Source organism: Pelagibacterium nitratireducens (assembly GCF_037044555.1).
In the GTDB taxonomy this organism is placed as follows: domain Bacteria; phylum Pseudomonadota; class Alphaproteobacteria; order Rhizobiales; family Devosiaceae; genus Pelagibacterium; species Pelagibacterium nitratireducens.
Map to the genome: position 1 here is coordinate 559,711 of NZ_CP146275.1, position 54,882 is coordinate 614,592.

Below are 54,882 nucleotides of genomic sequence, written 5' to 3' on the forward strand. Positions count from 1 at the left end.
CGTTCACAACGCCGAGCGTGCCAGCGGAATAATCTCGGCGGGCTTGCCTGCCAGCGCGTCGTCGACTTTTTCGATCAGCTGGGCGAGCGAGAAGGGTTTGCCCAGGACGTCGTAGATCAGGGCGTCCAGGCCATGGGCGCGTTCGCGCTGGTCGGCAAAGCCGGTCATCAAGAGAATGGTCATGGCGGGGTATTGGGCGCCGATGGCCAGCGCCAAGCCGATGCCGTCCATGACGGGCATTTTTATGTCGGAGACCAGAAGGTCGAAATTGCCATTGTGCTCATTGGCGATTTCGAGGGCGAGGCCGCCGTCGGAGGCGTCGATCACCTCGTGGCCGCTCATTTCGAGGGCGCGGGTCACAAAGGCGCGGACATTGTCGTCGTCTTCGGCCACCAGTATGCGTGCCATGGGGCTCTACCCTTATTCTTTAGCGTTCCGCCGCCGCGCCGTTGGCGCCGTCGACAAAGCTCAGTCTTATGTTTGTCACGCCTTGCGGCGGTCCGATCAGTTGCGCGTCGATGGCCAGCGTATCGCCGGGCAGGACGTTGCGGGTGGCCGGGGTCACCGTCCATTCGTAAACAATGGCGCCAGCGCCATCGAGCAGGCTCACCAGCACCGATGGCACGTAAGTTATGCGATTCGTTATGTTGGAAATCTTAGCGTTGACCACAATGGCGGGGTTTCCATTCTGCGTGGTTCGCAAAGTCTTAATTTCGGTAAAATCAAGTCCGATGACATTTGTTCCCAGGCCCACGAGGCGATAGAGCCCGTCAAGCTGGGGAACGGCCGAAACGATTTCGGTGCGCAGGGTGAAAGCGGCGATCAGTGCCGCGACGATGAATACCACAAGCGCGATGCGGAAAAAGCGCCGGAAGCGGGCGATGGGGTGGGCGGCCAGCATGCCGTTGCGGCGGCGGGCCAGAGCTTCGATGCGGGCCCGATTGCCGGCTGTGTCGATGGAGGGAAGCGGGTGGTGGGCAGCTGTTTCCGGCCGGGGTTCGGTGGGTCTTTCATCGTCAGGGGCAGGGGTGCCGGGGGCTGCCTGGGCGCGCAGGAAGGAGGCGTCGAGCAGCTCCTCGTCGGCCGCGGAAAACAACGTGTCGGCATCGGCGCGAAAGATCAGCTCGTCGTCGGAGGGTTCGGGATCGGGGCGCGGGACAGAGGGGTTGGGAAAGCTCGGCGTTGCATACCAGAGTTCGGAACACGCGGCGCACTGGACCTGCCGGCCGGTTGCGCTGAGCGCATCGGAGCCGAGCTTGTAGCGCGTCTGGCAATTGGGGCAGGTGATGATCACGCGCGAGGGACCGAACGGGTTGAGCGAAAAATCTTTGCCCCGACCCTAAGGGCGCCGGGTTAAAACTCTTGAAACGCCGCCATGATGGGGCCATTGGGGGGTGATGGCTGGTAGGATAGTGTCCAGCCAGATGATTCGCGGAGAAAAGCGGTTTGATCGCGTTCGAAAATGTGGGCCTTCGATACGGACACGGGCCGGAAATCCTCAAAGATCTGACCTTTGCGATCTCGCCGGGCTCGTTTCATTTTCTGACCGGGCCGTCGGGATCGGGCAAGACCTCGCTTTTGCGGCTGTTGCTGCTCTCGCTCAAGCCGACGCGGGGGTCGGTTTCGATGTTCGGGGAAGACGTTTCCGCGCTCGACCGCGACAGGCTGTTGCAGATGCGGCGCCATATCGGGATCGTTTTTCAGGAATTTCGGCTGCTCGATCATCTGACGACATTTGAAAATGTCGCCCTGCCGCTGCGCGTGCGCGGGCAGGCGGAAGCGAGCTATCGCGGCAATGTTGAAGAACTGCTCGACTGGGTGGGGCTGGGCGACCGGATGGACGCGCATCCGGCGGTGCTTTCGGGCGGGGAAAAGCAGCGCGCGGCGATTGCCCGGGCGGTGATCGGCAATCCCGACATCCTTTTGGCGGACGAGCCGACGGGCAATGTGGACCCCGAGCTGTCCGAGCGGCTTTTGCATCTGTTCGAACAGCTCAACAGGATGGGCACGACGATAATCCTGGCGACCCATGAGGTGGCGTTGCTGGACAAATTCGACTATCCGCGCATGTTGCTCACCGAGGGGGAGCTGACCATCCATGAGTGAGGGGTTAAGGCTCAATTTTTCCCGTCCCAACCCGATCGTTCCGGCGCAATCGGTGGCGGGTCGCACGCTGATGCTTTTGATCGGCATCATGACGTTTTTGTCCTGCGTAACGTTCGGCGGCGTGCTGCTGGTGCAGAAATCGGCGCTGGGCTGGTCGGCCGAAGTGGGGCGCGAGCTGACCATTCAGGTGCGCCCGCTCGATGGGGAAGTGATCGAGTCCAACCTGCGGCTGGCCGTCTCGCTCTCGGAAGCGGTGCCGGGTGTGGCGAGCGCGCGGGTGGTATCGATCGAGGAAAGCGAAGAGCTGCTGGCGCCCTGGCTGGGCGAAGGGCTGGACCTGTCCGATCTCGCCGTTCCGCGGCTGGTGATCGTGCAATTGGCCGATCCCAATGCGGCCGATATATCGCGGCTTGAAAGCGAGATTGCGGCCATTCCCGGGGCGACACTGGAAACCCATGCCGCCTGGCGGGTGCAGCTCAACACGATGGCCGGAACCATCGTTGTATCCGGGATACTGGTTCTGGCGCTGATCCTTGTGGCAACGGCGCTGGCCATCGTCTTCGCGACGCGGGGCACGATGTCGACCAACCGGGAAATCGTCGACGTGCTCCATTTCATCGGAGCGTCCAACAAGTTCATCGCCGGGGAATTTCAGGGGCGTTTCCTGTTGCTCGGGCTCAAGGGCGGACTGGTCGGCGGGCTGGCGGCGATCGTGTTTTTCATCGTGGCGGGCACGGCGATGAGCACTGTGGTGCCCGAGCAATCGAGCGCGCAGTTGGGCGTTCTGTTCGGGCAGTTCGCGCTGGGGATCAGCGGCATATTGGGGATCATCGGCGTAGTGCTGGTGATTGCCGGGCTGACGGCGATCACCTCGCGCTTGACGGTGCGGCGGTTTCTCTCCCAGATATCTTAGTCTCCAAGGCGGGAAACAGCGCCATGATCGTTCAGGCTATCCGCTCGGCGGTGTTCTATCTGTTCTTTTTCGTTCACACGTTCATCCTGGCGATCATTATCGGGCTGATGGCCAGGCTGACGCCGAACCTGAAATCGACGGGATGGAGCCTGGCGCAATACTGGAACGGGGCGAACCTTTTTTTCCTGCGCTGGCTGGTGGGGATCAGGACCGAGGTGACGGGGATGGACAACATCCCCGAAGGCGGGAGCATCATCGGGGCCAAGCACCAGTCGGACTGGGACATCTTTGCCATGCTGCCTCATGTGGGCCGTCCCGCGTTCATCGCCAAAAGAGAACTGCTCGACATTCCGCTGTTTGGCTGGGCGGCGCGGTGGATGGATACGATCTCGGTGGACCGCAAGCGGGGCAAGGATGCGCTGCCGGCCATGACCCAGGAGGCAAGAGAGGCGCTCGATAAGGGCTGCCGCGTCATCATATTCCCCGAGGGCACGCGAAGGGCGCCGCTCGACACGCCGGCCTATCGCTCGGGGATCGTGCGGATGTATCTGGCGATGGACGTTCCGGTGGTGCCGGTGGCGCTGACCTCGGGGCTCTACTGGGGGCGCAACAGCCTGGTCTTGTGGCCCGGGACGGCGCGGGCGAAATTTCTCGAGCCGATCATGCCGGGGCTGTCCGGCGAACAATTTTTGAAAACCCTGATCGCGCGCATCGAGACCGAGACCAATGCCATGGTGCTCGAAGACGCGCGCAAGGGACTGGCCCGGCCCATTTCCCCGCGGCTTCGCGCTCGGATCAATGAACTCGAAGCGCAATCGGGTACCGCATCCTGACCGAACGCAGTTCCGGGCGATTTTGATCATCGAAATGCGATAGATTGTGTCTCGCCGCAATCGGGACACAATATCTTGACATCGTTTGCAGGCAATGGGACGATTTGGGCGTGCATGGGATTGACGTTTCGTTCAATTTGTTCTAACTTTGTTCTCATTGGATCGGTTGGCCCAAAGGGGCTGGCGATCGCCAGATGAATTTTCCGCCTTTTCGGGCGGGACAGCGCAGGCCGTTTTCGAGGGTGGCCATGATCGGATTGGACAGCATTACCGAAACAGGCGGCGGCGAGGCGGCGAGTGTCCTTTGGACGGGACGGTCGGGCCGGCGCTATCTGATGGAGCGCGAGCGGGAGGCCGGGGTCGCCATGGCGCCGAGCCGGCTCTACGCGCTCGAGAACAATGGGGTGATCGGCTGGGCCGGCACGGCCGAGGACCTGATCGGCGATCACCGGGCGCGCGAGAAGTTTCGTCGGCTGAGCGCGGGCGGAGCGAGCATGCTTTCCCTTGTTGCGCCGCGTGATCCGCTGGCGGTGATGACGCTTGTGTGGGACCTCGAAGGCAGCCGCCGGGCGCTGGGGCGGGCGGCGTAACCTTAGAGTCGTTCAGGATTTGATTGACTCAAATCCTTGGCTCTGAACCTTGTTTTGTCGCGTGTCCGAACCGCAAACCGTTTCTATCCCCGATCGCGTCGAGGACATGCTTTTGCTGGACACGCTCTAGGGTCGGGGCAGCGATTGGCCGGCTTTGATGCCGGTGCGGGGGGCAGGGTAGCGCGTCGTCGGGCCCTACCGAACCAGTTCGTAATCGATAAATCCCTGTTCCGAGGGTTTTGCGGTAGGTGTAAAACCCAGCCGGGCCAGAAAGCGTGTGCTCGACTCATTGCCGTGTTCAACGCCGGCAAAAAAGCGCGAAACTGTCGCAAATCGCGTGAATTCGAGCATGGCCTTCAAGGCCCTTGTCGCAATGCCGCGCTGGCGAAGGCGCGGATCAACCACGATGGCAAAGCTGGCGCTGGAGTCGGCATAGACTTCGACGTCCAGCAGGGCGACAGGATTTCCCTCGATCGAGGCGATCAGCCCGTGCCTGTTGGTGTCGGCTTTTGCCAGCAGCAGGGTGTTCTCGGCCCAGTCGCGGCCACCCAACCATCTCCGGGTCACCGGATCGTCGAACCAAGGCGCGATCTGTGGCAGATGGCCTTGGCACAGGTCTTGGAGATCGTGCATCGGGTTTGCCCAAAGCCTGGTTTTGCCGTCGGATCGAACCAAGGAGGCACAGCCTTTTCCGGCTCCGCTCCAGAGTCAATCTTTCACAGAGCCACTCGTTCTGAAAGACGCCTGGATCAAATCCGGTATTGGCTATCGCGGCCCGATCCAAGTCCTTGTTTGCTCGCGCGTTGCGAACTTCAAGACCGCTTCCACTTTTTGCTGGACGCGCTCCATGGGGCCTGACCCTAAGAAATGACTTTCCTGGCCGTCCTGAGGACGTTGAGAATGGGGCCATAGGCCTGGGCATAGCCGAGATAGCTATAGGGCGGCTGGTAGCGCCAGACGGGATAGACCTGCCCGGCGGCGACTGCGGGCAGGAGAGTCCAGGTTGGGATATGATCGAGCTGAGGGATGCCGCCGCGATCGGCTGTCAGGATTATGTCGGCGGGATAGTCGATAATCTGCTCCCAGCTCAAATCCTGCATTCCGCCATCGACAATTTCGATGCCCAATTGGGAGAGGTAAGCCAGATCGGGGAACTCCGGCCCGCTCGACATCGCGAAAACCGAGGTTTCCCCGGGGGCGGCGACGAGGATTTTCAGATCGGGTTTTTGGGCCGCGGTCTGCCGGAGCGCGGCGACAATCTGTTCGAAATCGGCGCGTCCCACCTCGAGCGCTGTGGAGGCGCCCAGAGCGCGGGCGAGTTCGCGATGACGTTCGATTCCGGCCTCGACGGGAAGATCGCCACGCAGCGCGAGTATTGGAGCGATGCTTTCAAGGCGCTCCTGGTCGGCGGTATCGCCACCGATGCCCCACACCACCCCATCGCCGGTAACATGGGTGAGGATGAGGTCGGGCTCGGCTGCGAGGACGGCCTCGAAATTCCAGCCATCCACAGCGCTTTTCAAGACCTTGACCGCGCTCATGTCCACGCCTGCCTGCTCGAGCCCGGGCAGGGCCGCCGGTTCGCGATGGGCGATCAGGCCGATGGGATGGATGCCGTAGGGCCAAAGGGTGGTGAGAACGGGATAGGATGCGGCGATTCTGACCGGGCGGTGCGGCAGGGAAATTTCGATATCCCGGTCATCGACAAACCGCCATCCATCATTCTGGGCTGTGGCTGGAATCGGGGTGAGCGCGGATGCAAGCAGCAGACCTGTGGAACCGGACAGGAAGGTGCGGCGATCAAACGGTGTCATGGGGCTGCTCCCAGCATTAATCTCATGCCAGTAAAATTATATGATCATTATTGTCAATTATTGTTGCATGTCCCTGTATTGATGGCGGCAGCCGATCGGTCAGCCGGAAAAACCCTTCTATTGTCGGGTTTGCCCGTCCTGGCCAAATTTGCTGCGCTAAACTGGTCGTGATGGATCCGTAATGAAGCGCTAACTTTTGCTGACGTAGGGAGCAGCAATGGAGATAGCGCTCACGGAAAGAACGATGATGTATGTCGATGATATCCTGCTTGTCATCGGGATCGGGCTGCATCTGCTTGCCCTGGGCACGGTGCGGTCGATCACCGGCCTGCTGGGCAAATCGAGCGCATTGCGGCGTCATTGGATGTCGCTTGGTGCGGTCATCACATCCTTTGCCATAGGCTATGTGGCGCTGATCGTTCTGTGGGAAGGGCGGGCGCTGGTCGCCAACGATCTGGTGGCGCTGATGCTGCTGCTGGCCGGTGCCTTCACCATGGCGGTGACGCGATTGTCATTCATCACCACCAGCGATGTCGTGCGGATCGCCAAGCTCGAACGCGACGCCATCGAGGATCCGCTGACCGGCATCTACAATCGGCGCTATCTCGAGAGCAAACTCGAAGAGGAGGTCGGCCGCTCGACACGGCTCAATACACCCCTCTCGGCCATGATGATCGATCTCGACCATTTCAAGCATGTCAACGACACCTATGGCCATGAGGTCGGTGACCAGGTGCTGCGCCATGTCTGTTCGCTGATTGTGTCTTCGGTCCGGCCCGGCGACAGCGTCGTGCGTTATGGCGGCGAAGAGTTTGTCGTTCTGGCGCCCAACTGCCCGGCCGGGGACGCTTTTGTCCTGGGCGAGCGGATGCGCGAAAAGATCGCCGGATCCAGGCTCAGCCTGCCGGGCGGGCAGGATCTGACGGTGACCGCCAGTATCGGGGTGTCCTCGTTGACGACGGACAGTTCAGGGGCGGAAATGCTGCGGGCGGCCGATATGGCGCTCTACAGGGCCAAGCGCGAGGGACGAAACCGGCTCTGCATTGCCCCGGCCGGCAGCCCGGCTCCTGCCTGAACGGTTTTTGCGGCCTGACGGGCGCGCAGCGCGGCTGTCGAACGATGCCGGTTCATGCGGCATTGCTGGATGCTTGCGACCCGTGGGGCGCACATCAGTTGTCGGTTTGAGGCAGCAAATTTTCACGGAGTAATAGTGCCTGGCCGTGGCCGACTAAACAGCGGAGCCTGTGTGGTCGCGATGTCAATACTGTTACGGGTTTGCCAGATACAGTGAAATGCTCTTAAATACAAATATGTGAGGGGCTTTTGGGAGACGGGGCATGTTGCCTGAGGGTGTTCGTGCCGCTTTTGACGGACTTTATGAGGCCGGGTTTGAGCGCGGGCTGTGGCAGGCGGGGCTGGCGCAATTGTGCGATGCGATCGGGGCGGATTCGGCCATCACGGTGCCACGGGTGGCGGCCGAGGACACGATCAACCTGCCGTTTTCGTCCGATCTTGCCGAGTTTGCCGAACGCTTTGTCGTCGATGGATGGCATCTCGATGACTATCGGGCCAAACGCGGCTGGCCGCGGACCGACCGGGGGCAGACCATCGTCCTCGAGCAGGATATCGCGACCGAGGACGTTCACAGCGATAACCCCTACTATCAGGAACTGATGCTGCCTTTCGACAAGAAATGGTGGGGAGGGATCACTTTTAATACGCCCGAGCGTCAGTATGTGCTGTCGGTGTTTCGCGGCGAAAAAGCGGAAATGTTTTCCGAAGAGGACCGTCGGCTTTTCGGGGTCGTTTCAGGTCATCTGGCGCGGGTCGTAACGACGGCCGAGCGTGTGGGCTGGGTGCAGACGACGCTGGGACTGGGCATGCTCGATGCGCTGGACGAGGCCGCGATCCTGCTCGACAGCCAGGGCTTGGTGATCGAAATGACCCGCGGCGCCGAGCGGTTGATGGGGGACAGTCTGACGGTGCTTGGCCGCACGGTGACATCTTACAATCGGGCGGCGGCCCGCTCCGTTTCGGCGGCCATAAAGAAGGTGGTTGCCCAAGGGCCCGACGAATCGGGGCCGCTGCGCATCGAACGGCCCGGTCGGCGTCCATTGCTGCTCGATGTGCTGCCGGTGCCAAACCGGTTTGACGGCGTGTTCTTTTTTGCGCGGTTCATCGTTTTGCTGACCGATCTCGACCGTCAGCCACTGCCCAGTGCCGCGCTGCTCAAAAGGGCGTACGGGCTTACCCCGGCCGAAGCCCGGATTGCGCTTGAACTTACATCCGGTCTGAGCCTGACAGAGGCGGCGGAGAAATGCGGGATGGGCCGGGAAACGGCCAAGACGCATCTCAATTCCATATTTTTCAAGACCGACACCAACCGGCAAAGCGCTCTTGTCGGGCTGGTTCGCTCGATCACGGCCCGGCGGCCCGGCTGATAACTGCGGGCGGGTCCGATTTCGATCGCCGCCGCGTTTGCCTCCCCCGGTTGGGGGATATTGCGACCCTTGAGCGGTTGCTAGCGTCCTTTCCGACAGAAATCCGATCGTGCGGCAGCTTTGGTTGCTGTGCGTTCGGAGGCAGCTTCAGGGGGACCCCATGCGCAGATACGCTCCATTTTTCCTTATCGGCTTTTCGGCAATTCTGTTGGCGGGGTGCTCGTCAACAGGCGGGGGCGGTGCAGGCGGCGGGGGCGGTGGGGGAACGCCCTCGCCGGCACTGTTTGCCGCATCGGCGGGCACGGCGAGCGAGGCGCTGGCGGACGGCGAGACGCTGATGGCGTACAACAGCCTGATGAGCTCTGGCGTCGAACACGACTTCGACGCAGACGAAACGCGGGCGCTCGATGACGCGACGTTCTCGATTGCCGCCAATGCCGAGGGCGGCCTCGATGTAACCATCGACGGCGTTCCCTACAGCTTTACCGCCGCCGACATCAGCGGGGGCGCCCTCGAGTTCGATGGGGGAGCGGGCGGGCCGTACTACCGGCTCGACAGCTGGGACGGGGATGTCGTCGACGTGCTCGATGTGTCCAGCACCGCCCACCATCAGGTGTGGAGCTATTTCTGGGATCCTGCGGGAGAAGCGACCAGCGGGTTTGCGGTCGTGGGCACGGAAGCCATGCCGGACGCTCTGGAGGGCAAGGCCAATGCCACATATTCGGGCTTTGCGGCTGCCGCGCTCACAGACAGCGCGACGTTCAACGACACCACCCGTATCGTGGGCGATTTGACGATGGCGGCGGATTTCAACGCCGGTCAGATATCGGGCCTTGTCGACAATATCGAGGTGCTCGGAGCGGCGGCAGTGAGCGGGACGGTGGCCCTCAACAGCGCGGCAATTTCAGGGACGGGGTTCACCGGGACCATCACCCCCGACAGCGATTTGTTGACGGCGTTCTCGCTCGATAATCTGGGCGGCACCTATAGCGGCAAGTTCTATGGCGCGAACGGGCAGGAAGTCGGCGGCGTCATGGCGATCAGCGGCGACGAGACGGTCGGTACCGGCGCCTTCTCGGGCACCCAGGATTAATTGCGGGCCTCCAACCTGTAACGGGTACGGCATGATCGTGCCGTACCCGTCTGTTTTTGGGATACAGGCGATGCGTATTGCGATCCTTATGGTGGCTCTTGTTCTGGGATTGGCGGGCACGGCGGCCGGTCGCGAACCCGACGGCGCCTTGCTGGCACGCTTTATGGCCTCGGGGGACTATGGTGGGGCCCGCGCCCATCTTGCCGCCACTGTAACCGAGCCGGCGCTGCATGCGCTTCATCGTACCCATCTCGAAGGGCTGATCGCCCGGCAGCAGGGCAGGAACGCTGAGGCCGCCGCGCTGTTTCGCGCCGTGCTGGCCATCGAGCCGGGTTTCGTTGCGGCGCGTGTCGAACTGGCCAGAAGCCTGCTCGCCATGCGCAGTTTCGAGGGCGCACAGCACCATCTGGACATCCTGGCGCTCCACCCCGATGACGAAATCGGTAGCCTTGCGCAGTCGGGCCTCGACCATATCAGGGCCAATCGCGGTTATGGCGCCGAGATGCATTTTTCCATAGCGCCATCGAGCAATCTCAACAGGGGCAGTTCGCACCAGACTTTTGCCGCTGGCGGACTGGCCTTTGCGATCGATCCAGATTCGCGCCGGACGGCTGGGACGGCGATAACGATCGGTGGGAGCGCCTATCACAGCTCCAATCTGCCCAACGGGCAGACCATCGTTGCAAGCGCTGCGGCGGATCTGACCACCGATATCGAGGGAACGCGCGCCGAACAGATATCGCTGAGCACCGGACTGAGTTGGCAGGGCCGTATCGGCAATGGCCGATTTGCGCTCGGCCCGATTGCCGATGCGACCTATCGGGGGCTCGAGCCCCACCTTGTGCGCTATGGGCTGAGCGGGAAACTCGATGTTCTTGCCGGGCCGCAAAACCTTGTGGGGTTAAGCTTTACCGCTTTGGGCCAGGACTACGCCTCGCAGGCCTATCGTGACGGGTTTCGGGTGCTGGCCGGTGCGCAATTGACCCATGCGTTCAGCCCGACGGTGCGGGCAAGTCTTTCAGTGGGCATGGACATCGAACGCACGCAAAGGGCCCATCTCGACCGGGACGGGGTGTCTGGCGAAGTGCGGGTGGCGAGCGATTGGCGGGGCGGATTTTCGACTTCGCTTTTTGCACGCTATGCCAGGGACCAGTATCTGGGGAACTATCCGGGCACCGGCACGCCGCGCCTCGATGATCGGCTGAGCGCGGGGGTTACGGTCTCGAACAGCCGGATCGATCTTGGCGGTTTTACCCCGGCGCTCACCTACAGCTATACGCGGCAGTTTTCCAATGTGAGCTTTTTCGACCATGACAGCCATGATGTCAGCCTGGGGTTGACCAAGGCGTTCTAGGACCGTGATCGCACGGCAATTGCCGGTTCCCATCACCCTCCGATTTTGCTAAGCGCTATGGCCGTGGTCCCGTAGCTCAGCAGGATAGAGCATCAGATTCCTAATCTGAGGGTCACTGGTTCGAATCCAGTCGGGATCACCATTTTCGTGCCGCGCCGTCGAGCGGCTCAACCCAGCAGCACCCAGCGGATGAGAAGGCCAACCACGGTTACCGTGCCCACGCCGGCCGCCCACAATCCGGCAAACCACAAAAGGCGGGTGCCGAGCTGTTGTGCTTTTTTCAATGGTAGCCCTCGTCGGGGTCCACCTTGCCGCGAAACACCCAATAGGCATAGCCGGTATAGGCCAGGATGATGGGCACCAGCACCAGCGCTCCGACAAGCAGGAACAACAGGCTGGAATCGGGGGCGGCGGCCTCTTCAATGGTCAGCGCCGTTGGCACGATATAGGGATAGAAACTGATCCCGAGCCCCGCAAAGCTCACCACGAACAGGCCCAGGGCAGCAAGGAACGGCTGCAGGTGTTTGTCGCGCGTCAGCCCGTGCCAGAGCGCCAGGGCGCAGCCAGCCAGAAGCAGGGGGACGATGTAGGAGAACAGGGACGCAGGGAAGGTGAACCAGCGTTCGAAATAGACAATGGAGATAAACGGGCTCCAGAGCGAGACGATACCGATCAGACCGAGCATGGCAATGCCGGTGATCATGGCGTAGCGCCGGGCGGTGGCCTGCAATTTTCCGCCGGTCTTGAGGTTGAGCCATGTCGCGCCCAACAGCGCATAGCCGATGACCACGGAAAGTCCGGTGACGATCGAGAACGGGGTGAGCCAGTCCCACCAGCCGCCCGCATATTCACGGTCAACGATGTTTATGCCCTGAACCAGAGCGCCGAGCGCGATCCCCTGCATGAACGCCGATACCGTGGATCCGATCCAGAATCCCGTGTCCCAGAAATTGGCCCAGCGGACGGTGCGCCAGCGGAATTCGAAGGCGACGCCGCGAAAGACCAGGCCCAGCAGCATCAGGATTATGGGCATATAGAGCGCCGGCAACACCGTTGCATACACCACCGGGAAGACCGCCATAAGCCCGCCGCCGCCAAGCACCAGCCAGGTCTCGTTGCCGTCCCAGACCGGCGCAATGGAATTGGTCATGATGTTGCGGTCGTGACGGCTGGGGAAGAAAGGGAAAAGGATGCCCACCCCCAGGTCGAACCCGTCGAGAACCACGTAGGCGAGCACGGCAAAGGCAATCAGCCCCGCCCAGACCGTCGGCAGATCAATCGGCACGATCGCCTCCTTCGCGGATGGTATTTTCCTGGGCCGGACCGGGGTTGATGCCGCTGGCGCGGTGCGGGCCGCGTTCGAGTTCGCGATCGTCTTCAAGAACCGGCGTGCGGTGCATCAGGCGCAGCAGGTAAAAGACCCCGGCGCCGAAGACGAAGAAATAGACGATGACGAATGCGGTCAGCGATGCCCCCACGGCCGGAGCGTCGACCGGCGAGAGGCTCTCCGATGTCCGCATCAGGCCATAGACGGTGTAGGGCTGGCGGCCCACCTCGGTGGTGAACCACCCGGCGATGACCGCTACAAACCCCGAGGGACCCATGACCAGCGCGGCCCGGTGCAGCCAGCGCGCCTCGTAGAGCGTCTTGCGATAGCGGGCCCACAGCGACCAAATGCCGATCCCCAGCATCAAAAAGCCAATGCCGACCATGATGCGAAAGGCAAAGAAGGGGATCAGCGCGGGCGGGCGCTCATCCTCGGGAAAGGCTTTCAGACCCTCCACCCGGCCATCGAGATGATGGGTCAGGATCAAAGAGCCGAGATAGGGGATTTCGATGGCGAACCGGGTCTCCTCGGCCTCATCGTCGGGGATGCCGAACAGGATCAGCGGTGCGCCGTCGTGGCTGTCGTAATGGCCTTCCATGGCGGCGATCTTGGCCGGCTGGTGTTCGAGGGTGTTGAGCCCGTGCATGTCGCCGGCGAAAATCTGGATGGGGGTCACGACGGCGGCCATCCACATGGCCATGGAAAACATGATCCGTGCCTGCCGGTTGGTCCGGTCGCGCAGCAGGTGAAACGCCCCGACGGCCCCCACGGCAAAGGCGGTGGTCAGAAACGCGGCCAGAACGGTATGGGTCAGGCGGTAGGGGAAGGAGGGATTGAAGACGATCTCCCACCAGTTTTCCGGCACGAACCGGCCCAGCTCGTCGATGGAATAGCCGGCGGGGGTGTGCATCCAGGAATTGACCGACAAGATCCAGGTGGCCGAAACCAGCGTGCCAAAGGCAACCACGGCGACGGCGAACATATGGAGCCCTTCGCCGACGCGCTTGCGGCCGAACAGCATGATGCCGAGAAACCCCGCCTCAAGGAAAAAGGCTGTGAGCACCTCATAGCCCATCAGCGGCCCGATCACCGCCCCGGCCCGCTCGGAAAACACCGACCAGTTGGTGCCGAACTGGTAGCTCATGACGATGCCCGACACCACGCCCATGCCAAAGGTGATGGCAAAGATCGTCTTCCAGTATTCGAAGAGGTTGAGATAGGCGGGGTCGCGCTTCCAGAGCCAGAGCGCGTTCAAAACCGCAAGGTAGCTCGCCGTGCCGATGGAAAAGGCCGGGAAGATGAAGTGGAAGGAAACCGTGAAAGCGAACTGGATCCGCGCCAGCAGTTCAGCCGTCTGTCCGTAGTCCATGTATCACCTCGTAAGGGCTGACACATCAAACCGATCTTTTGGCTCAATTGCAAATGGCCGATGGCGGTAAGGCGCGCGGCATACTGCCCCAAGAGGTGGCTTGCCGCAGGGGCGGGCCAAACTATATGCACATCCGGGTCGGGGGTATGATAAGCCCGGCCGTACGTGACATTGAACCGGAGCCCCGCCCATGCCGTCCTCAGCGCTTGCAAAGCTTACCCGCGCCATTGAGGAGCTCGAGCGCACCGTGGCGGTCAACCGCTATACCGATGCCGACCGGATGGCCCTCAAATCCGAGCTTGAAACGCGCATCCAGCAAATCGACGAATTGCGCCAGCGGCTATAGCCGTTCGCTCTAGAAGTTATCCTTGGCCTTGCGGATGGCGCCGAAGACCTGCCAGGCGGGGGCGTCTTCGTGGCCCATGGCGTGGGCCATTTCCGGCGTATCGGCGCGCAGGAAGGGGTTGGCGGCAAGATCCTCGCCCAGATTGAAGGGGATGGTGGGCCGACCCGAATCGATCTGATCCTGAGCCTGTTCGGCGCGGGCCTTGAGGGCGGAATTGTCCGGATCGATCGAGAGGGCGAATCTGGCGTTGGCGAGGGTGTATTCGTGGCCGCAATAGACCATGGTTTCGGGCGGCAGGGCCTTGAGCCGTTCAAGGCCGGCCCACATGGACTGGGCATCGCCCTCGAACATGCGGCCCACGCCCATGGAAAACAGGGCGTCGGCGGAAAACAGCGCTTTTTCCTCGGGCGCGAAAAAGGCGATGTGGCCCAGGGTGTGGCCGGGCACGTCGATCACCTCAAAGATCGTTTCGCCCAAACTCACCGTATCGCCGCCGCCCACCAGCGTATCGAGCCCGGCGATCTTGCCCGCTTCGCCCCTGGGGCCGATCACGTTGCAGTCAAATTGCCGCTTGAGGGGCGCGATGGCGTCGGTGTGGTCGGGGTGGTGGTGGGTGATCACGATATCGGTCAGGGTCCAGCCGCGCTTTTCGAGTTCGGCGAGAATCGGGGCCTCTTCGGGGGCGTCGATGGCGGCGACGCGGCCTGACGCTGTATCGCGCACGAGATAGCCGAAATTATCGCTGAGCGCTGGGAAAACGGCGATTTCGAGGGACATGGCAGGCCTCCTGTTTGATTTTGCGGCAAGGGTATGGCGCGGGCCTGTCACATGCAAGGTTTGACGTTGGAGACCAAACCGCCCACATAGGTCAGGTGCGTTTGCATCTGGCGCGAGTGAACAAAAATCCATGACACCTGACGTCGACGGGCTGATCCGCTTTTACAAATCACCCCTGGGCCGGCTGACGCGGCAATCGATCCGCCAGCAGGTGAGCGAGCTGGCCGGGGATGTCACCGGGTTGCGGCTGTTGGGGCTGGGGTTTGCCACGCCCTATCTGCGCGGGGCGCTCAAGGGGGCCGAGCGGGTGCTGGCCTTCATGCCGGCCCGGCAGGGGGCTTCGAGCTGGCCGCGCGAGGGCCCCTCGCACACGGTTTTGTGCGATCCGCTGGAAATGCCGCTGACCGACGCGGCCATGGACATGGTGATCGTCATTCACGGGTTCGAGCATGTCGTGGACCCCGAAGACATGATGCGTGAGTTGTGGCGGATCTGCGCGCCCAACGCGCAGGTGATCATCGTCGTGCCGCGGCGGCGCGGGCTGTGGGCGGGGCTGGACACCAATCCGTTCGGCTATGGCCAGCCCTATTCGCGCGGGCAGATGGACAAGCTATTGCGCGATCACTCCTTTACGCCCCAAGTCTGGCGCGACGGACTGTTTTTTCCCCCCATTCATTCGGGACCGATCCTGCGCTCGGCGCGGATGATCGAGCGCGCATCGAAAATGTTCGGACCGACCTTTGCCGGGGCGATGTGCGTTCGGGCGAAAAAGGAACAGTTTCCCGCCATCGCGCGGCGCAAGCGGGCCGAAAAGGCGCTGGGCGCGCCCGAGCTCAGCCCGCAGACGGCGCGGGAGGGGTTTTAGAGAAGGGGGCGGCGTTCTCGCCGGACCGATGGGGGGTCAGCACGCTTGGCTGGTGCCCAGGGTGGCCTGACAGATTTCGACGCTCTCGGCCTCGTCGGGCGATTGGGCATTGTCCGCGTCGAGCCCGGCGGCTCTCGAGAGCGAGCGCTGGAACCAGGCCGCTTCCTCGGGGTTCAGTCGCGAGAGCACCTGTTTTTCGACCTGTTCAACGGCACGGGTGAATTTGGCGAGGGTCTTTTGCCCTTTTGCCGTGATCTTGATGTGGCGGATGCGGCGGTCCTGCGGATCGGGGGTGCGCTTGACGAGGCCATCCTTTTCCAGCCCGTCGAGAAGATAGGTCAGGATGGTCTTGTCGAGCCCCAGACGCTCGGCGATGGCGGCCTGGCTGTGGCAGGTTTCCTTTTCGACGAGCGCCATCACCAGAAAACCGCGCGCCCCCCCGGGCAGCCCGACAAGGGCTGCCTCGACCCGGGTCTGATAGGTGCGCAGCAGCGTTGCCAGGGCCCAGCCGAGATTGACGGGGAGCGAGGGGGCTGCCGGGGTGTTGTCCGAAGTGTCCATGGCACCATTTTAGCCTCCGGCAGCGCGCAAGTCGAGGATGGTCAGCCCCGCAGGCGTCCGGCCAGACGCCGGCCATTCTCGCCGGCCAGTGCGTGGGCATTTGCAAGATTTTCGGCGGCCATCCCGCGCAACGATTCCATGGCCGGGTTGACATCGGCCAGGGTGAGTTCGCATTCGACGAGTTCGAGATCGAGCATCCAGATGTCGGCGAGGATACGCCGGTACCAGGCGGTGCCGTGATCCCAACCATGGCGCGGGGTGCCCGGGCCATAGCCGCCGCCACGGGCAACAATGAGCTGGGCGGGGCGGCCCTTTATCGGGCTCTCGACACCGGACGCCAGGCGCGGATCGGTGAGCACGATGTCGGCCCAGGTCTTGAAGTGCTGGGAGACGCCGAAATTGTAGAACGGAAGCGCAAAGACATAGGCATCGGCCTTTATGAGTTCATCGGCCAGCTCGGTTGCCAGCTGCAGGGACGAAGTCTGGCTGGCGGTGCGCTGGTCGGGTGCTGTGTGGGGCGCGAACACCGCATCGGCCCAGGCCGTGGAGGGCAGCGGGCTCAGGCCGATTTCGCGGCGGGAAAGGGAGATGTCTGCCCCATCGGAGACAAGCGCGGATTGAAGCGTATCGGCGATGGCGCGGGTGACCGAGCCCTCATTGCGAATGGAGGCGTCGAGGCGAAAGAGCGTGGGCATAAAATTACTTTCAGATGATAGAACTGAAAGATCATCTATTAGAAAGATCATATTTTGTAAATACGGTAATTGGATCTTCGAGCCGGCGGGCGGTTCTGGGTGTCATCATCGAGCGTCATCAAATTGTGACCCGACGGCGTTAGCTCCTGCGCCGTAGTTAAACTTGAGCGCGGCGCCCTGCCATCTCCTTGATGGGAGGAGCGGGCGCGCGCCAATTATCCGGGATCTTTTTTGATGACCAAGCCGTTGCACGCCCTCGCAGTGCTTTTCGCTGCCTCCAGCGCGCTCGTTCCGACAATGGCGCTGGCGCAGTCCTCGGACACCGCCCGCGACACCATTTTCGCGGTTCAGCAGCGTTTCGCGACCGAACTCGACACCGATACGTTCCGCGCGCTTGACGCTGAATCCGCCCTTGCCCTGCTGTCGCCATCCGAGCGCGAGGCCATGGGTCAGCAGTTCGTCCAGTTCGACGTCAACGTCCCGGTTACGGTCTATATCGCACGCGGTGGCGTCGAACCGTTCTGGTTCGAAGATTTTGGCTTCGAGCCGACCGATCTCGAACTCCAGATTCGCCACGAGACCAATTGGAAGGTCTGGAAGGCCGATTTCGCGGCCGGTGCAATCGGGCTTGGTGTCAATGGCCTGACCAGCGCGCAAATCGGCGACAGCGGCGAGCAATATGCCGTGATCGTCGCGCCGCAGAACCCCGAGGATACGCTCGAGATCACCGGACTGGCCGATCATTACGGCGTCGCGACCGCCGAGCTGGACACGCCCGCCTGGAAGGACGAGCCCAGCCGCTATTTCGAGATGCTGCCCGAGGAACTCGAAGGCCTGACGGTCGTCCAGCTTCTGCGCAGCCGTCGCCATGACGGCTTTCTTGTGGAGTTCGCACGATTTACCGACTTCCCCTCAACGCCCGCGCCCGACCAGGTCGTGATCAATCTGGGTGCCGATCCGCGTCGGCAGGTTTCGATCTCCTGGCGCACCGCAGAAGAGATCGGAACTGGCGAAGTGCACATCGCGCCGTCTGAAGCTTTCGATCCCGAAGGCGATTTTGAAACCGTCGAGGCCAACGCCGCTGCTATCGATTCTCCGCGCGACCAGATCATGGGCGACTACACGGCGATCGACGATTTTCCCGGCATGCTCACCGATCTCTGGCCCGAGCCTGCCAATGATCCGACAATCATGCGTCACACCGCGCGCCTGACCGACCTCGAGCCGGGCACACAATACACCTATGTCGTGGGCAGCGACGAAGGCGGCTGGAGCGATCCCTTCACATTCAGCACGGCCCCAGACGAGCCAGAACCGTTCAGCTTCATCTATTGGGGCGACGTACAGCATGGGTTTGAGACCTGGGCGCCACTCGTCGAGATGGCCGCCGAGGCTGCCCCGGACGCCGCCTTCCATCTCATCGCCGGCGACCTGGTGGCGCGCGGACCGGAGCGGGACGACTGGGATGGCTTCTTTGCAGGTGCCGGTAACGCCTTCGCGTCGACGCCCATTGTGCCCCTGCTCGGAAATCATGAGTACAACGGCACCCCAAGCCCCTCGGTCTATCTCGATACCTTCGATCTGCCCGAGAATGGGGCCGAGGGCCTGACCGAGCGCACCTATGCCTTTGGCTATGGCGATGCGCTGTTTGTCGTCCTCGACGCCAACCGCAAGAGCGAAGCCGAACTCGCGGCCCAGACGGCGTGGCTGGAAGATCAGCTCGCCAATTCGGAGGCGAGCTGGAACATCGTCGCTTTCCACCAGCCTGTCTATCCGGGCCGGGGCGGCCAGGACGAGCCCGAGCTTCGCGAAGCCTGGACACCTCTTTTTGACGCGTACAACGTGGACCTGGTCCTCCAGGGGCACCACCACATGTACCAACGAACCCCGGCCGTGCGCGCCGGCGCGCCGGACCCGGAGGGCACGATCTACGTCATCGCCAATGCCGGCAACAAATACTACGAGGCAGATCGCTTCGAGGAACGCTTCGGGTTTTCTCCCCAGGTGCTGGTCGAAGAGATTCAGACCTACCAGCTGGTGACCGTCGGTGACGATGTGCTGAGCTTTAAGGCCGTCGATCTTGCCGGAAATGTCGTCGACAGCTTCGATATCGCTGCCGATTAGCAAACAAGGGGCCCGGTCGCCTTGGCGCCGGGCCCTGACTGGCCGCCAGGCTAGAGCGTGTCCAGCAAAAGTGGAAACGGTTTTGCGGTTCGGACACGCGACAAAACAGGGGTTTGGAGCCAAGGATTTGATTCAATCAAATCCTTGGCTCTAGGGATCGTTTTCCCGGAACCATCCGCCCACGATATCGCGATAGGTGCCCGTCCGGGAGAGGCGCTCGGTGAGGGCGTCGAGTTCGGCTTCGGTCCAGCCGTCGGGATCGGTTATTTCGATCCAGGCCTTGAGATAATGCTGGGGGGCGTAAACGTGGCCGTAACCGACCGGGGAGGTCTGGGCGAGGACCAGATCGAAGGTGACCTGGAGGAAGGTGACGACCGGATACCAGGTGAGGTCAGGGGAAACGTCGGGTGCGCGGCGGCCCTCGAGCCATGCGGGGCGGCGATAGATCGTGCCGGGGTCGAAAAACACAACCGGGTCGGAGCCATATTGCAAATAGAACAGGCGCAGCGGCCCCCAGCGCCCTCCGTCCGATTGCAGGCCCTCGAACTGGTTGGCGTAGCGCACGATGGAGCCGTCGCCCACCTGCGGCAGCCAGGCGGGGCTTAAGGGATTGCGCGCGCCGGTGACGTCGCGCCAGATCTGGCTGGCAAAGGGCGGACCGACCCAAAGCGCGCCCGCTATGGGATTTGAGAGGACATCGAAGAGGTTGATCGATGCCTGGGAGGAGTAGGCGCCAAGGCTCAGGCCATGCAGGTAGAGCTCGGGGCGGGTCTGGGCCGGCAGCGTGTTCCAGTAATCATAGACGATATCGAACAGGGCGCGCGCGGCCTCGACCCCCACATTGGGCTCGGACACCAAAGAGAGCCAGCTGGTGAGATAGGAATATTGCAGGGCGACGCTGGCCACGTCGCCGCCATGGAGGAATTCGAGCGTATCGATGGCGGGGGGCTGCACCCAGCCGGTGCCCACGGGCATGATGAGCACGAGCACCGAGCGCTCGAAGGCACCGACGCGCAACAGTTCGGCAAGCGCGAGGCGGGCGCGCTCCTCGACGGTTTCGGCCGAGCGCAGGCCGACATAGACGCGTAAGGGGTCGATGGCGGGCTTTTGGGTGATCGCCTCGATTTCGGCGGCGGTGGGGCCGGACTGCACATAGACGCGGGCGTCGAGCCCGATGGTCGACCAGCCGATGAGCGAGGCGGCGCTGCCTGAGCGCAGGGGATCGGTGGGTTGCTCCTCATAGGCGCCGGCCAGGGTGTCGAGGTTGGCATAGAAGCGGTCGGCGGCGATAAAGGCCCAGCGCCCCAGCACACCGTTGACGGTGATATTGGTGACGATCATCACCACAATGATGCCGCCCACAAGCGCGACGCGGGGCGGGATGATGAGCCCAAGCCAGCCAGAAACCAGCCGGACCCCCGAAACGATCAATGTGCCGAGCGCGATCAGGATCAGGGCGGGCACGATGGCGATGGCGACGACATAGATGGGCTGGTTGGATTCGACAGAAGCCATGTCCATCACGGCGCGGATCGAATTCTGCCAGCCGGTGGAAAGCCACAGGCACACGAATGCAAAAGCCAATCCGGCGCCGATCATCGTCCATTGGGCGTATCGGATCCAGCGGCGCGATGGCGGCCGCAGCCCCATGAAGTTCCAGAGCCATTCGAGAAAGACGCCGATGCCATAGCCGGCGGCGAACACGCAGCCCGACAATATGCCCTGAATGAGGAAATGGCGGGGGATGAGCGAGGGGGTGAGCGAGAGGGCGAAAAACACAAGCCCCAGGAACACCCCGCCGGCGGGCAGATGCAGGATGAACCGGCGGACCGGCCGTATGGGCCGGAAAACGGGCATCATTGCACGGCCCCGACGGCGGCATTGGCCAGATGCCAGACGCCCCAGATGGCGGCGCCGGCGATGGTGAGCCCGACAAGAGCGAGGACGATCCCGGCAATGATGACCACGGCGTCGCGGTTGATCCAGCCCAGACACAATACGCAGATGCCGGCGTTGGGGATGGCGTTGATGAAGGGAATGGGCAGCATCATGGGCAGGCTGACCGCGATGATGAACAGCGCCAGAACGGGCTGGAAGACGGGGGCGGAGACCAAGAGATAGCGCGGCCGCGAAACCCGGGCCATGGCGGCGGCCATGCGGGCAAAGAGTTTGGTCACGCGCATCAGGGCCTTGGCCGGGAGCTTGCGGCGCCGGATCCAGCCGGGAAGCGTCAGCGGCGCGCCAATCAGCATGGCGATGGAAAAGCCGATGATGGCAAAGGCGATGGTGCCGCCATATCCGGGCGGGCCGGGCACCATGTTGAGGACGGAAAAAACCAGGATCACAACGATATGGGAATGAACGCCGAGCGCGGCGATCAGGCTGGCGACCGTGAACCGCGGATCGGGCTTTTGCTGGGAGGCGTGGAGCGCTTCGAGCAGGCCACCGATCTGAACCTCCACGGGTGTGGGTTCGGCTTCGGTGGATGTCATGGGCTGGCCTTGCGAAACGAAAAAGTGGCAGGTGGGGCGATCATGCCGTCATGGGAGGATGCGATCAACCGGCAAAGGGTGCATTGGCTGTCCCTTGCCGGAGGCGATTGCTTTAAGGTGAGCCATTCACTATGGTCCGCGCGGCCCCGTAACAGGGGGTACGCCCAAGCCAGTCTATGTGAAGCGCCATGAGTGACAGACCCGTTCCGCAACCGGGGATATTGACCATTGCCCCCTATGTGCCGGGCCGCTCGAGCGCGCCGGGCAAAATGGCCGGCGACACGATCAAGCTCTCGGCCAATGAGTCCCCGCTGGGGGCGAGCCCCAAGGCCATCGCGGCGGTGAAGGCGGCGGCCGAAAAACTCGAGATTTACCCCGAGGGATCCTCACGCGAACTCCGCGCCGCGCTGGGGGAAGTGCATGGCCTCGATCCCGAGCGGATCGTGGTGGGCGCGGGATCGGACGAAGTGCTGCACCTGCTGGCCCAGACCTATATCGGGGATGGGGACGAGGCGGTGATGAGCCAATATGGCTTCATGGTCTATCCCATCATCACCCGTGCTGCGGGCGGGACGCCCGTGGTGGCGCCGGAAACCGATTATTGCGCCGATGTGGATGCGATCCTTGCGGCGGTGACGCGTAAGACGAAAATCGTCTTTCTGGCCAATCCCAACAATCCCACGGGCACGTATCTGGATGCCGAAGCTCTCGATCGCCTCCATGCCGGGCTGCCGGCGAACGTCTTGCTGGTGATCGATTCGGCCTATGCCGAATATGTGACAGCCCCCGATTACGGGGTGGGGATTTCGCTGGTCGAGCGCAGCGAGAACGTCGTGATGGTGCGCACCTTTTCCAAGATGGGGCTGGCGGCGGCGCGGGTGGGCTGGCTTTACGGTCCGGCCCATCTTGTCGATGCGGTCAACCGGATCCGCGGTCCGTTCAACGTCTCGGTGCTGGGGCAGGTGGCGGCGGAAGCGGCGACGCGGGACGTGGCGTTCACCAGAGCGCTGCGCGAGCACAATGACAAGTGGCGGGTGTGGCTGAGCGCCGAAATCGGGTCGAACCGGCTGCGGGTTCTGCCCAGCCAGGGCAATTTCATTCTTGTGCTGTTTGACGATGCGGACATGGCCAAGGCGGCCAATGGTGCGCTGCTCGAGCGCGGACTGGTGGTGCGGGAAATGGGCGGGTACGGGATTGCCAACGGTCTGCGCATTTCGATCGGCAGCGAAGGGGCGATGAGAGCGGTGGCTGCTACACTCAAAGACTTCATGGAATCAAAATGATCGAGAAACTCGCCCTTATCGGTATCGGGCTGATCGGGTCGTCGATAGCGCTGGGCGCGCGGCGGGCCGGGCTGGCCAAAACGATTGCCATTTCGACGCGGCGGGCCGAAACGCTCGATGAAGCGCGGGCCCTGGGGCTGGGCGATATCTATACGATCGATGCCGCCGAGGCGGTGAAAGATGCCGACCTTGTGATTCTGTGCTCTCCCGTGGGGAGCTACGAGGCGATTGCTGCCAGAATCGCGCCCCATCTCAAGGCCGGCGCGATCCTGTCCGATGTGGGTTCGGTCAAGGGCCATGTTGTCGATGTCGTGGGGCCGCATGTGCCGGCGGGCGTTCATTTCGTGCCCGGCCATCCCCTGGCGGGGACCGAGCATTCGGGGCCATCGGCGGGGTTTGCCGATCTGTTTGAAAACCGCTGGTGCGTTCTGACCCCGCCCGAGGGGACCGATCCCAAGGCTGTGGAGCTGCTGAAGGCGTTCTGGAAGGGGCTGGGGTCCGATGTCGAGGCGATGAGCCCGGCCCACCACGACATGGTGCTGGCGATCACCAGTCATGTGCCCCATCTGGTGGCCTACAATATCGTGGGGACCGTCGACGATCTCGAACAGGACACCAAATCGGAAGTCATCAAGTTTTCCGCGTCCGGGTTTCGCGATTTTACCCGCATCGCGGCGTCCGATCCGGTGATGTGGCGCGACGTGTTTCTGACCAATCGCGACGCGGTGCTCGAAATGCTGGGGCGGTTTTTAGAAGACCTTTCGGTGCTTCAGCGCGCGGTGCGGGTCGGGGATGGCGAGGCGCTGGAAACGCTCTTTACCCGCACGCGGGCGGTGCGCCGCTCGATCATTGCCGCCGGACAGGAAACCGAAGCGCCCGATTTCGGCCGTCCGCATGGGGACCCGAAGCCTTCCGAGCCGGCTTCAGAATAGCGGCGGCAGGCTGGCGACAGGGATGATGCCGACAACGACGGTGCCGTCATTGATGCGCAGGGTCTGGCGCGAGACGCCGTCTTCGCCCGGGCTGCCGAGAACGATCTGGGCCACGGACGGGTCACCGACAAGAGCGGCGATGCGATCGGCAACGCCCTGGGAGGCGATGTCGAGATTGCCGTTGACCAGCCCGGCATCGGTGAGGTTGGCGGCCCCTTGGGCGATCAGCGAAAGCCCGTCGGCGCTTGCCTCAATGCCGCGCAGGACCAGTTCGCCTCCCAGCGCCTGCCAGAAGCCGAGCACCTGCGGGTCGCCCCAGAGCGCGGGATCGGGCAGGCCGGACAGGCGGGCATCGATGACGAGGCTGCCATTGGCGATATCGTTGTCTTGGCTCGTGACATCCTCGAGCGTGGCGTAGGCGTCGAACACGGTGCCGGTTCCCGGCGGGGCATCGGCGGGCGTGGCGTCGAGCAGGTGGAATTCGCCATGGGTGGCGGTACCGATGATTGTTTCCCCGATCAGCATGTCGGCATAGACCAGATCGTCGGCCAGGGCCGAGAAGCGCTCGATCATGGCGTTATCGAGCCGCAGGCTGGCGTGCATGTTCGACCAGCGCACCTCCTGGGTGGCGCCGGTGAACGCATCGGTGATCTTTGCGGGTCCGGTGGCGAAGAGCTGAATGTGGGTGGGGGTGTAAAACAGCGCCGTGCCGGTGATGGCGGCCAGTTCGATGGTCATATCCCCGGAGATGATCTGCGCATCTGTGCAGCGGGGCGAAAACGAAAAGGGTGCGCCGCCCACATCGAGCCGGTCGCAGACCAGGCGCGGCTGGGTGATGCCATCGGCCTGGGCCAGATACAAAATTTCCCCACGGACCTGCCCGGCGATATAGAACCAGCCACCCATCCACAGAACCGAGACGGCGACGACGGCGACGATCATTATGACAAAGCGCTTCATAGGCGCTTCATATAGGGTTCGCGCGTGGCCGTCATGAGGCAATTGCGCCCTGGCTGCCGATGAGTGGGTCGCGGCCATCTTGCGCGCCGGGAATGCGCGTGCCAAACCTTGACCCATGTCCATGCCTTCTCAACCATCCTCGCACTGGGTCTTCGGTTACGGATCGCTGATCTGGCGGCCCGGTTTCGTGTTCGAGCGCGCCGAGCGGGCACTGTTGCGCGGCGTGCATCGGCGGCTGTGCATCTATTCGCACCTGCATCGGGGGACAGCGGAGCGGCCGGGACTTGTGTTCGGGCTCGAGCGCGGCGGGGCGTGCGTGGGGATGGCGTTCAAGATCGCCGAGAGCGACTGGGACGAGGTGCGCGACTATCTGCGGGCGCGCGAACAGGTGACCATGGTGTATGTGGAAACCCATCGTCCCGCCAAGCTGGCCAATGGCGAGATCGTGGAAACCCTCACTTTCGTTGCCGATCCTCATCATCCCCAATATGCCGGGCGGCTTTCGCTCGAAGAGCAGTTCGCGCTGGTCGATGGCGCGGTGGGGGAGGCTGGATCCAATATCGAGTATGTGATCAACACCGCCCGGCACCTCAAAGAAATGGGGATAGCCGACCGGCAGGTGCAGGCGCTCGCCGCGATGATTGCCAGCAAGCACGCGCCGGCCGAAAACCAGTCGGCGGCCGGGTGAGAGGCGCCCCTTAAAAAGCCCGGGATCGGACAATAATGATGATTTTTGCCGCAATTGCGTGCACAGTGAACCAACAATCGAATCCGAAGCATTGCGGGGGATGCAGCGGTTCAGTCGCAAAATACGGCCGCCCTGGGGCGGCCCGGTTCAGAGGCCGAATTTGCTCAGACGTTTGCTCGTGACGACACTTCTCATGGCCGTGCCGGGCGTTGCGCCTGCCCTTTCCCAAAGCTGCGATGCGCTGGAGGCCGGGCCTTCGGGCCGGGTGGTCTCGATTTCGGACGGCGATACGTTCGATCTCGAGGGCGGGCTGACCGTGCGGCTGGTCGGCATTCAGGCGCCCAAGCTGCCGCTGGGGCGCGAGGGTTTCGAGGCCTGGCCGCTGGGCGATGAAGCCAAAGCGGCGATCGAAGAGTTGGTGATGGGGCAAGAGGTTTCGCTCTATTATGGCGGGGAGAACCGCGACCGGCACGGACGGGCGCTGGCTCATGTGATGGTCGAGCGCGACGGGGAAGTTGTCTGGGTGCAGGCCGAAATGCTGCGCCGGGGCCTGGCGCGGGTCTATTCGTTTCCCGACAACCGCTCGTGCCTGGATGTCCTTTATGCCGCCGAGGCGCAGGGGCGGGCCGACCGGCTGGGCATCTGGCGCGATCCCTATTATGGGGTTCGTAACGGCGCCGATCCGGGGGCGCTGCTCGATCGGGTCGGCGGGTATGAACTTGTGGAAGGTCGGGTGCTCAACGCAGAGCACGTTGGAAACCGGGTCTATCTCAATTTCGGGCGCGTGTGGCGCGAAGATTTTACCGCGGTGATCGAAGAGGCGGGATTGCGGGTTTTCGAGCAAGCGGGTATCGATCCGCTCGGCCTGGACAATAGCGTGATCCGGGTGCGCGGCTGGATCGAGAGCGCTGATGGACCGCGCATCGATGTCACCCACCCCGAACAGATCGAGGTTCTGGCAAGACCATGAACGAGAGGACCTTCACACGTCGCGCCTTTCTGTCGGGCACGGGCCTTGTGCTCGTTTCCGCGGTCGCGGGTTGTTCAGGACTGCTGGGCGGGTCGGATATCGCCACGCGTCAGACTGGCGGTTCGGCGCCGGCAGTGCCGGCCGGAACGGACCCCGAAGATGCGGTGATCGGGCTGCGCGAGCACCCACGCATCATCGCTTCGTATGGCGGGGTTTACGAGCACCGCGCGACCGAGCTGATGCTGGCGCGCATGGTCTCGAAACTTCTGGCGGCAGCGGGCCAGCCGGCAACCCAGTTCACGATCACCATTCTCGATTCCTCGGAAGTGAACGCCTTTGCCTTGCCGGGCGGTTTCATCTATGTGACGCGTGGCATTCTGGCGCTGGCCAACGACATGAGCGAATTGGCGGCGGTGATCGCCCACGAGATCGCCCATGTGACCCTGCGCCATGCGCGGGCCCGCTCGGCGCGGGTGCGCACCACCGAAATCGTCGACCGGGTGATTACCGGGGTTCTGGGCGGGGTGATCGATGCCAATGCGACCGCCGAGCGCTCGGCGCAGAACCTTGCCGCGTTCTCCCAGAACCAGGAACTCGAAGCCGACCGCGAGGGCATCAAGATCGCGGCGCGAGCCGGTTACGATCCCCATGCGGCGGCGCGGTTTCTGACCGCCATGGGACGGTTCGCGCAGTTCGTCAGCGCCGCTAACGGGGGCGAGGACTTCCTGTCCACCCATCCCTCGACGCCAGACCGTATCCAGCGGGCGATCGATGAAGCGCGCAATTACGGCGAACCAGGCGTGGGGATCACCGACCGGCAGGGGTATCTTGCGGCGGTCGACGGGATCACCTTCGGGGATTCGGGCAAGCAGGGAACGATTGTCGGGCAGCGTTATATCTCGCCGCAATACGGGCTGACCTTCACCGTGCCGTCCGACTACGGGTTGCAGATGTCCAACCAGGCCGTTGTCGCCGTCGCGGGTGATGGGGCGGCGCTGCGGTTCGACAGCGCGCAGGTGCCCGCTTCGACATCGCTTGCCGACTATCTGCGCTCGGGGTGGATTGCCGGACTGCAGCCCGAAACGGTGACCACGCGCACCATCAACGGCATCGAGACGGCGACGGGCCGGGCCCAGACCGAGGAATGGTTTTTCGATGTGACGGTGGCGCGGGTCGACGATGGTGTGTTCCGGTTCATCTTTGCCGGACGCGCCGACACGAGCGCGTTCCGCAGGGCGGCGCAGCAGACGGTCGAGAGCCTGCGGCGCACCCAGCAGAGCGACCTCGCGGCAATTCGGACCATCAAGCTGGGGCTGGTGCGGGCGGGCGGCAGCGACAATGCCGACACGCTGGCCCAGCGCATGGGCCAGCTCAATCGCGGGCGCGAGCTTTTTCTGGTGCTCAACAATCTGCTGCCGGGCGATCCGGTGGAGGCGGGGGCGTCCTACAAGGTCGTACGGGTCGATTGAGGCGGGCCGGTCAGCCCCAAGCGCTGGTCCCACCCCGACCGTTTCCCCGGTGAAAAATCCGGTTCCATACCAACCCTGAGGCGTTCGCCTGTATGGGCACACACAAAAAAGGCCGGTCGCTGGGACCGGCCTTTTTGCATTGATTGAGAGTGCGGCTTACGCTGCGGCTTCCTCGGCATCGGCTGCGTCGGACTTGCCCCGACGCGGGCTCTTGGCGAGGTTCTTGGTGATGAGCTTGACCGCTTCGGTCAGCGTGATCTTGTTGACCGAGGCGATTTCGCGGCTCATGCGGTCCATGGCCTGCTCGAAGAGCTGGCGTTCGGAATAGGACTGCTCGGGCTGCTCTTCGGACCGGTAAAGGTCGCGGACCACCTCGGAGATCGCGATGAGATCGCCCGAATTGATCTTGGCCTCGTATTCCTGCGCGCGGCGGCTCCACATGGTGCGCTTGACGCGGGCGCGGCCGGTGACGGTCTCGAGCGCCTTGGTGACTTCTTCGGGTTCGGCCAGCTTGCGCATGCCCACGGAATTGATCTTGGCAACGGGCACGCGGAGCGTCAGCTTGTCCTGTTCGAAACCGATGACGAACAGCTCGAGAGAAAGTCCTGCAACTTCCTGTTCCTCGATGGACTGGATGAGGCCAACACCATGGGCGGGGTAAACGACATACTCGCCGGTCTTGAAGCCCGCACGCTGCGTGGTCTTTTTAGTTGCCATATTGGCTACTCCTGTTGACGCCGTGGCGGACGCGCTCATTGCGGCAGACGCGTCTCGCCTCAATTTCCTGATCCCGGCAGGGACCGTTTTTTCAGTCGCACAACTCTCCCGGCCGGTTCCGCTGTTTTCCGGTCAGTTCGTTTTGGCTTTGTGGCTTGTTTCACAAAAAAGTGCCCTTCGGGGCACAGGTTAGCGTGAGGGCTGATGCAACTGGTTGTGGGAACAATACCACAGTTTGATGACAAAATCAAAAGTTACGAATCAACCGGCGCGCGGGCCTATTGCGATGCCGTGCGGCGCGCAATCGCATATGGTGGGCGCGGGTGTGATTTTCAATACCACTGGCAGTTGACCGCCCCAAACCGGCCACAGCCGATTTGCGCGCACGCCGGTCAGGGCCAGGGGTAGTCGGCCGTTTCGATGCCCAGAGCCTCGAGCAGGGCGACCACTTCGCGGCGGTTTTCGACGACATCGGGGATGGGGATGGCGCGGCGCGCGGTCACTTCGGCTTGTGTGAAGGGCTCGTAGGGCTCGGGCAGGGAATCGCCGGCCCAGGTTTCCATGACATAGTTCATGACCGCGGCGATCTCGGCGTCCGAAAGGCCCGATCCGGCGACGCCGGGGACGTGCATGAGATAGGTGCGGCCCTCGTCGATGCCGGCAAAGGCGCCGACCATGCCGTTGAAATCGAATATTCCCGCGGAAGGCGCCCCCGCGCCGCTCATGCCGTGACAGCCGGCACAGCGCAGCACGTAATTGGTGTGAGGGGTCTTATCCTGGGCAAAACCCGGCGCCGCAAAAAGCAGCGCCGGGAGCAGGGTCAGGGTGGCAATCCTGATCACTCGGCAAGGCCCACGACGACGGCAACGGTGCAGTGATAGCCCTTGGACGCGTTGGCCATGCACCAGTTGATGTCGTTATAGAGCCCCATGCGATAACCGGGGCGCTCGCCTTCCGAGGTAAAGCAGAACGAGCCCGAGCAGGACGCCTTGCCGCAGCAATCATTGTAGGACACGAGGTAGTCGCGGCCATCATTGGGGTTGGCGCAGGTGCCCACCCAGGCGACCGAGGAGGCTTCCGAGCCTGGCGGGCACTGGTCGATGGCGCCGCCGCAATCATTGCACAGATTGCCGTCCAGTGCGCAGTAGCGCCAGTATTCGCAGGCGGTCTGGTCGCCATCGGTGGACGCGCCCTCCTGACCGAAAGCCATGCCGAAATTGCGGTCATAGGGCAGCATGGGCAACATGGTGCCGCCCACGACACCGCCGACAACAGCGGCGCCGGCCCTTGAGAGGAAATTGCGCCGGCCGGTCTGCTGGGCGACCTGGCGGGCGGAGTTTTCGGCCCGTTTGTCCATCCAGGCCAGAAGAGAGTCGATCAAACCATTCATATCTAGTGCTCCCTTAAGCGCGTTCAGTTGGTGGCCGGAATTGGGGCGTCGAGGTAGTTCTGGATCGAGCCGACGCCCATTTCGGAGGCGTTGAACAGGCTCTCGAGCTGCTCGCGATTGTTGATCAGGCCCTTGGCCTTGATGGTGCCGTGCTCATCGAAAAGCACTGCGAAGGGCAGGCGTGAAACGCGGTAGGCAAGGCCGAGCTCGGTGGACACCACATAGGGGAAGTCCGAGAGCCTGGCGGTGTCGATAAAGCGTTTGTGCTTATCCGGTTCGCCATCGCTGGCCAGCACCACATCGAGCCATTTGCCCTCGTCGGATTTGACCGAGCGCAGGATGGGCAGGAGCTTTTTGCAGACCGGGCAGGTGGGCGAGACGAAAAAGACCAGCGTGGAGCGGTTCGGCTTGGGGCCGATTGTGACCGCGCCGCCATTGAGATTGGGCAGGGTATAGACCGGCGTCGTGTCGCCGATCTTGGGGCCTGAATCGTTGACCAGGGCGCCCATGGGCGAAACGCGTTCGAACAGCACCCCGATCTGGCGGGCGAGGGCGAAGATAACGACGATCAGGGCGAGAACGATTACCCAGAGAACGCCAACGGCAAAAATCAATGCATTCATGTCATCCATCCAAAAAATTGGCCGCTCAGCGCTTGAGAGAAAAGCGCGCGGCGTTGGCCAGAAGCTGTTCGACAGCGATAAAGCCCAGCCAGAGCGTGAACCCGGCTCCGATCGCGGCGATGGCGCCTTCGAGATTAAGGGTGATCGGGGCGAACAGCGCGCTGGCCACCAGAGCGGCGATGGCGATGTTGCGCCCGATCAGCGACCAGGACAGCGGTTGGGCTGCCCCGCCGCACCCGCATTCGATGCGGTCCCGCCCCCGACGCAGATTGATCGCCATGCCGCCGGCATAGCCAAGCAGCAGAGCCATGGCGATCAGGGCACCGAACGGCGCCCCGCCGGGGAGGAGGAAGGCGAGCACGACCGCCGTTTCAGCGGCGACGATGACCGCCGAAACGGGCCGCACCATCGGCTCGGGCACCAATTGATAATCAGCGACAAAGCCGGTGAACTCGGTAAAGTCGGCCAGCTTGTGCCATGCGGCGCGGGCAAAGAGCAGCGCGGTAAAGGCGCCCGCCGTGCCCGCGAGCAGGGTCATGAATTCGGCGCCGCTCATGGGGCCACCGAAACCAGGGTTGCCCAGCCGCGCGAGTCGGTGGACGCTTCGTGCTTGAGGACGTATTTGGCCTCGGGGTCGGACGAGAAGATTTCCAGCGTCGCTTCGTGCTCGTTGACGGCATAGAGCGTGGGTGCCTCTTCGTCGGTGGCGGAAAGGGAAATGACGCCTTCGACATGGGTGCGGTAGAGGACGGTATCCTCGGACACGTCGTAGGCCCAGATTTCCTCGGACGCATTCTTGTGGGAACCGTCGTAGGGCTCGGAATGCATGGTCACGAAAAGGATGTCGGCGGTGGGGCTGTAAGCGAACAGGTCGTATCCGCCGGGCGCCCAGGCATCCTCGACATCGTCGGTGATCGAGACGGTGTCGAGCAGGGCGACGCTTTCGCCACTGTCATCGAGCGTGATCAGGTCGCCATTGTAGGTGATGAAGGCCAGGGCCTCTCCGATGCGCTTGCCGGGGATGAAGATGGGGTTTTCATCGGGATCGAAAACGACTTCGGAGACCGAGCGGGTCGCTTCGGTGCCGTCGGCGCCCAGAGCGAAGCTGGCAAAGGTGCCATCGCCGCAGGCCGTGGAAAAGCCATAGCCTTGGAGGGTGGGATAGATGCCGAAACAGCCCGGTGTCGGCACTTCCTGGATCACTTCGCCGGCCTCGACATCGACCACGGTGACCGATGTGGCGGGGGTGGCGTTCTGGACATAAACCAGTTTGCCGTCGGCGCTCATGGCCAGATAGGGCGTGTAGGCGGCGACCATGGCCGCCTTGGCGGGCAGCGCGATTTCCGAGGTGATCGAGAGGGTCGCGACGTCGTAGATTTCGAGCACATGCTCGATATCGCCATGGGTGATGCGGGTCATGTAGGTGGACTGGCCATAGGCCGTTGTTCCATCCGGGGAGATCAGCATCTGGCCCATCAGGCCGGCGGTCATGTTGCCCTTGTAGGTCAAATCCTCGGCCGACCAGACCTGGATCTGGCTGGCACCGTCCCAGGATTGGGCGTTTGAGAAAATATTGGGGCCGGGATCGATCGCTTCCTTGACCGTCAGGGTCTCGGGGGCGATCGGCTCTGGCGCATCGGCGTTTTCCTGCGCGAATGCAGGAAGCGTCAGAGCGGTGCCGAGCGCCAGCGCCAGAAGGTAGGGTTGGCTTACCATGCGGGTCTCCATCGCGTTTGATGGACAAAGCTTAGGCGGGCTTCGAGCGGGCGCGCTATCCAGTTTGACTCCGATTGTTGCGTAAATTTTAGGCATATAAATTCGTTGACCAATTTGAGGGCGGTTGGCTAGCATGGCGCCGGATCAATCTTCTGGTCGCCTCGTATGCTTGCCTTTCATCATGCCGATTATGCCGACGCCTTCGAGCAGGAAACCGGGCTCGTGGGCTGGTCGCAGCACTACGACCAGCTTGGCCGCGGCCGGTATTGGGGCAGCATCGACACGCTGGCGCTGGCGGGCATGACGATCTACCGCGAGCGGATCGGGGTGCCGATTCTTCAGGAATCGGCCGGGCCCAAAGGTCGGGTGCTGTTTGCCATCCCGCTGGGGGCGGATGGGAGCTGGCGGGTGGAGGCCAGTGCGCTGGCCAGCGGCTCGCTGATGATCGCGCCGGGCGGGCAGGAGGTGGTGATCGTGGGGAGCGAGCCGTCCGATCTGTTGATCGTCAGCATCGAAGCCGAATTGCTCCAAGCGCATTTGCCCGAGATGGATTTCTCGACGCCGGCCATGCTCGAGCGATGCGTGCAGGTGCAAGGACTTGCCGGCTGGCTGTTGTCGCTGCTCGATGCGCATGGCAGCGGGTGCGCTCCGTCAGGGCCGCATTATGACCAGGTGCTCAGGGGGCTGCTGCTCGACCGTCTGGTGGGAATGGCCGGTAACGCGAAAGGCGCGGCTCTGTTGTTCCGACCGGCCGTCGCGAGCGATTATCGGCGGGTTCGCGATTATATCGCAGCACAGGCCGGTGAGCCGCTATCGGTTGGCGACATGGCCGAGGCCATCGGGATGGAGCCGGCGCAATTGCGCTTGCTGTTCAGACATGTCACCGGACTGTCGCCAAGCGAATGGATCATGCTGCGGCGCCTCGATGCGGTGCGGCGGGAATTGTCGAATGGCGTGGAGGCAGGACGGACCGTCTCGGACGTGGCGATGAACTGGGGGTTCTGGCATCTGGGCCGGTTTGCCCAGTATTATGCCGCCCAGTTCGGGGAGGCGCCGTCCGAGACGCTGATGCGGAGCCGGGCCGTCTGAGTCTGGATCAGTCGCCTTCGCCGGGTTCTTCGGAGAAGAATTTTTCGAACTTGCCTTCGACGCCGTCCATCTCCTTGGCGTCCGGCAATTCGTCGCGCTTTTCGGTGAGGTTGGGCCAGATAGAGGCGTATTTGGTGTTCACCTCAAGCCATTTTTCCAACCCGGGCTCGGTGTCGGGCTTGATGGCGTCGGCGGGGCATTCGGGCTCGCACACCCCGCAGTCGATGCACTCGTCGGGGTGGATGACCAGCATGTTTTCACCTTCATAAAAGCAATCGACCGGGCAGACTTCCACGCAGTCGGTGTATTTGCACTTGATGCAATTGTCGGTGACGACATAGGTCATGGGGCAATCCTGATAGCTGGCGGTGTGAGGAAATGGCCAAGCGCATGCTTGCTAAACGGTTTTGAGTTGGCTTTCAAGGCGTGCGCTTGCCAAGAAGGCGCGGCAAAAGCGATCAGGATTCCGGTTTTTCCAAGGTCGGCAGATTGTCGTTTCTTTCGAAACGCCGGCCGGCCTCCTTCCCTAGGTTTCGGTCTTCCGAACCGAAAAAGTGGGACCCAGCTTTTCTGGAAGCCCTTGAGGCGAAATATCCTCGTAAAGCGTGGCTGCAACGCTCGCCGAACCGCGCCGGTCTGCAATCGCCGCGATGCGCAGAACCTTCAGACGGGTGTGGATCTGGAGGGTCAATCCGTCTCCCGCACCGACCCTGCGGTCACTGTCGAGAACGCGCTGGCCGTTGACCCGCACGGCGCCGGACTCGATGAGTTTCTGGGCCAGTGTGCGGGTCTTGGTGATGCGGGCATGCCAGAGCCATTTGTCGAGGCGCTGACGATCCTGCCGCTCGGAGGGCATGACCTTATTTGCGGGTCTTGAGCGCGGCGAGCGCTGCAAAGGGCGAATCGGGGTCGATGGGCTTTTCACGCCGTTCGGGACGGGGGCGCTCGTTGGCGCGATTGTCCTGATGTCCGCCCTTGCCGGGCTGGCCCGGTTTTCCGCCCTTGCCCTTGAAGCGCTGCTGGCCCTCGGGGCGCGGGGGGCGATTGCCTTCGCGTTTGTTGCGTTCGGGGCGGGTGCGCTCGGGACGGCGACCGGCCGGGAACCACACTTCGTCGAACTCGGGCTCGGCGGGTACAGCAGCATCGGCTTCGGCTGCCGCAGGGACCGGCTCGGAATCGGCGGTCGCCTCGGGGGCAGGTACGGGCTCGTCAGCGACACCTTCTGCGACGGCCTCGACCGGAGCGCCTTCAAGCGCTGCTTCGGCGACAGCGGTTTGGGCAATCGGTTCGGCGGGCGCCGATTCGGCTTGAGCGGTATCAGCGGCGGGCGTCTCAGCGGTAGCCGGGTCGGCAGCGGGCATTGGTTCAGCCGACGTCGTTTCGGCCGGCACCTTGGGCGTGCGGCGCAGGCGATAGCCCAAAGATTTCAGAATCGAGGCGAAGTCTTCGCCGGCGCAGCCCAAGAGCGAGGTCATCTCGACGGTAACGCGGAAACCATTGGCCTCGGCTGCCCCTTCGGGCGGCGGGGTGTCGACGGGGCGGTTGGCGTCATAGGCGACGAGCGGGCGGATGATGTCGGCCAGGCGCTCGAGGATATCGACGCGCACGATGCGTTCACCGGCGACCTTAAAGCCGGCAACCTCGTAAAGGCGGCGGTCGAAAGTGGGATCGATGGGAAAGGAGGTGCGGCCAGACAAAATGATATGGGGCAATTCGGAAATGCCCGGCTGACGCACGCCGCCATGCTTGAGACCCCACAGGATCAGCGCCAGTTCGCGCGGCGCGGGCTTGAGGGTCAACGGCAGGTAGATGTGGTGGGCACCGAATTTCACGCCGAGCTTGCGCAGCTTGGCGCGGGTGTCCTGATCGAGCGCCTTGACCTCTTCGGCGATTTCGGGCCGGGCGATGATGCCCAGGTTTTCGGCCAGCCGGAAAGCGATGCCGCGGGCGGCGCCTTCGAGTTCGGCCGGCTCGAGCAGGGCGATGACCTGTTCGAGCTGGGTGTTGATATGATGGCGCAGCCAGAGCGAAAGGCGATCATCGACCTTTTCGAGATCGGGGCCTGAAAGGCTCTCGTCGGCCAAAATGATGATGCGGGGGGCAAAAAGGGTGGCGCCTTCGGCCAGTTCAGCCACCACTTCACCACGCCAGCGGATCACGCCGTCGGTGGCGAGGACGAATTCCTCATTGGGCGCGCCGGCCAGACGGTCCGCGCGTTTGGCGATTTCGGGCGCGACAACCGAGGTGGCCGCGGAGCGCAGGTTTTTCGAATCGGCCTCGCCGTCGATGCGCGAGAGCGTGAATCGGAACCCTTCGATCGTGCCGATGATGTGGCCTTCGATCGCGAGTTCGCCGTTTTCGGTGATTTCTGGTGATACCATCTGCTTGTCTCTAAGATGACGCATCAGCACACTGGTCCGCCGGTCGACGAAACGCTGGATCAGCCTTTCGTGCAGGGCGTCGGACAAAGCGTCCTCGATCGCTCGGGTCGTTTTCTGCCAGTGCGTGGGGTCTTCCAGCCAGTTCCTGCGGTTAGAAATGAAAGTCCAGGTCCGAATCTGGCGGATCCGGTTGGACAGCGTATCGATGTCGCCAACCGTATTGTCGCAGAACCGGACCTGCTCGGCAATCCAGTCAGCGTCTATCCTTCCTGCTAATGCAAGGCCGGAAAAGATTCGGGTGACGATTTCGCCATGGGCGGCGGGGGAAATGTCGCGGAAATCGGGGATCTGGCAACAGGCCCAGGCCAATTCGGTGCGTTCGCGGGAATTGGCTAGTTGGCCTTCCTCGCGGCGCAGGAGAAATTCGAGGGCCCGCTGGTCGGTGGCGACGGGCACGCGGGTGAGAGCCGGGTGTTCGGGCGTGACCTCGAGGCTGGCGTGCAGGGCGGTCAGCGAGGAAAAATCAAGGTCGCGGTTGCGCCACTGGAGTTGTTTGACGGGCGCGAAGTCATGGGCTTCGAGGGCGGCAATGGTTTCCTCGTCAAAGGGGTCGGTGCCGCCGGTGACGCCAAAGGTGCCGTCGCGCATATGGCGTCCGGCGCGGCCGGCGATCTGGCCGATTTCGGCGGGCGTCAAAGGGCGGAACTGGCGACCGTCATATTTGGAATCGGAGGCAAAGGCGACGTGGGTGACGTCGAGATTGAGCCCCATGCCGATGGCGTCGGTGGCCACGAGAAATTCCACATCGCCGTTCTGGAACAAATCGACCTGGGCGTTGCGGGTGCGCGGGGAGAGCGAGCCCATGACGACGGCAGCCCCGCCCCGTTCGCGGCGCAGCAATTCGGCAATGGCGTAAACTTCCGAAGCGGAAAAGGCGACGATGGCTGAGCGGCGCGGCAGGCGCGAAATCTTGCGCGACCCGGCCCAGCTCAGCTGGGAAAAGCGGGGGCGGAAGGTGATGTCGGCATGGGGCAAAAGGCGCCGGATGACCGGCTCCATGGTCTGGGCGCCCAACAGCAGGGTTTCGGCGCGGCCGCGGGCGTGCAGCAGGCGGTCGGTAAAGACGTGGCCGCGATCGAAATCGATTGCGGTCTGTATTTCGTCGATGGCGAGGAAATCGGCCATCATGTCGGTGGGCATGGCCTCGACAGTGGCCACCCAGTAGCGGGCGGCCTTTGGCACGATGCGTTCTTCGCCGGTGACCAGGGCCACCGCCGATTCGCCGACCCGTTCGACGACCCGGTTATAGACCTCGCGGGCCAGAAGGCGCAGCGGCAGGCCGATAACGCCCGAGCGATAGGCCAGCATGCGCTCGATGGCATAGTGGGTTTTGCCCGTATTGGTGGGGCCGAGCACGGCCTTTACGGCCTGGGATGGTGTTGTGGTCATCGGCTCTGGGAAAGGGCAAGGGTAAAGGCTTTTGCCCCGCAAGGTGGTGTATCAAAGCGGGAAAGGCAATGGCCGGTGGGCGGGCAAACTTAACAATTTGAACGAAAACGGAACAAACCCGAACCGAATCGGGGAGCGGGTCTGAATCCTGATTTGTTCCCTACAGCATGTGGTGGTGGGGTGGAGCGGTGGGCCACTAAAGCAGCGTCGGGCGCCGTCACGCGGGCGAAAAAGGCAGCAAAACCGTTCATCTTGGTTGCCAACTGGTTAACGGGCGGGAAATCGGGGCAAGTGCTGATGAAGCGTTAAGACGATTTTTTTATCCGCGCGATGCGGATAAAGGGGCGATGGCCCGGTTGCCGGGGTAAAAATTCTTTCATTTTGACGAAAAAGATTTTGACCGTCCCGGAATGGGACGTCGGCGATATTGCGGCGGAGCGGACATGAGCGAGAAATTTGTGGTGATTTCGGGCTGTTCGGGCGGAGGCAAGTCCACGCTGCTGGCCGAACTGGACGCGCGGGGCTTTGCGACCGTCGAGGAACCCGGCCGCCGGATCGTGGCGCAGGAGATGGCCGGGCCGGGGCTGGCGCTGCCGTGGATCGACATGGCGGCGTTTGCGCAGCGGGCCATGGCGCTGGCGCTGGAGGACCGGGTGCGGGCCGGGGATCTTCAGGGCTGGGTGTTTTTCGACAGAGGACTGGTCGATGCGGCCGTGGCGCTCGAATCGGTGGATGGGGGTGAACTGGACCGGAGCGTATTGGAGGCGCAACGCTACAATCGAACGGTGTTTCTGACGCCGCCCTGGCGCGAGATCTATGTGACCGATCCCGAACGGCAGCATGGTTTTGAGGAAGCGGTTGCCGAGTATGACCGGCTGGAGCGGGCGTATCCGGCGCTGGGCTATGAGGTTATCGTACTTCCCAGGATCGGCGTTTCCGAGCGTGTGAACTTTGTGCTGGCGCGGTTGGAAAACCTACCGGGCGCATGATTGCAAATAAATGTTTGCAAAATAATCTTTGCGATTATAGCCTGGTGGCAATTGATGCCATCGAGGTTGTCCAATGCGCGAAATTTCCAGAATCGTACCCGATTCCAGAGCGCTCAAGGCGCTGACCCATCCTGAGCGGCTGAAAATGCTGGGCATATTGCGCATGGAGGGGCCGCAGACGGCCACCACGCTGGCCGAGCGGCTTGGGCTCAATTCGGGGGCAACCAGCTACCACTTGCGCCAATTGGCCGAGCACGGGTTCATCGAGGCCGATGAGGCACGCGGCAACAGGCGCGACCGCTGGTGGAAGGCGCGGCACGAAGCGACCATGATCGAGCCTTCCGAGGCCGAGCCGGGCGAAGCGCTCGATGCCAGCATGGCGATGATGCAATCGGTGGTCAGCCACCATGCAGCGGCAATGCAGCGGGCCCATGAGGGGTTTACCGATCTGCCCCACGACTGGAAGAAGGCACAGACCTTTTCCGATTACACAATTGCCATGTCGCCCGAGGCGGCCAGGGCGCTGATGGATGAGATCCACGCGCTGTTGGCGCGGCACAAGGCCGAGGCACCGGCGCCGGGCGAAGACTTGCCCGAGGGCTGGCGAGCGTTCACCGTGCATCTGCACGGCTTTCCCTATCGCCCTTTCGGCAAGGGAGAGGACAAATGAGCGGGCGTCGCGATTTTTTTGCGCTTGTGGTGGCGCAGACCTTTTCGATTTCGGGCACACGGCTGTCGGTGATCGCCATTCCCTGGCTGGTGCTGACGGTAACGGGCGATCCTTTGCTGACCGGGCTCGTGGTGTTTGCCGAAATGGCGCCCTATGTGCTGGCCAAGGCTCTGGGCGGGCCATTGATCGACAGGGTCGGACCGCGGCGGGTTTCGGTTCTTGGGGATTTTTTCGGGCTGTTTGCCGTCGGCGCGATCCCGCTTCTGGCGGCGCTCGAGCTGCTCAGCGTGCCCTTGCTGTTTCCGCTCGTAGCGCTGGTGGGGCTGTTGCAGGGCCCGGCCGATGCGGCAAAGCATGCGCTGGTGCCGCTCGTGGCACGCCGGGGCAAGTTGCCGCTGGAGCGAGTGACGGGCGTTGTGGGCACCATCGAGCGGCTGGCGTCGACGGTGGGGGCCGGTGCGGCCGGGGCGCTGGTAGCCCTGGTGGGGCCGGCCATGGCGCTCAGTTTCAATGCCGTGACCCTGGGTTTTGCGGCGGCGATCCTGCTGGCCGGGGTGCGGCCGGGGACGCGGGAAAAAGCCGAGGCGGATGCGCCAGAGGCAAAGACCAGCTATGGCAGCGAGCTTAGGGAAGGTTTCGCCTTCTTGCGCGGCGATGCCGTTCTGGTGGGGATCGCTGTGATGGTGGCGGTGACCAATCTGCTCGATCAGGCTTATGCTGCGGTTCTGGTGCCGGTGTGGGCTCAGGAGGGCGGGCGCGGCGCCGAAACGCTGGGGCTGATCTTTGCGGTGATGTCGGGATTTTCGGTGCTGGGGGCCATGGTGGCCACCGCGTTGGGCGAGAAGATGCCGAGGCTGCCGGTTTATGTCGGCGCTTTCATGATCATTTCGCTGCCGCGTTTTGCGGTGTTTGCGTTCGATGCGCCGCTGGCCGGCATTCTTGCAACGCTGGCTGTGGGCGGGTTCGCGTCGGGCTTCTTGAATCCCATCCTTTCGGCGGTGATCCTGGAGCGGATACCGGAAAAGCTGGTGGGGCGTGTCTCATCGCTGGTCACGGCCTCGGCCTGGGCGCTCATGCCGTTCGGGGGGATTTTCGGTGGCGCGCTGATCGCCGGGCTGGGGCTTTCGGCGGCGTTCTTTGTCGCGGGGGTCTTTTATCTGGCAATGACGTTGATGCCGCTGGTGTTCAAGCGGTTTCGGGGGTTTTCCAAGCGGCCGCTGGAGGCGGGCCGAGCGCGCGCAGCTTAGATGCGCGGTGGGCGGTTGCTGGCGGATTGCCTGCTGCGCGTTGTGGCGGTCGGGGCAAAACAGAGCATCGCGATTGTTGCCAGCCACGCTATGCTCAAAGGCGGAAAGAAAAGAGGCATGAATAGCAGGAAAAGTGGTCCGGTGAGCACCAGGATACCCTGCAAGGGCGTATACATGACGAATGGCAACAGCACGGGAAAGAGGCCGATCAGTGGGTGCCAGCCGGCATCCCGTGCGCGGCGGACCGAGATGCCGACAATGGAGAGAACAAAGATTGCCAATGTCGCCAGTGCAGCCAAAATAAAAACTGCCATCCCCGCCCCACATGCTCCCGAGCCTGCCGAGCAATCACCCATCGACAAGGAAAAGAGTGTAAAGGCGGCGGCGAAGACAGCAAGGATCACACCGGCCCTGATCAACAGGGCAGTGGCGTAGGATCGCCCGCTCAGCGGTTTGGTAAACATCCCCATGCCCCCAGGTTCAATTGCGGAGCCATTTGGTGCGGCGAATGGGGGTCAGGCAAGCTCAACCGGTGGGCTTGGTAAACGCGCCCCTTTTAGTTGAGCCCGACCAGAACCATTGAAATGTCGCCAAAGCTCGAGCCCATCAGGACACGGTAGGGGATGAAAAAGCCCGAATCACGCAGGGGCATGTACCAGACCAGCATGCGTTTGGAATCGCGGAGATAGGCGGTGATTTCGGACGTTTCGAAATGGCCCGAGATGGGCACGTAGCGCATGGCGCACAGGACCACAGGTCCCTGGTAGGCGGTGCGGGTCGAGGTGGCGGTGGTGGTTTCGACAAAGTTTAAGGGCATGTCGAAGCGCTCGATGCCGGTATAGATGCGCAGGGTGCGGTTGCACAGCGTCCCGTCGAGGGCTTCGCCGCGCAGGATGAAAGCGGCAAGCGGGTCGTTGACCCCGGAACGGTGAGAGGCGTCGACCGGCACGCGGTCGGGATTGTCGCTGAGGGGCGGGGTGACGTCGCCGACCGAGGCATTGCCGCCAGAATAGGCCGTCTGGAGCGCGAAGCGTTCGTTGGCGGTGCGGGTTTCGAGGAAAAAGCGGTTCGACTGCAGGCCGGTGGCGGTGATTGCGCCGCCCGAATTGACGGCGCCCGAGCCTTGCGCGACGACCTGGGCAAGCCCGGCGACGTCGGCCACGACATCGAGCTGGTAGTCCGAGCCTTCAAGCCCGAGCCTGATGTCGATATTGGAGACGTTGATGCCGCCGATGGACACCACGTAGGAGGCGATGGAGCCCTGCTGCTGCGCGGTGGCAGGCGCTGCAAGGCCGAAAGCAAGGAGGGTGCCGAGGGCGAGAGAAGAAAGGGAAAGGCGTTTCACGCGTGTCTCGTTCATGTTCATGCGGCCACAACTCGGATTCGCGCCCCACGAATCAGATGAGAGGTTACGTTGCCCGTTGGGATTCGGCCTGTCCAGCGTTGCGGCGACATAAAAGCCGGCGCAATGCGCGCTAGCGCTTGACGGATGGGGGGGCTTTCTCTATATCCCCGGCCAAAGTTTCTTCCACTTGGAGCACCGCCAAGAAGGAGCGTTGTGCGCTTTTTCGGCTCGGCGGGGCGAACAGTTAAACAACCAAAACCCAATCGGTTGACCGGGAATTTTCCGGTCCCGATGTGATTGACAGGAAATAAGACAATGGCACGGCGCTGTGAACTCACCGGCAAGGGCGTGTTGACCGGCAACAATGTGAGCCATGCGCTCAACCGGACCCGCCGCCGCTTTCTGCCCAATCTTTGCGATGTGACGCTGATTTCGGAATCGCTTGAGCGTTCGGTCAAGCTGCGCATTTCCGCTTCTGCGCTGCGCACTGTCGAGCACCGCGGCGGTCTCGATGCGTTCCTTATGAAGGCCAAGGACGAAGACCTTTCGGTTCGCGCCTTGGGTATCAAGAAGGAAGTTCGCGCCGCCATCGCCAGCTAAGGCGAAACGACGCGCAAAAGTTTTCGCGCCGCGTGAGGGTGACCTGACGCGGCGTTGTTGTTTTCTATCCGGTCGCGTTCTCGAACCGGAAAAGTGGCCGCCACTTTTGCTGAGAACGCTCCGGGACGCACCGGTCATCTACCGGCCCGCGTCCATTTTCATCGGAGCCACACGGCTTCGTGGCATCAATCCGGCGGTCATCTTGCCGCTCTTGGAAAAAAGGACAACGACGCTATGGGCGTGCGTTTTTTCTGGGCCGTTCTGGCCATGGCGGTGGTGGTTACCGCATCGAACTATCTCGTTCAGTTTCCCGTTGAAGCCTCGCTCGGCGCGATCAATCTCGCCGATATTTTGACCTGGGGCGCGTTCACCTATCCGGTGGCCTTTATGGTCAACGATCTGACCAACCGCCATTTCGGCCCTGCGGCGGCGCGGGTGGTGGTGCTTGTGGGCTTCGCCATTGCGGTCGTCTGGAGCATCTTTCTGGCCTCGCCACGCATTGCGATCGCTTCGGGCTCGGCCTTTCTTATCGCCCAGTTTCTCGACGTTTCGATTTTCGACCGGCTGCGGGCGGGCAAATGGTGGCACGCGCCGCTGATCTCGTCGGTCTTGGGTGCGGTGATCGATACGGTGCTGTTTTTCGGCATCGCCTTTGCGGCGGCGTTTGCGTTTCTCGATACCGGGCTGGGGTTGGACGACGGCTCGCTCCCCTTCGCGACCCCTTTCCTTTCGGTGGGGCCGGACGTGCCGCTCTGGGTGTCGCTGGCGGTGGGCGACTTCCTCGTCAAGATCGCCGTCACGCTGGTGCTGCTGGTGCCTTATAAGGCGCTGCGGCGGGCGATACCCGACCGGGTCGTGTCGGTGGCATAATGGAAAAAGGGCGCCCGATGCGGCGCCCTTTTTTATGGTGATTGCGGCGGGTGCTATTTGCTCTTGAGGTAGGCCACGAGAATATCGAGGGCGGCCTGAAGGTCGGATTTTTCGATCATTTCGGCGACGGTGTGGATGTAGCGGGTGCCCACAACGATGCCGATGGCGCGGGCGCCGGCGGCGGCCTGCTGGGCGGCGGCGGCGTCCTGACCGCCCGAGGCGAGGATGGAGCGCTGGACGGGGATATCCTGTTTTTTGGCCAGCGCCTCGATTTCCTCGACCAGATCGAAATCGGCGATGAACGAGCCGTCCTTGATGGTCAGGCCCACGCCCTTGCCCTGGGCGGTGACCATTTCGTTTTCGGGCACGCCCGGTGTGTCGCAGGCGAGTGTCGTGTCGATGCCCAGTCCGATATCGGGCAAGACGGCAAAGGCGGCGGTGCGGGCGCCGCGCAGGCCCACTTCTTCCTGGGTGGTGAAGGCGACATGAATTTCGCAATCGTGGGCGACCCCGCTCTCGGCCAGGGCGCGGATGGCCTCGATGCCCAGCCAGCAGGCGACGCGGTTGTCGAGGGCCTTGGAGACGATCTTGGCGCCCATTTCGACGAGCGGTTCGTCCATGACGATGAAATCGCCGACCTGGACTTTCTCGCGGGTCTCGGCGCCGAAACCGATATCGACGAAGAACTCCTTGATGGCGGGGATTTTCTTGCGATCTTCGGGCGATGAGATGTGCAGCGGACGCCCGCCGGCGTTCATGACGCCTGGGTAATCGCCATCGGGGGTAACGACTTTGACGCGGCGTGCGAAGAGGGTGCGCGGATCGAAGCCGCCGACATTGTCGATGTGGATCCAGCCTTTTTCAGACACATGGGTGACCAGAAACCCGATCTCGTCCATGTGGCAGAGCAGCATGATCTTGAGGGGATTTTTCACCTTGGTCCGCGAGCGGCGCATGGCGATCAGCGAACCCATGGAATCGGTCCGGACTTCATCGAACAGACCATCGATTTCGGTCTCGATCAGCTTTCGCACGCGGTGTTCGCGGCCGGGAACGCCGGGGGTTTCGCAAAGCGCGCGGAGGAGGTCGATGTTCATGGCGGGGGGCTCCTAGTCGGGAAAGGAAAATTCAAGCAGCAGGGTGCGCTGGAAGGAATTGAAATTGTCGTCGGAGACGATGGTGACGCGGGTTTGACCGTCGGGCAAGCTGCGCACGCCCAGGGCCTCGAAATTGTCGACGGCGCTGCCCGAGCCTGAGAGGATGATTTCGCCATCCAGTGTGGCGTCCGGGCGGACTTCGTTAGCGGGGATCCGCCGGATCTGCATGGAAAAGGCGAGGAACGCCAGCCCGCGTTCGAGAACCAGCAGGTCGCCATTGGGCAGGAAGGCGCAATCGGTGGGATTGAGGCCGGGCGCCATGGCAAGGCCGAGATCGCCGCGGTCGCGATTGCCCAGAAGGGTTGCAGCCCATTGGCCAGCGGTCCGGGCGTGGGCCTCGGCGATGATCAGGGTCGATCTGGCAATCGGGGAAGCGGGCGGGGCGATGCACACCGATTCAATCGATTCATTGGTGCGCAGATCGGTCAGCCATTGGGGGATGGCGATTTCGCGCGCTGCACCAAAGGGGCGACCATCGAGGAGGTCGAATTCGGCGATGCGGGCCAGGTTTTCAAACCCCACCCGCACGGCGTCGGGCCCGCCGTTGCGGACGACCACTTCGATGGCTTCGGAATCGGAGGAAAACTTGTTGGGGAGCGGATTGCCCGATGAATTGCGCACGACATCGATCTCGACCCCGGAGAGGCCGGCGGGAGCGCCATCGGCAAGATCGAGGGACCCGGAGAGGAAACGGCCCTGATCGGTGACCATGACGAAGCGGGCCGCATCGCGGAAGGCGAGACCGGAAATGCCGCCGAAATCGGGGTGGGCGCCGGTCAATTCCAGCCCGCCCGCAAAAATCAGGCTACCGACCTGCTCACCGATCGCGGCGTTGCGGAAGCTTGTGATCGGCCGGGCGGAAACCGCGATCGCCTCGGCGCTCGGGGACTGTGCGGAGGCCGGTTCTACCGCCAGAACGAGCGTTATGGCAACCACGGAGGCGCTGGCAAAACGTCTCAGCGCCGCCTCCGGGCTTCACCGGGCAGTTCTTCATCGAACAGGGCGGCGAGATTGTCGGTCATGGCGCCGGCCAATTCGTCGGCGTCGAGAATGGTGACGGCGCGGCGGTAATAGCGGGTCACGTCATGGCCGATGCCGATGGCGACGAGCTGGACCGGGGAGCGGGTTTCGATCTCCTCGATCACGGCGCGCAGATGGGCTTCGAGGTAATTGCCCGGATTGACGCTTTGCGTGGAATCATCGACCGGCGCGCCATCAGAAATCACCATCAGGATGCGGCGGTTTTCCGGGCGGTTGACGATCCGCTTGTGGGCCCATTGCAGGGCCTCGCCGTCGATGTTTTCTTTCAGCAACCCCTCACGCATCATCAGGCCGAGATTGCGCTTGGCGTGGCGCCAGGGCTCGTCGGCGCCTTTATAGATGATGTGGCGGATGTCGTTGACGCGGCCGGGATTGGGTGGGCGTCCGGCGTCGAGCCAGGCTTCGCGGGACTTGCCGCCCTTCCAGGCGCGGGTGGTAAAGCCGAGGATTTCGACCTTGACGCCGCAGCGCTCGAGGGTGCGCGCGAGAATATCGCCGCAGATCGCCGCGATGGTGATGGGGCGGCCACGCATGGAGCCGGAATTGTCGATCAGGAGCGTCACGCAGGTGTCACGGAATTCGGTGTCGCGTTCGGCCTTGAACGAAAGGGCCTGGAGCGGATCGGTGACGACGCGGGTGAGGCGTGCGGTGTCGAGCACCCCTTCCTCGAGGTCGAAATCCCAGCCGCGGTTCTGCTGGGCCATCAAACGGCGCTGGAGCTTGTTGGCCAGCCGGGCGACGGCGCCGGCCAGATGTTCGAGCTGTCTGTCGAGCAATTGGCGGAGCTGGTCGAGCTCTTCGGGCGGGCACAGATCGGCGGCCGAGATGATCTCGTCGAACTTGTCGGTGAAGATCTTGTAGGTGGGCTGATTGGACAGGCGCTGGTCGCCTTCGCCCTGCGGGGGCGGGGCGGGAGCGTCTTCGCCGGCTTCGGCCTGGGCGTCCTCATCGGTGTCGGCGCTGTCGGCCTCCATGCCTTCGACGTCGCCGGATTCCTCGTGTTCGCCCGGCGCCTCGTCGGTGCCGTCCATGTCCTGGTTGTCGGCGTCGCCGTCCTGCTCTTCCTCCTCGCCGTTCATGGCCTGGTTGTTCTGGGCGTCCTGATCGGAGCCTTCGGAATCGTCGGAATCGAACTGATCGGGGTCGGCTTCGGCCAGAAGGTCGAGGTCGCGCAGGATGGAGCGGGTTTTGCGTGAAAACTCGGCCTGGTTGTCGAGGTGGCTTGCCAGTTCATCAAGCGAAGTGCCAATGCGACCTTCGAGCTTTTCGCGCCAGAGATCGACAATGGGGGTGCCCGAGGGCGGGATGGGGATGCCGGCGACCTTTTCGCGCATCATCAGTCCGAGCGCTTCGGCCAAAGGCGCGTCTTTGAGGTCGGTGACATTGGCGTAATTGGCGCGGAACAGCCGGTCCTCGATCATTTCGGCGATATTGCCGCTCATGCCCGCCATGCGAGAGCAGCCAAGCGATTCCACGCGCGCCTGTTCAAGCGCGTCAAAGGCGGCCTTGGCATCGGGGTCCTTGGGGGCAAGGCGGCGATGGGTGTCTGCGTCGTGGCTGGCCATGCGCATGGCCATGGCATCGCCCTGGCCGCGGGCGATGGCGATATCGCGGGAGGTCGGCAGGCGGGGCAGGGCGGCAAGGCGGGCCTTGTCTGCGGTGAGGATAGGCCGGTCTGCGGTAAAGCTCACCTCGAGATCGTGCTTGCCCGCGACGGTGCGCAAGGCGGCGCCGACCGCTGCCTTGAACGGGCCGGTGGGATCGGGCTTGTTGGCTTTGATGCGCGGGGGCTGGGCCATGTTGCTCTTCGTCTGATGTCACGCCGGGGAGGAAGGCCCCCTCACCCGGCCGTTTGGGCTTACCTTTCCCCTTTTGGGGAAAGGTAAGCCGGGGCCTTTGCGGCTCTACGCCGAGATTGCCAGATTGGCGGCCGATTCAGGCAACTCGACGCCAAACACGCGCTGGTAGAATTCGGCGACCACCGGGCGTTCGAGTTCGTCGCACTTGTTCAAAAAGGTCAGCCGGAAGGCAAAGCCGATGTCGCCGAAGATTTCGGCGTTTTCGGCCCATGTGATGACGGCGCGCGGGCTCATGACGGTCGAAAGATCGCCATTGATGAAGGCCGAGCGGGTCAGATCGGCGACGCGGACCATGTTGGAGACGAGTTTGCGGCCCTCATCGTCTTTGTCGTAGCTCTTGGCCTTGGCCAGAACGATGCCGACTTCCTTTTCATGGGCGAGATAGTTCAGCGTCACCACGATCGACCAGCGGTCCATCTGGCCCTGGTTGATCTGCTGGGTGCCGTGATAGAGGCCCGAGGTGTCGCCAAGCCCGATGGTGTTGGTCGTGGAAAACAGCCGGAAGGCTGGGTGCGGGCGGATGACGCGGTTCTGATCGAGCAGGGTGAGGCGGCCGGCCACTTCGAGCACGCGCTGGATCACGAACATCACGTCGGGACGCCCGGCGTCGTATTCGTCGAACACCAGGGCGATGTTGTTCTGGACGGCCCAGGGCAGGATGCCATCGCGGAATTCGGTGACCTGCTTGCCGTCGCGCAGGACGATGGCGTCCTTGCCGACAAGGTCGATACGGGAGACGTGACTGTCGAGATTGACGCGGACCAGCGGCCAGTTGAGGCGCGCGGCGACCTGTTCGATATGGGTGGATTTGCCCGTGCCGTGATAGCCCTGCACCATGACGCGGCGGTTGAAGGCGAAACCGGCGAGAATGGCAAGGGTGGTGTTGCGATCGAACAGATAGTCCGGATCGATCTCGGGCACGTGGTCGGTGTGTTCTTTATAGCCTTTGACAACCATGTCGCTGTCGATCCCGAACAGATCGCGCACTGAATACTCGGTGTCGGGCAGGTTGGAAAACTCAGTCATAATTTGCCTCGTCTCGGGCGCACCGGAACCATGTTTTTCCGATGCTAAGGCGCGTTCGGTTCGCGTCTTTTAAGGAAAAATTCGGAGCGCTTATAGCAACACAACTGCCATAAACCTAGAGCGCGGGATGCCGCAAGCGTTCCGACCCTGTTTCACTCGGCTTTTCGCATTACAGAAAAGGCAAGTGGGTGGTCAGACAAAGCCGCGCTGCTTGAGATGGTTATAGGCCGAAATGATGTTGCGCAGCCGGTCTTCGGAGCCCTTGTCGCCGCCATTGGCGTCGGGGTGGTGGAGTTTGACCAGGGCCTTGTAGGCCGATTTGATATCGCCCGAGGGCTTGCGCCCCTCAAGGCCGAGCACTTCAAAAGCGGCACGGTCCTGCCCGGTGAGCGTGATGGCGCGCTCTGCGGCCTCACCCTTGGCGCCGGCGTCCTGACGGGCGCGCGAACGCAGGCGGGCGAACACGCCATTGACGTCGCGGAACTGGCTGCCGGTATAGTCGCGCGCCTTATATTTTTTCGGCTGCGGGTCCGATTTGCCGAAGCGGTTGGACCCGTAGGCCCAGGTTTCGCGGCTGCCGGGCGCGTTCATCTTGGTGGCGTGATCGGCGATTTCCTCGTCATCCATGCCGGTGAAATAATTGTAGGCCTTGTTGTAATGGCGCACATGCTCGAGGCAGAAATTGTGGAACTGGCCCTCCGAGCGCGCGCCTTTTGGCGCCTTGTGCATGCCGGGCTTGTCACACCCTTCCCAATCGCACCCCGGATGCGTCGCCACCTGCTCTTCAACCTGGGAGCGGCGCGGCTTGATGCGGACGGAGTCAAAGATGTTGGATTTGGAATTCGACATGAGAGCGGACGGGAACCTTTGTTGCGGGGCCAGCATATTTTTTTCGTGAGATCGAACCGGAAAAGTGTGCAACTTTTCCCGATCTCACTCTAGCGAAACGAAAGCCCATAATCATATACCGTTTGAAACCGGCTGGCCCGGTTCAATTTGTTCTATTTTCCATAACAGGCGTGTTGACACATGAGCGTTCGCGATGAAATCGAAGCCAAACTCACCGAAACCTTCGCGCCGGTGTCGATCGAAGTGATCGACGATTCAGAGCGTCATCATGGTCACGCAGGATGGCGGGAAGGGGGCAATACCCATTTCCGCATCACCATCGCCAGCGAAAAACTCGATGGCCTCAATCGCGTCGACCAGCACCGCGCCATCAACGCGGCGCTTGCCGATCAGTTCGATGCCGGGCTGCACGCGCTGGCCATCAAGGTCATTCCTTCGCGCTGACCGCCGCTTCGACCGGCGATACCCGGAGCTGGGTCACCCTGTTGTGCTGGCGACGCAGGACCTTGAAGCGCAGGTTGTGGAAGGTGAATTGCTGGCCCGGATCGGGGATCAGCTTGGCTTCGTGGATCACAAGACCGGCAACGGTGGTGGCTTCCTCGTCGGGCAGGTTCCAGTCTAGCGCCCGGTTGAGGTCGCGGATCGGCAACTGGCCGTCGATGATATAGGAACCGTCGGCCTGCTTGCGCACGCCATCGATCACCGCGTCGTGCTCGTCGGCGATTTCCCCGACGATTTCCTCGAGGATGTCTTCAAGGGTGATCAGGCCCTGCACCTCGCCATATTCATCGACAACCAGCGCGAAATGGAGCTTGCGCTTCAAGAACGCGTTGAGCTGGGCCTGGGCGGAGGTCGTGTCGGGCACGAACCAGGGTTTGAAGGCGATCCTGGCCGGATTGACCTTTGTGAAATCCCCGTCGGCCTTCTGGATGGCGCGCAGCAGATCCTTGGCGTGGACGATGCCCACGATATTGTCCTGCTTTTCCTTGTAGAGCGGTACGCGGGTAAAGGGGCTGTCGAGGATGGCGCCGATCAATTCGTCGGCGGGCATGTCGGCATCGAGCGCCAGCATGCGGGTCCTGTGCACCATGACGTCGGAGACTTCGAGTTCGCGCAGATCGAGGATGCCGCCCAGCATGTCGCGGTCGCCCTTGACCACTTCGCCCTCGTGGTGAAGGAAATCCACTGTACCGCGCAATTCATCATGGCCCGAGATTTCGCTGGCCTTGTCGGGGTCGAGACCGAACAGGCGCAGGATCAGGTTGACCAGAGACTGCACGGCCAGCGTTACCGGTGAAAACACCAGCACGATGACCCTGATGACCGGGGCGACAACGAGCGCAAAACTGTCGGGCCGGATCAGGGCAAGCGTCTTGGGCAGCACCTCGGAGAACACAACGACCGCCGCCGTCATGGCGAGTGTTGCATAGGCGATGCCGGCCTCGCCGAAAATCTGAATCAGCACCGAGGCGGCAAGGGTCGAGGCCAAAATATTGACGACGTTGTTGCCCAGAAGGATGGCGCCGATCAGGCGCTCCTTTTCCGCCGTCAGCTTTTCGACCAGCGAGGCGCGCGTGTTGCCCGACTTGGCCAATTGGTACATGCGGGCCCGCGATGAGGCGGTCAGCGCGGTTTCCGAGCCGGAAAAGAAAAAGCTCATAGCCAGCAGCGCGATAATGGCGAGCAGGGACAGCCACAACGACATCAGCGAATATCCTCAAGGAATGTTGCGACCGCTTCGGGGTCGATGTTTTTCTCGATGAAGGCCTTGCCGATGCCGCGCGTTAAAATGAACGTCAATTGCCCGCGCGAGACTTTCTTGTCCTGTGCGATGGCGTCCATGAGCATTTGCGTTGGCGGCAGGTCTCCGGAGATATCGGCCAATGTAGTGGGCAGGCCGGCATTTTTCAAATGGGCTTGGACCCGACCGGCATCCTGGGACGGTGCAAGACCCAGTTTGGCCGAAAACCGATATGCCAGCACCATGCCGATGGCGACGCCTTCGCCATGGAGCAGGCGGTCGGAATAGCCGGTGGCTTTTTCGAGCGCGTGGCCGAAGGTGTGGCCGAGATTGAGGAGCGCCCGGTCGCCGGTTTCCTTTTCGTCGGCGGCCACGACGCGGGCCTTGGCGGCGCAGGCCCGCGCGATGGCCTCACCCCGGGCCGGGCCGCCCGCTTCGATGTCGCGATAATTGGCTTCCAGCCAGAAAAACAGTTCCTCGTCGTCGATTAGGCCGTATTTGGCCAGTTCGGCATAGCCGGCGGCGAACTGGCGGGGGGGAAGGGTTTGAAGTGCGCTCAGATCGGCAAGCACCAGGCGGGGCTGATGGAAGGCGCCGACAAGGTTCTTGCCATGGGCTGAATTGATGCCGGTCTTGCCGCCGACCGAGGAATCCACCTGCGCCAGGAGCGAGGTGGGGATCTGGACGAAATCCATGCCGCGCCGGACGATGGAAGCGGCAAAGCCGGCCAGATCGCCGATCACCCCGCCGCCCAGGGCAATGAGGATGTCGGTGCGTTCGAGCCGGGCAGCCATGATGGCTTCGACCACGCTCTGAAGGTTGGTCCATGATTTGGTGGCTTCGCCGGCCGATACGACGATTTCGGTGTGCCCGAGGCCGGCCGCGTCAAGGGACGCGGTGAGGCGAGGGAGCTGGGCCTTTGCCACATTCTCGTCGGTGACGATGCCGTAGCGGGCACCGGGGAACATCGCGGCCAGTCTTGGGCCGGCGCTTTGTATGGCATCGGGGGCGATGACGATGTCATAGGCCCGATCGCCCAGCGGTACATGAACGGTGTGAAGGGGTGTATGCTCGCTCATTGGTCTTTCGGGATGTCGAAATGGCGCGAAATGGCGGAGAGAATATCGTTGACGACCACATCATGGGGCACGTCGCGCGAAGCGACGGTGATGTCGGCCAGCGCATAGACGGGATAGCGGGTGTCGATCAGTCCCTGCAGCGTGCTGCGCGGGTCGGGGGTCTGGAGCAGGGGGCGGCCGGGCCGTTTGGAGACGCGGGCGAACAACAGGTCGAAATCGGCCTTGATCCAGATCGAGACGGCATGGGTCTTTATCGCCTCGCGGGTTTCGGGATTGATGAAGGCACCGCCGCCAGTGGCGATGATGCCCTGATGCTCGCGCAACAGCCGCGCGATGACCCGGGCCTCGCCGGCGCGGAATTCGGGCTCGCCGTGGGCGGCAAAGATGTCGGGGACCGACATGCCGGCGGCGGTTTCGATCTCGGCGTCGGAATCGGTGAAGGGCAGGCCCAGGCGATGGGCCAGGCGACGGCCGACGGTGGTCTTGCCGGCGCCCATCATGCCCACGATCACGATCGGCCGCCCGGCCAGGGCGTCGAGCACCCGGCTTTCGGCCTTCGGCCTGGCAATGCCTGTCGCGTTGTGCCCCATCGTGGTGCCCTTATTGGTTGATGTGGTTCAACCGTGTGGCGGGCGGGCTGTCAAGGCGCTCGCTTGCCCGTCACGCGCAAATCTGGGAAAATCACTATCCGACACCGAGGATGCCATGCCCACATTGTTTCGTTTGCTGGTCGCCATCGCCTTTATCGTGGGGCTTGCCTATGCGGGCATGTTCGCGCTGGCGGTGCTGGTCGAGCCCAATGAGCGCGACGTGACGGTGCGCGTGCCCACGCGCGATCTTCTGGCGGATGCGCCGTGATCAAGGACGGCCATCTGATCGAGGCATTTCTGGAAATGATGAGCGCCGAGCGGGGCGCTGCGGCCAATACGATCGAAGCCTATCGGCGGGACCTTCTCGATTATGCGGGGTTTCTTGCCGGCCCTGGCAAGGCGATTTCCGATGCGGGGCGCGCCGATGTCGCAAATTATCTGGCCCATCTGTCGGCGCAGGGGCTGGCGGCAAGCTCGGCGGCGCGCCGATTGAGCGCGGTGCGTCAATTGCACAGGTTTCTGGTTTCCGAAGGCAGCAAGGGGGACGATCCCACGCGCATCGTTTCGGCGCCCAAGCCGGGGCGGGGCCTGCCCAAGGTGCTCTCGGTCGAGGAGGTCGACAGGCTTTTGAAATGCGCCGAAGACGAAGCGGCGGGGGGAGACGAAAGCGAGGTGCGGCTCTATGTGCTGCTCGAATTGCTCTATGCCACGGGGCTGCGGGTGTCAGAACTGGTGGCGCTCGAGCGCAAGGCGGTGCGGCGCGAGGCCGAACATCTGACCATTGCTGGCAAGGGCGGCAAGGAGCGGCTGGTGCCGCTCAACGACCGGGCCAAGGACGCTTTGGTCGGCTGGCTCGAGGGCACGGACAAGGACAAGTTCGTTTTTCCCGCCAAGGGGGCCGAGGGGCATCTGGCCCGGCAGGTGTTTGCGCGCGATCTCAAAAGGCTGGCCGCTCGGGCGGGCCTGCCGGTTGCCAAGGTTTCACCGCATGTGCTGCGCCATGCCTTTGCATCCCATCTGCTGCAGAACGGGGCGGATCTGCGGGTCGTTCAGATGCTTTTGGGCCATGCGGACATTTCAACGACCCAGATTTATACCCATGTTCTGGACGCTCATTTGCGCAAACTGCTCGAAGATCACCATCCGCTGTCGGGCGATGCTTGACACGGGAGGGTCTAATCGACACTTTCCCGCCACTTTGAAACTCTAGAGCCCGCTCGCCAGCATCTGGTGTTGGCCGCCCAAAAATGAGAAGGTTGCCCGAAACGGGCGGATTTCATGCAGTCATATCTCGATTTCGAAAAACCCGTCGCTGAACTCGAAGGCAAGATTGCCGAGCTCAAGAACCTTGCCCAGACCGATGAAGCGGTCTCGATCGGTGACGAGGTTTCGCGCCTGCAGCAGCGCGCCGAAGATGCGCTGCGCGACGTCTATAAAAAGCTCACCCCCTGGCAGAAGACGCTTGTGGCGCGCCATCCGCAGCGCCCGCACTTTTCCAATTACCTCAAGGCGCTGGTGACCGAATGGACCCCTTTGGCGGGGGACCGCAAATATGCCGAAGATCCTGCCATCCAGGCCGGGTTCGGGCGGATCGATGGAGTGCCGGTGGCCATTTTGGGCCAGGAAAAGGGCAATGACACCGAAAGCCGGCTCAAGCACAATTTCGGCATGGCGCGGCCCGAGGGCTATCGCAAGGCGGTGCGGATCATGGAAATGGCCGACCGGTTCGGCCTGCCTGTGATTTCGTTCGTCGATACGGCGGGCGCCTATCCCGGCATCGGCGCCGAAGAGCGCGGCCAGGCCGAAGCCATTGCGCGATCTACGGAAAAATGCCTCGAAATCGGGGTTCCCAACCTTTCCATCGTGATCGGTGAAGGCGGATCGGGCGGGGCGATCGCCATTGCGGCGACCAACAAGGTGCTCATGCTCGAGCATTCGGTCTATTCGGTGATTTCTCCCGAAGCAGGGGCTTCGATCCTGTTTCGCGATGCGGGCAAGGCCCAGGATATGGCGGCAGCGCAAAAGATCACCGCGCAGGATTTGCTGGCGCTCAAAGTGATCGACGGCATCATCGAGGAGCCCATGGGCGGCGCGCACCGCAACCCTGAAAAGATCTTCGCCGACGTCAAGGCCGAGATCGCCAAGTTCCTCGGCGAGTATGACGACGAGCTCGGCCCGCTCGAAATCCGCGAGCAGCGGCGCGAGAAATTCCTGGCGATCGGGACGGCGCTCACCTGAATTTGACCGCGCCGTCTTGCAATTTGCATAAAATTTAGGTCGATTACCCGACAACCTTACCGAGCGTTAACCCTGTGGTGGCATAGAGGGGGCGGGGGCAAGGCGTACAGGAATTGCAGGGTCAGGGCATAGATGCTCCGTAAATTCGTCCTTTTGGCCATCTCGCTCGTTGTTGCGGGTGTTCTGGCCTCGTGCTCGGCGCTTGAGGGCGACG

The 54,882-nt window shown here is 62.8% G+C and carries 58 protein-coding genes and 1 tRNA gene (1 of these 59 only partly in view); 28 read left to right on the forward strand and 31 right to left on the reverse strand.

Features of this window, described 5'->3' with window-relative positions; translation table 11 throughout:
- Positions 1–3: 3 nt before the first annotated feature.
- Complete coding sequence (locus tag V6617_RS02945; RefSeq protein WP_338608986.1) at positions 4–408, reverse strand: response regulator; 405 nt, start codon at positions 406–408, stop codon at positions 4–6.
- Between the two features lie 19 nt (positions 409–427).
- Positions 428–1,294, reverse strand: coding sequence for a zinc-ribbon domain-containing protein (locus V6617_RS02950; RefSeq protein ID WP_338608988.1), 867 nt, complete (start codon positions 1,292–1,294; stop codon positions 428–430).
- 152 nt (positions 1,295–1,446) lie between these two features.
- On the opposite strand from V6617_RS02950, the gene ftsE reads away from it, so the two are divergent.
- From ftsE to V6617_RS02970, 4 genes are all read left to right on the forward strand, one after another.
- A complete protein-coding gene (gene ftsE, locus V6617_RS02955) occupies positions 1,447–2,106 on the forward strand; it encodes a cell division ATP-binding protein FtsE (protein WP_338608989.1) in 660 nt (219 codons plus the stop codon).
- Complete coding sequence (locus V6617_RS02960; protein WP_338608990.1) at positions 2,099–3,019, forward strand: ABC transporter permease; 921 nt, start codon at positions 2,099–2,101, stop codon at positions 3,017–3,019. The genes ftsE and V6617_RS02960 overlap by 8 nt, the downstream gene beginning before the upstream one ends.
- A gap of 23 nt (positions 3,020–3,042) precedes the next feature.
- Positions 3,043–3,852, forward strand: a complete 810-nt coding sequence (locus V6617_RS02965) for a lysophospholipid acyltransferase family protein (protein ID WP_338608991.1) — start codon at positions 3,043–3,045, stop codon at positions 3,850–3,852.
- A gap of 248 nt (positions 3,853–4,100) precedes the next feature.
- Positions 4,101–4,442: a hypothetical protein gene (locus tag V6617_RS02970; RefSeq protein WP_338608993.1), complete on the forward strand. Its 342-nt coding sequence runs from the start codon at positions 4,101–4,103 to the stop codon at positions 4,440–4,442.
- A 195-nt stretch (positions 4,443–4,637) separates the two neighbouring features.
- Here the strand turns inward: V6617_RS02970 and V6617_RS02975 are convergent, their stop codons facing one another.
- Both V6617_RS02975 and V6617_RS02980 read right to left on the reverse strand, forming a co-directional pair.
- Positions 4,638–5,075, reverse strand: a complete 438-nt coding sequence (locus V6617_RS02975; protein ID WP_338608994.1) for a GNAT family N-acetyltransferase — start codon at positions 5,073–5,075, stop codon at positions 4,638–4,640.
- A gap of 227 nt (positions 5,076–5,302) precedes the next feature.
- Positions 5,303–6,256: an ABC transporter substrate-binding protein gene (locus tag V6617_RS02980; protein ID WP_338608995.1), complete on the reverse strand. Its 954-nt coding sequence runs from the start codon at positions 6,254–6,256 to the stop codon at positions 5,303–5,305.
- Between the two features lie 217 nt (positions 6,257–6,473).
- On the opposite strand from V6617_RS02980, the gene V6617_RS02985 reads away from it, so the two are divergent.
- The 5 genes from V6617_RS02985 to V6617_RS03005 all read left to right on the forward strand — a co-directional run bounded on the left by V6617_RS02985 (position 6,474) and on the right by V6617_RS03005 (position 11,286).
- On the forward strand, positions 6,474–7,331 hold the full coding sequence (locus tag V6617_RS02985; RefSeq protein ID WP_338608996.1) for a GGDEF domain-containing protein: 858 nt from the start codon (positions 6,474–6,476) through the stop codon (positions 7,329–7,331).
- A 262-nt stretch (positions 7,332–7,593) separates the two neighbouring features.
- Entirely contained in the window at positions 7,594–8,697 is a 1,104-nt protein-coding gene (locus V6617_RS02990; RefSeq protein ID WP_338608997.1) for a helix-turn-helix transcriptional regulator, read from the forward strand.
- Between the two features lie 160 nt (positions 8,698–8,857).
- Positions 8,858–9,790: a transferrin-binding protein-like solute binding protein gene (locus tag V6617_RS02995; protein ID WP_338608999.1), complete on the forward strand. Its 933-nt coding sequence runs from the start codon at positions 8,858–8,860 to the stop codon at positions 9,788–9,790.
- A 70-nt stretch (positions 9,791–9,860) separates the two neighbouring features.
- A complete protein-coding gene (locus tag V6617_RS03000) occupies positions 9,861–11,144 on the forward strand; it encodes a porin family protein (protein WP_338609000.1) in 1,284 nt (427 codons plus the stop codon).
- A gap of 65 nt (positions 11,145–11,209) precedes the next feature.
- Positions 11,210–11,286: transfer RNA gene (locus V6617_RS03005), tRNA-Arg, on the forward strand.
- 138 nt (positions 11,287–11,424) lie between these two features.
- On the opposite strand, the gene cydB is transcribed toward V6617_RS03005, so the two are convergent.
- On the reverse strand, positions 11,425–12,429 hold the full coding sequence (gene cydB / locus V6617_RS03010; RefSeq protein WP_338609002.1) for a cytochrome d ubiquinol oxidase subunit II: 1,005 nt from the start codon (positions 12,427–12,429) through the stop codon (positions 11,425–11,427).
- Positions 12,419–13,840, reverse strand: coding sequence for a cytochrome ubiquinol oxidase subunit I (locus tag V6617_RS03015; protein WP_338609004.1), 1,422 nt, complete (start codon positions 13,838–13,840; stop codon positions 12,419–12,421). The genes cydB and V6617_RS03015 overlap by 11 nt, the downstream gene beginning before the upstream one ends.
- Before the next feature lie 190 nt (positions 13,841–14,030).
- Between V6617_RS03015 and V6617_RS03020 the strand changes: the two genes are divergently transcribed.
- On the forward strand, positions 14,031–14,186 hold the full coding sequence (locus V6617_RS03020) for a hypothetical protein (RefSeq protein ID WP_338609005.1): 156 nt from the start codon (positions 14,031–14,033) through the stop codon (positions 14,184–14,186).
- 9 nt (positions 14,187–14,195) lie between these two features.
- Here the strand turns inward: V6617_RS03020 and gloB are convergent, their stop codons facing one another.
- On the reverse strand, positions 14,196–14,963 hold the full coding sequence (gloB, locus tag V6617_RS03025) for a hydroxyacylglutathione hydrolase (RefSeq protein ID WP_338609006.1): 768 nt from the start codon (positions 14,961–14,963) through the stop codon (positions 14,196–14,198).
- 130 nt (positions 14,964–15,093) lie between these two features.
- On the opposite strand from gloB, the gene V6617_RS03030 reads away from it, so the two are divergent.
- A complete protein-coding gene (locus V6617_RS03030; RefSeq protein WP_338609007.1) occupies positions 15,094–15,828 on the forward strand; it encodes a class I SAM-dependent methyltransferase in 735 nt (244 codons plus the stop codon).
- Between the two features lie 36 nt (positions 15,829–15,864).
- Here V6617_RS03030 and V6617_RS03035 read toward each other — a convergent pair whose 3' ends face one another.
- Positions 15,865–16,389 (reverse strand): MarR family transcriptional regulator, encoded by a 525-nt coding sequence (locus V6617_RS03035; RefSeq protein WP_338609008.1) that lies wholly within the window; start codon positions 16,387–16,389, stop codon positions 15,865–15,867.
- Positions 16,390–16,430: 41 nt separating this feature from the next.
- Positions 16,431–17,084 carry an FMN-dependent NADH-azoreductase gene (locus V6617_RS03040; protein ID WP_338609009.1) on the reverse strand — a complete coding sequence of 218 codons (654 nt, stop codon included), beginning with the start codon at positions 17,082–17,084 and terminating at the stop codon, positions 16,431–16,433.
- A 234-nt stretch (positions 17,085–17,318) separates the two neighbouring features.
- Here V6617_RS03040 and V6617_RS03045 point away from each other — a divergent pair, with 234 nt between their 5' ends.
- Entirely contained in the window at positions 17,319–19,208 is a 1,890-nt protein-coding gene (locus V6617_RS03045; RefSeq protein WP_338609010.1) for a metallophosphoesterase family protein, read from the forward strand.
- 150 nt (positions 19,209–19,358) lie between these two features.
- On the opposite strand, the gene V6617_RS03050 is transcribed toward V6617_RS03045, so the two are convergent.
- Together V6617_RS03050 and V6617_RS03055 are read right to left on the reverse strand one after the other, a co-directional pair.
- The gene (locus V6617_RS03050; protein WP_338609011.1) at positions 19,359–21,068 is read right to left on the reverse strand and encodes an alpha/beta hydrolase; all 1,710 of its coding nucleotides are present in this window, start codon (positions 21,066–21,068) and stop codon (positions 19,359–19,361) included.
- Positions 21,065–21,700, reverse strand: a complete 636-nt coding sequence (locus V6617_RS03055) for an exopolysaccharide biosynthesis protein (protein WP_338609013.1) — start codon at positions 21,698–21,700, stop codon at positions 21,065–21,067. Before V6617_RS03055 ends, V6617_RS03050 begins: the two co-directional genes overlap by 4 nt.
- Positions 21,701–21,888: 188 nt before the next feature.
- Here V6617_RS03055 and hisC point away from each other — a divergent pair, with 188 nt between their 5' ends.
- A complete protein-coding gene (gene hisC / locus V6617_RS03060) occupies positions 21,889–22,983 on the forward strand; it encodes a histidinol-phosphate transaminase (RefSeq protein ID WP_338609015.1) in 1,095 nt (364 codons plus the stop codon).
- On the forward strand, positions 22,980–23,915 hold the full coding sequence (locus V6617_RS03065) for a prephenate/arogenate dehydrogenase family protein (protein WP_338609016.1): 936 nt from the start codon (positions 22,980–22,982) through the stop codon (positions 23,913–23,915). Before hisC ends, V6617_RS03065 begins: the two co-directional genes overlap by 4 nt.
- On the opposite strand, the gene V6617_RS03070 is transcribed toward V6617_RS03065, so the two are convergent.
- Positions 23,907–24,875: a DUF2125 domain-containing protein gene (locus V6617_RS03070; RefSeq protein WP_338609017.1), complete on the reverse strand. Its 969-nt coding sequence runs from the start codon at positions 24,873–24,875 to the stop codon at positions 23,907–23,909. The genes V6617_RS03065 and V6617_RS03070 overlap by 9 nt on opposite strands.
- 121 nt (positions 24,876–24,996) lie before the next feature.
- Between V6617_RS03070 and V6617_RS03075 the strand changes: the two genes are divergently transcribed.
- The 3 genes from V6617_RS03075 (at position 24,997) to V6617_RS03085 (ending at position 28,002) form a co-directional block, all read left to right on the forward strand.
- The gene (locus V6617_RS03075) at positions 24,997–25,563 is read left to right on the forward strand and encodes a gamma-glutamylcyclotransferase (RefSeq protein WP_422394797.1); all 567 of its coding nucleotides are present in this window, start codon (positions 24,997–24,999) and stop codon (positions 25,561–25,563) included.
- 178 nt (positions 25,564–25,741) lie between these two features.
- Positions 25,742–26,533, forward strand: coding sequence for a thermonuclease family protein (locus V6617_RS03080; protein WP_338609021.1), 792 nt, complete (start codon positions 25,742–25,744; stop codon positions 26,531–26,533).
- Complete coding sequence (locus tag V6617_RS03085; RefSeq protein ID WP_338609022.1) at positions 26,530–28,002, forward strand: M48 family metalloprotease; 1,473 nt, start codon at positions 26,530–26,532, stop codon at positions 28,000–28,002. The genes V6617_RS03080 and V6617_RS03085 overlap by 4 nt, the downstream gene beginning before the upstream one ends.
- Positions 28,003–28,158: 156 nt before the next feature.
- On the opposite strand, the gene V6617_RS03090 is transcribed toward V6617_RS03085, so the two are convergent.
- The 6 genes from V6617_RS03090 to V6617_RS03115 form a co-directional block, all read right to left on the reverse strand.
- Entirely contained in the window at positions 28,159–28,719 is a 561-nt protein-coding gene (locus V6617_RS03090; RefSeq protein ID WP_338609023.1) for a CarD family transcriptional regulator, read from the reverse strand.
- Between the two features lie 392 nt (positions 28,720–29,111).
- The gene (locus tag V6617_RS03095; RefSeq protein ID WP_338609024.1) at positions 29,112–29,561 is read right to left on the reverse strand and encodes a cytochrome c; all 450 of its coding nucleotides are present in this window, start codon (positions 29,559–29,561) and stop codon (positions 29,112–29,114) included.
- Complete coding sequence (locus V6617_RS03100) at positions 29,558–30,109, reverse strand: methylamine dehydrogenase light chain (protein ID WP_338609025.1); 552 nt, start codon at positions 30,107–30,109, stop codon at positions 29,558–29,560. The genes V6617_RS03095 and V6617_RS03100 overlap by 4 nt, the downstream gene beginning before the upstream one ends.
- A gap of 23 nt (positions 30,110–30,132) precedes the next feature.
- Positions 30,133–30,732, reverse strand: a complete 600-nt coding sequence (gene mauD, locus V6617_RS03105) for a methylamine dehydrogenase accessory protein MauD (protein WP_338609026.1) — start codon at positions 30,730–30,732, stop codon at positions 30,133–30,135.
- A 25-nt stretch (positions 30,733–30,757) separates the two neighbouring features.
- Positions 30,758–31,288 (reverse strand): MauE/DoxX family redox-associated membrane protein, encoded by a 531-nt coding sequence (locus tag V6617_RS03110; RefSeq protein ID WP_338609027.1) that lies wholly within the window; start codon positions 31,286–31,288, stop codon positions 30,758–30,760.
- Complete coding sequence (locus V6617_RS03115) at positions 31,285–32,448, reverse strand: amine dehydrogenase large subunit (protein WP_338609029.1); 1,164 nt, start codon at positions 32,446–32,448, stop codon at positions 31,285–31,287. Before V6617_RS03115 ends, V6617_RS03110 begins: the two co-directional genes overlap by 4 nt.
- 165 nt (positions 32,449–32,613) lie before the next feature.
- Between V6617_RS03115 and V6617_RS03120 the strand changes: the two genes are divergently transcribed.
- A complete protein-coding gene (locus V6617_RS03120; RefSeq protein WP_338609030.1) occupies positions 32,614–33,537 on the forward strand; it encodes a helix-turn-helix domain-containing protein in 924 nt (307 codons plus the stop codon).
- Positions 33,538–33,544: 7 nt separating this feature from the next.
- On the opposite strand, the gene fdxA is transcribed toward V6617_RS03120, so the two are convergent.
- From fdxA to V6617_RS03135, 3 genes are all read right to left on the reverse strand, one after another.
- On the reverse strand, positions 33,545–33,883 hold the full coding sequence (gene fdxA, locus V6617_RS03125) for a ferredoxin FdxA (protein ID WP_338609032.1): 339 nt from the start codon (positions 33,881–33,883) through the stop codon (positions 33,545–33,547).
- A gap of 180 nt (positions 33,884–34,063) precedes the next feature.
- The gene (locus V6617_RS03130) at positions 34,064–34,393 is read right to left on the reverse strand and encodes an RNA-binding S4 domain-containing protein (RefSeq protein ID WP_338609034.1); all 330 of its coding nucleotides are present in this window, start codon (positions 34,391–34,393) and stop codon (positions 34,064–34,066) included.
- A 4-nt stretch (positions 34,394–34,397) separates the two neighbouring features.
- Entirely contained in the window at positions 34,398–37,367 is a 2,970-nt protein-coding gene (locus V6617_RS03135) for a helicase-related protein (protein ID WP_338609036.1), read from the reverse strand.
- A 443-nt stretch (positions 37,368–37,810) separates the two neighbouring features.
- Here V6617_RS03135 and V6617_RS03140 point away from each other — a divergent pair, with 443 nt between their 5' ends.
- The 3 genes from V6617_RS03140 (at position 37,811) to V6617_RS03150 (ending at position 40,273) form a co-directional block, all read left to right on the forward strand.
- Positions 37,811–38,356 carry an AAA family ATPase gene (locus V6617_RS03140; RefSeq protein WP_338609037.1) on the forward strand — a complete coding sequence of 182 codons (546 nt, stop codon included), beginning with the start codon at positions 37,811–37,813 and terminating at the stop codon, positions 38,354–38,356.
- A gap of 73 nt (positions 38,357–38,429) precedes the next feature.
- Positions 38,430–39,026, forward strand: a complete 597-nt coding sequence (locus V6617_RS03145) for a helix-turn-helix domain-containing protein (RefSeq protein WP_338609039.1) — start codon at positions 38,430–38,432, stop codon at positions 39,024–39,026.
- Entirely contained in the window at positions 39,023–40,273 is a 1,251-nt protein-coding gene (locus V6617_RS03150; RefSeq protein ID WP_338609040.1) for an MFS transporter, read from the forward strand. The genes V6617_RS03145 and V6617_RS03150 overlap by 4 nt, the downstream gene beginning before the upstream one ends.
- Here the strand turns inward: V6617_RS03150 and V6617_RS03155 are convergent.
- Positions 40,270–40,737 (reverse strand): hypothetical protein, encoded by a 468-nt coding sequence (locus V6617_RS03155; protein WP_338609042.1) that lies wholly within the window; start codon positions 40,735–40,737, stop codon positions 40,270–40,272. The genes V6617_RS03150 and V6617_RS03155 overlap by 4 nt on opposite strands.
- A gap of 92 nt (positions 40,738–40,829) precedes the next feature.
- Positions 40,830–41,618 (reverse strand): DUF3108 domain-containing protein, encoded by a 789-nt coding sequence (locus tag V6617_RS03160; RefSeq protein WP_338609043.1) that lies wholly within the window; start codon positions 41,616–41,618, stop codon positions 40,830–40,832.
- Between the two features lie 315 nt (positions 41,619–41,933).
- Between V6617_RS03160 and rpmB the strand changes: the two genes are divergently transcribed.
- Entirely contained in the window at positions 41,934–42,218 is a 285-nt protein-coding gene (gene rpmB / locus V6617_RS03165) for a 50S ribosomal protein L28 (RefSeq protein ID WP_338609044.1), read from the forward strand.
- Positions 42,219–42,452: 234 nt separating this feature from the next.
- Positions 42,453–43,088 carry a VUT family protein gene (locus V6617_RS03170; RefSeq protein WP_338609045.1) on the forward strand — a complete coding sequence of 212 codons (636 nt, stop codon included), beginning with the start codon at positions 42,453–42,455 and terminating at the stop codon, positions 43,086–43,088.
- A gap of 53 nt (positions 43,089–43,141) precedes the next feature.
- Here V6617_RS03170 and V6617_RS03175 read toward each other — a convergent pair whose 3' ends face one another.
- The 5 genes from V6617_RS03175 to V6617_RS03195 all read right to left on the reverse strand — a co-directional run bounded on the left by V6617_RS03175 (position 43,142) and on the right by V6617_RS03195 (position 49,020).
- Positions 43,142–44,185 carry a M42 family metallopeptidase gene (locus V6617_RS03175; protein ID WP_338609046.1) on the reverse strand — a complete coding sequence of 348 codons (1,044 nt, stop codon included), beginning with the start codon at positions 44,183–44,185 and terminating at the stop codon, positions 43,142–43,144.
- Between the two features lie 12 nt (positions 44,186–44,197).
- Positions 44,198–45,181, reverse strand: coding sequence for an esterase-like activity of phytase family protein (locus V6617_RS03180; protein WP_338609047.1), 984 nt, complete (start codon positions 45,179–45,181; stop codon positions 44,198–44,200).
- Positions 45,182–45,201: 20 nt separating this feature from the next.
- Positions 45,202–47,085 (reverse strand): cobaltochelatase subunit CobT, encoded by a 1,884-nt coding sequence (gene cobT / locus V6617_RS03185; protein WP_338609048.1) that lies wholly within the window; start codon positions 47,083–47,085, stop codon positions 45,202–45,204.
- Positions 47,086–47,190: 105 nt separating this feature from the next.
- The gene (gene cobS, locus V6617_RS03190; protein WP_338609049.1) at positions 47,191–48,171 is read right to left on the reverse strand and encodes a cobaltochelatase subunit CobS; all 981 of its coding nucleotides are present in this window, start codon (positions 48,169–48,171) and stop codon (positions 47,191–47,193) included.
- A gap of 192 nt (positions 48,172–48,363) precedes the next feature.
- Positions 48,364–49,020, reverse strand: coding sequence for a J domain-containing protein (locus tag V6617_RS03195; RefSeq protein ID WP_338609050.1), 657 nt, complete (start codon positions 49,018–49,020; stop codon positions 48,364–48,366).
- 180 nt (positions 49,021–49,200) lie between these two features.
- Between V6617_RS03195 and V6617_RS03200 the strand changes: the two genes are divergently transcribed.
- Entirely contained in the window at positions 49,201–49,464 is a 264-nt protein-coding gene (locus V6617_RS03200) for a BolA family protein (RefSeq protein ID WP_338609051.1), read from the forward strand.
- Here the strand turns inward: V6617_RS03200 and V6617_RS03205 are convergent.
- The 3 genes from V6617_RS03205 to V6617_RS03215 are packed head-to-tail and all read right to left on the reverse strand — an operon-like array spanning position 49,448 to position 52,430.
- Positions 49,448–50,725 carry an HlyC/CorC family transporter gene (locus V6617_RS03205; RefSeq protein ID WP_338609052.1) on the reverse strand — a complete coding sequence of 426 codons (1,278 nt, stop codon included), beginning with the start codon at positions 50,723–50,725 and terminating at the stop codon, positions 49,448–49,450. The genes V6617_RS03200 and V6617_RS03205 overlap by 17 nt on opposite strands.
- On the reverse strand, positions 50,725–51,840 hold the full coding sequence (aroB, locus tag V6617_RS03210) for a 3-dehydroquinate synthase (protein ID WP_338609054.1): 1,116 nt from the start codon (positions 51,838–51,840) through the stop codon (positions 50,725–50,727). Before aroB ends, V6617_RS03205 begins: the two co-directional genes overlap by 1 nt.
- Complete coding sequence (locus tag V6617_RS03215; RefSeq protein ID WP_338609055.1) at positions 51,837–52,430, reverse strand: shikimate kinase; 594 nt, start codon at positions 52,428–52,430, stop codon at positions 51,837–51,839. The genes aroB and V6617_RS03215 overlap by 4 nt, the downstream gene beginning before the upstream one ends.
- 115 nt (positions 52,431–52,545) lie before the next feature.
- On the opposite strand from V6617_RS03215, the gene V6617_RS03220 reads away from it, so the two are divergent.
- From V6617_RS03220 to V6617_RS03235, 4 genes are all read left to right on the forward strand, one after another.
- Positions 52,546–52,698, forward strand: a complete 153-nt coding sequence (locus tag V6617_RS03220; protein WP_338609057.1) for a histidine kinase — start codon at positions 52,546–52,548, stop codon at positions 52,696–52,698.
- Positions 52,699–52,733: 35 nt separating this feature from the next.
- Positions 52,734–53,594: a site-specific tyrosine recombinase XerD gene (locus tag V6617_RS03225; protein ID WP_338610806.1), complete on the forward strand. Its 861-nt coding sequence runs from the start codon at positions 52,734–52,736 to the stop codon at positions 53,592–53,594.
- A gap of 114 nt (positions 53,595–53,708) precedes the next feature.
- Positions 53,709–54,668, forward strand: coding sequence for an acetyl-CoA carboxylase carboxyltransferase subunit alpha (locus tag V6617_RS03230; RefSeq protein WP_338609059.1), 960 nt, complete (start codon positions 53,709–53,711; stop codon positions 54,666–54,668).
- 132 nt (positions 54,669–54,800) lie between these two features.
- On the forward strand, positions 54,801–54,882 hold the 5' portion of the coding sequence (locus tag V6617_RS03235) for a murein L,D-transpeptidase family protein (protein WP_338609061.1). The gene runs 944 nt beyond the window's last position; only the first 82 of its 1,026 coding nucleotides appear in the window; its start codon is at positions 54,801–54,803; its stop codon lies off the right edge, out of view.

Coding starts and splice junctions, on each gene's coding strand:
- V6617_RS03050 (WP_338609011.1), bottom strand. CDS start 21,068: ATGATGCCCGTTTTCCGGCCCATACGGCCGGTCCGCCGGTTCATCCTG.
- V6617_RS03045 (WP_338609010.1), top strand. CDS start 17,319: ATGACCAAGCCGTTGCACGCCCTCGCAGTGCTTTTCGCTGCCTCCAGC.
- V6617_RS03020 (WP_338609005.1), top strand. CDS start 14,031: ATGCCGTCCTCAGCGCTTGCAAAGCTTACCCGCGCCATTGAGGAGCTC.
- V6617_RS03155 (WP_338609042.1), bottom strand. CDS start 40,737: ATGTTTACCAAACCGCTGAGCGGGCGATCCTACGCCACTGCCCTGTTG.
- V6617_RS03140 (WP_338609037.1), top strand. CDS start 37,811: ATGAGCGAGAAATTTGTGGTGATTTCGGGCTGTTCGGGCGGAGGCAAG.
- V6617_RS03230 (WP_338609059.1), top strand. CDS start 53,709: ATGCAGTCATATCTCGATTTCGAAAAACCCGTCGCTGAACTCGAAGGC.
- V6617_RS03130 (WP_338609034.1), bottom strand. CDS start 34,393: ATGCCCTCCGAGCGGCAGGATCGTCAGCGCCTCGACAAATGGCTCTGG.
- V6617_RS03175 (WP_338609046.1), bottom strand. CDS start 44,185: ATGAACATCGACCTCCTCCGCGCGCTTTGCGAAACCCCCGGCGTTCCC.
- V6617_RS02990 (WP_338608997.1), top strand. CDS start 7,594: ATGTTGCCTGAGGGTGTTCGTGCCGCTTTTGACGGACTTTATGAGGCC.
- mauD (WP_338609026.1), bottom strand. CDS start 30,732: ATGAATGCATTGATTTTTGCCGTTGGCGTTCTCTGGGTAATCGTTCTC.
- V6617_RS03220 (WP_338609057.1), top strand. CDS start 52,546: ATGCCCACATTGTTTCGTTTGCTGGTCGCCATCGCCTTTATCGTGGGG.
- V6617_RS03110 (WP_338609027.1), bottom strand. CDS start 31,288: ATGAGCGGCGCCGAATTCATGACCCTGCTCGCGGGCACGGCGGGCGCC.
- V6617_RS03115 (WP_338609029.1), bottom strand. CDS start 32,448: ATGGTAAGCCAACCCTACCTTCTGGCGCTGGCGCTCGGCACCGCTCTG.
- fdxA (WP_338609032.1), bottom strand. CDS start 33,883: ATGACCTATGTCGTCACCGACAATTGCATCAAGTGCAAATACACCGAC.
- V6617_RS03065 (WP_338609016.1), top strand. CDS start 22,980: ATGATCGAGAAACTCGCCCTTATCGGTATCGGGCTGATCGGGTCGTCG.
- V6617_RS02985 (WP_338608996.1), top strand. CDS start 6,474: ATGGAGATAGCGCTCACGGAAAGAACGATGATGTATGTCGATGATATC.
- V6617_RS03145 (WP_338609039.1), top strand. CDS start 38,430: ATGCGCGAAATTTCCAGAATCGTACCCGATTCCAGAGCGCTCAAGGCG.
- V6617_RS03090 (WP_338609023.1), bottom strand. CDS start 28,719: ATGGCAACTAAAAAGACCACGCAGCGTGCGGGCTTCAAGACCGGCGAG.
- V6617_RS02970 (WP_338608993.1), top strand. CDS start 4,101: ATGATCGGATTGGACAGCATTACCGAAACAGGCGGCGGCGAGGCGGCG.
- V6617_RS03170 (WP_338609045.1), top strand. CDS start 42,453: ATGGGCGTGCGTTTTTTCTGGGCCGTTCTGGCCATGGCGGTGGTGGTT.
- rpmB (WP_338609044.1), top strand. CDS start 41,934: ATGGCACGGCGCTGTGAACTCACCGGCAAGGGCGTGTTGACCGGCAAC.
- aroB (WP_338609054.1), bottom strand. CDS start 51,840: ATGAGCGAGCATACACCCCTTCACACCGTTCATGTACCGCTGGGCGAT.
- hisC (WP_338609015.1), top strand. CDS start 21,889: ATGAGTGACAGACCCGTTCCGCAACCGGGGATATTGACCATTGCCCCC.
- gloB (WP_338609006.1), bottom strand. CDS start 14,963: ATGTCCCTCGAAATCGCCGTTTTCCCAGCGCTCAGCGATAATTTCGGC.
- V6617_RS03040 (WP_338609009.1), bottom strand. CDS start 17,084: ATGCCCACGCTCTTTCGCCTCGACGCCTCCATTCGCAATGAGGGCTCG.
- V6617_RS03195 (WP_338609050.1), bottom strand. CDS start 49,020: ATGTCGAATTCCAAATCCAACATCTTTGACTCCGTCCGCATCAAGCCG.
- V6617_RS03135 (WP_338609036.1), bottom strand. CDS start 37,367: ATGACCACAACACCATCCCAGGCCGTAAAGGCCGTGCTCGGCCCCACC.
- cobS (WP_338609049.1), bottom strand. CDS start 48,171: ATGACTGAGTTTTCCAACCTGCCCGACACCGAGTATTCAGTGCGCGAT.
- V6617_RS02980 (WP_338608995.1), bottom strand. CDS start 6,256: ATGACACCGTTTGATCGCCGCACCTTCCTGTCCGGTTCCACAGGTCTG.
- V6617_RS03200 (WP_338609051.1), top strand. CDS start 49,201: ATGAGCGTTCGCGATGAAATCGAAGCCAAACTCACCGAAACCTTCGCG.
- V6617_RS03085 (WP_338609022.1), top strand. CDS start 26,530: ATGAACGAGAGGACCTTCACACGTCGCGCCTTTCTGTCGGGCACGGGC.
- V6617_RS03055 (WP_338609013.1), bottom strand. CDS start 21,700: ATGACATCCACCGAAGCCGAACCCACACCCGTGGAGGTTCAGATCGGT.
- V6617_RS03120 (WP_338609030.1), top strand. CDS start 32,614: ATGCTTGCCTTTCATCATGCCGATTATGCCGACGCCTTCGAGCAGGAA.
- V6617_RS02945 (WP_338608986.1), bottom strand. CDS start 408: ATGGCACGCATACTGGTGGCCGAAGACGACGACAATGTCCGCGCCTTT.
- V6617_RS03035 (WP_338609008.1), bottom strand. CDS start 16,389: ATGGACACTTCGGACAACACCCCGGCAGCCCCCTCGCTCCCCGTCAAT.
- V6617_RS03000 (WP_338609000.1), top strand. CDS start 9,861: ATGCGTATTGCGATCCTTATGGTGGCTCTTGTTCTGGGATTGGCGGGC.
- V6617_RS03075 (WP_422394797.1), top strand. CDS start 24,997: ATGCCTTCTCAACCATCCTCGCACTGGGTCTTCGGTTACGGATCGCTG.
- V6617_RS03205 (WP_338609052.1), bottom strand. CDS start 50,725: ATGTCGTTGTGGCTGTCCCTGCTCGCCATTATCGCGCTGCTGGCTATG.
- V6617_RS02960 (WP_338608990.1), top strand. CDS start 2,099: ATGAGTGAGGGGTTAAGGCTCAATTTTTCCCGTCCCAACCCGATCGTT.
- cobT (WP_338609048.1), bottom strand. CDS start 47,085: ATGGCCCAGCCCCCGCGCATCAAAGCCAACAAGCCCGATCCCACCGGC.
- V6617_RS03225 (WP_338610806.1), top strand. CDS start 52,734: ATGATGAGCGCCGAGCGGGGCGCTGCGGCCAATACGATCGAAGCCTAT.
- V6617_RS02965 (WP_338608991.1), top strand. CDS start 3,043: ATGATCGTTCAGGCTATCCGCTCGGCGGTGTTCTATCTGTTCTTTTTC.
- V6617_RS03150 (WP_338609040.1), top strand. CDS start 39,023: ATGAGCGGGCGTCGCGATTTTTTTGCGCTTGTGGTGGCGCAGACCTTT.
- V6617_RS03215 (WP_338609055.1), bottom strand. CDS start 52,430: ATGGGGCACAACGCGACAGGCATTGCCAGGCCGAAGGCCGAAAGCCGG.
- V6617_RS02975 (WP_338608994.1), bottom strand. CDS start 5,075: ATGCACGATCTCCAAGACCTGTGCCAAGGCCATCTGCCACAGATCGCG.
- V6617_RS02995 (WP_338608999.1), top strand. CDS start 8,858: ATGCGCAGATACGCTCCATTTTTCCTTATCGGCTTTTCGGCAATTCTG.
- V6617_RS03070 (WP_338609017.1), bottom strand. CDS start 24,875: ATGAAGCGCTTTGTCATAATGATCGTCGCCGTCGTCGCCGTCTCGGTT.
- V6617_RS03015 (WP_338609004.1), bottom strand. CDS start 13,840: ATGGACTACGGACAGACGGCTGAACTGCTGGCGCGGATCCAGTTCGCT.
- V6617_RS03030 (WP_338609007.1), top strand. CDS start 15,094: ATGACACCTGACGTCGACGGGCTGATCCGCTTTTACAAATCACCCCTG.
- V6617_RS03100 (WP_338609025.1), bottom strand. CDS start 30,109: ATGAATGGTTTGATCGACTCTCTTCTGGCCTGGATGGACAAACGGGCC.